Raw genomic sequence first — 57,671 nt, forward strand, 5'->3', positions numbered from 1 at the left:
AAAACATTCCGGCCGACCTCGCTTGCAGCTTGAAGCCGCCTTCAATGCTAAAGTCCATCCCTCGATTTTGCTTTTCCCAAGGAAGCCGTTATGCCGGATGCGACGTCCCTCAGTGCTGGATTCATGGTGGTTCACGGTAACCGCCTGGATGAGCTGCGCAGCCTGGTTGTCAGTTGGATGCGTCGTTACCCGCTGGCTCCCCTCGAAAACGAAATCGCCCTGGTACAAAGCAACGGCATTGCCCAATGGCTCAAACTGGCGCTGGCCGAAGACCCTGAAGCTGACGACATGGGCGGCTGCGGCATCGCTGCCGCAATCGACGTACAACTTCCCGGCAGCTTCATGTGGCAGCTCTATCGCATGGTCCTGGGCAAAGATGAAATCCCGGCCAAATCCCTGCTGGACAAAGCCCCACTGACCTGGCGTCTCATGCGCCTGCTCCCCGAACTGATCGACCAGCCCCACTTCGAGCCCCTGCAACGCTTCCTGACCCACGACACGGACCTACGCAAACGCTACCAACTGGCAGAACGCCTCGCCGACCTGTTCGACCAATACCAGGTCTACCGTGCCGACTGGCTGGAAGACTGGGCTGCCGGTCGCCATCAGTTACGCAACGGCCGTGGGGAATCCAAACCCCTGAGCCCAGCCAACTGCTGGCAAGCCGAACTATGGCGTGCCCTGCTGCTGGATGTCGGAGAGGAGGGCATGGCCCAGAGTCGTGCCGGTGTCCACCAGCGCTTTATCGAGCGCATCAACACCCTCGAAAAAGCCCCGGTTGGCCTGCCTTCCCGCGTGATCGTTTTCGGCATTTCTTCCCTGCCAGCCCAAGCCCTGGAAGCGCTCGCCGGCCTCGCCCGTTTCAGCCAAGTGCTGCTGTGCGTGCACAACCCATGTCGCCACCACTGGTCCGACATCGTCGCCGACAAAGACCTGCTCCGAAACGAATACAAACGCCAGGCCCGCAAAGCCGGAATGCCGGTCACCATCGATCCGCAGACCCTGCACCAGCACGCCCATCCGCTGCTCGCTGCCTGGGGCAAGCAAGGTCGCGACTACATCAACCTGTTGGACAGCTACGACGACCCCAACAGTTACCGCTCGGCATTCCGCGACGGCCGTATCGACCTGTTCAGCGAGAGCGAGCCCACCACCTTGCTCAACCAGCTCCAGGACGACATCCTCGAACTGCGCCCGCTCAACGAAACCCGCGAACTCTGGCCAAGCGTCGACCTGAAGCGCGACACTTCCATCCGCTTCCACATAGCCCACAGCGCCCAACGCGAAGTAGAAATTCTCCACGACCAGCTACTCCAGCGCTTCAGCGCCGACCCCACGCTACGTCCACGGGACGTCATCGTCATGGTCCCCGACGTCGACAGCTACGCGCCGCATATTCGTGCCGTATTCGGCCAACTTGATAGAAGCGACCTACGCTTCATTCCGTTCACACTGACAGACCAAGGCCAGCGCGGCCGCGACCCATTGCTGATCGCCGTCGAACACTTGCTCAAGCTCCCCGACAGCCGCTTCCCGGTCAGCGAAATCCTCGACCTGCTCGACGTCCCGGCCCTGCGCGAACGCTTCGGCATCAAGGAGCGCGACCTGCCGACCCTGCACCGCTGGATCGAGGGCGCAGGTATCCGCTGGGGCCTCAACGCCGAACAACGTGCGGGTCTCGGCTTGCCCCAGGAGCTGGAGCAAAACAGCTGGCGTTTCGGCCTGCGCCGCATGCTCCTGGGCTACGCCGTCGGTACGGGATCTGCCTGCGACGGCATCGAGCCTTACGATGAAATCGGCGGCCTCGACGCTGCCTTGATCGGCCCGCTGGTCGCGCTGCTCGACGCACTGCACGACGCCCACCAGGCACTGTCACAACCCGCCGTGCCAACAGAATGGGGCGAGCGCCTGCAAAACCTGATTCAGCTGTTTTTCCTCCCGAGCAACGAGCACGACGACTACCTCCTGGGCCAACTCGAGCAACTGAGAGAAACCTGGCTGGAGACCTGCGAGTCCGTTGGCTTGCACGACGAGCTACCCCTGACCGTAGTCCGTGAGGCCTGGCTGGCAGGGCTCGACCAGGGCCGACTGTCCCAGCGCTTCCTCGCAGGTGCTGTCAATTTTTGCACCCTGATGCCCATGCGTGCGATCCCGTTCAAGCTGGTGTGCCTGCTGGGCATGAATGACGGCGACTACCCGCGCGCGCAACCGCCGTTGGACTTCGACCTGATGGGCAGCGACTACCGCCCAGGTGATCGATCACGGCGCGAAGACGACCGCTACCTGCTGCTCGAAGCCCTGCTCTCGGCCCGCGACCAACTCTACATCAGTTGGGTCGGCCGCAGCATCCGCGACAACAGTGATCGTCCGGCATCCGTCCTGATCGGCCAGTTGCGCGACCACATCGCCAGTGGTTGGCACACCACCAGTGGCGACCCCCTCCTGGAAGCCACCACCCAGGAACACCCGCTCCAGCCCTTCAGCGCCCGCTATTTCCACGAAGGTGACGAGCTGTTCAGCTACGCCCGCGAATGGCAGTTGCTCCACGCAACCCCGGACAGCCTGCCCGATACCGGCAGCCTCGCACCCTACATCCAGGAAGAACCGCTGAGCCTCGGCCAACTACAGGACTTCTTGCGCAACCCGGTCAAACACTTCTTCAGCCAGCGCCTGAAAGTGTTTTTCGAAGCCGCCGAAGTTCCGCTGGAAGATGAAGAACCCTTCGTCCTCGACGCACTGCAGCGCTATAGCTTGAGCGACAGCTTGCTCACGGCCGCACTCACGCGCCCCGACAACCTCGACGAAGCCCTCAACGCCCAGGCCCTGCGCCTGCAAGGCAGTGGCTTGTTGCCGATGGTTGGTTTCGGCGAATGCCTGCGTAAAGAACTGATAGAACCTTTGCCTGATCTGCTGCAACGTTACCAGCAGCTCCTGGCCCTTTGGCCCACCCCGCACACCAGCGCCGAGCCGATCAGTTTTGAGCATCAGGGCATCCAGCTGGAAGGTTGGATCAGCGGCCTGCATCAACGCGGCGACGGCAGCTTTCTAAGCGTCACCGCCATCCCCAACAGCATCGGCTCGATCAAGACCCGCAAGTGGCATCGCCTGATTCGCCCGTGGGTGAACCACTTGGTGGCTTGCGCTTGCGGCCTCCCGCTAAGTACCGGCCTGGTCGCCAGCGATGACACGCTGCTATTGGCCCCGCTGGAGCAAGCCACCGCCCAGGAACTCCTCGTCAACCTGTTGCTCGCGTGGAAAACCGGCATGAGCGAACCACTGCCGATCGCCGTTAAAACAGCGTTCGCCTGGCTCGGCCAAACCGACCCGGCCAAAGCGCAAGCCGCCGCCAGCAAAGCCTACGAAGGCGACGGCCAAACCACTGACGGCGAGCGCCGTGAAAGTCCCGCGCTCACCCGCCAGTTCCCCGACTACGCTGCCTTGATGGCCAGCGAAGAGTTCGAAGGCTGGTGCGAAACCCTCTATCGACCGTTGATCAACGCCCCCTGGCGATCACTCACCAGCGCGGAGGCCAGCGCATGAGCGGCACAAAACCCCTGGCCTTGGCGTTCCCGCTTAAAGGCAGCCAACTGATCGAGGCCAGTGCCGGCACGGGCAAGACGTTCACCATCTCGGCGCTCTACCTGCGTCTGGTACTCGGCCACGGCGGTGACGAATCGGGCTTCGGCCGCGAGTTGCTGCCGCCGCAAATTCTCGTCGTGACCTTCACCGATGCCGCCACCAAAGAGCTACGCGAACGTATCCGTATCCGCCTGGCCGAAGCCGCGCGTTTTTTCCGCGAAGAAATCGAAGAGCCCGATGCACTGATCGCCGAACTGCGCGACCAATACAGCCCCGAACAATGGCCAGGCTGCGCCAATCGCCTGGATATCGCTGCCCAATGGATGGACGAAGCCGCCGTCTCGACCATCCACAGTTGGTGCCAGCGCATGCTGCGCGAACACGCTTTCGACAGCGGCAGCCTGTTCACACAGACCCTGGAAACCGACCACAGCGACCTGCTCGGCGAAGTGCTGCGCGACTACTGGCGCCTGTTCTGCTACCCGATGCATGACGATGCATTGAACTGGGTGCGCAACAACTGGGGCGGCCCGGCAGCGCTGATGCCACGGGTACGCGCGTTGTTCAACAGCGAGCGGCCCATGGATGAAACTCGCGACCCCGCCGAGCTGATCAACGAATGCCTACAAGAACGCCGCCAAGCCCTCGTCGCGCTCAAGGCGCCCTGGCAACAATGGGCAGAAGAGTTGCGCAACATTTGCCTCCAGGCCGTCGCTGCCAAAGCCGTCGATGGTCGCAAGATGCAAGCGCGTTACTTCGAGCCCTGGTTTGAAAAAATCACCGCCTGGGCGGCTGATGAATCCCTTGAGCAACTGGACATCGGCACTGGTTTCACCCGCCTGACGCCAGACGGCATGGCCGAAGCCTGGAAAGGCGAACTACCACGCCATCCGGGTATCGATGCCATGGCCAGCCTCAAGGCCAGCCTCGACGCCCTGCCAACGCCGGATGCCGCCGTGCTGCAACACGCCGCCGGCTGGGTAGGAAAACGCTTCGAAGAAGAAAAGCGCCGGCGCGCCGAAATGGGCTTCGACGACATGCTGATCCGCCTCAACGCCGCCCTGCAAGCCGACGGCGGCGAGCGCCTGGCCAGTGTAATCCGCGAGCAATTCCCGGTCGCCCTGATCGATGAATTCCAGGACACCGACCCGGTGCAATACAGCATCTTCGACAGCATCTACCGCATCGAAGAAAACCACCTCGACAGCGGCCTGTTCCTGATCGGCGACCCGAAGCAGGCGATCTACGCCTTCCGTGGTGCCGACATCTACACCTATCTGCGGGCGCGCCAATCCACCACCGGCCGCCATCACACCCTGGGCACCAACTTCCGTTCGAGCCACGCCATGGTCGAGGCGGTAAATCATGTGTTTCAGCGCGCAGAAAAAGGCCGTGGCGCGTTCCTGTTCCGCGAACCCGACGGTACGAATCCGGTGCCGTTCCAGTCGGTATTGTCTCAAGGCCGCAAGGAACAACTGCAGGTCAACGGTCAGACGTTGCCCGCGCTGAACCTCTGGCACCTGCCCACCGACCAGCCGATCTCCAACGTGCTCTACCGCCAACAGCTGGCCGCGACCTGCGCCAGCCAAATCGTTGCATTACTCAACGGCGGCCAGCAGGGAGCTGCGGGATTCCTGGGCAAAGACGGTAGCTTCAAAGGCGTTCTGCCGTCGGACATCGCCATCCTGGTGCGCGATGGCAAGGAAGCCCAAGCTGTGCGCAGTGAGTTGGCTGCCCGTGGCGTACGCAGCGTTTACTTGTCCGATAAAGACTCGGTGTTCGCCGCCCAGGAAGCCCACGACCTGCTGGCCTGGCTCAAAGCCTGCGCCGAGCCGGACGTCGAGCGCCCGCTGCGCGCCGCCTTGGCCTGCGTCACCTTGAACCTGTCACTACCCGAATTGGAGCGTCTGAACCAGGACGAACTGGCGTGGGAAAAACGCGTGATGCAGTTCCGCGACTACCGCACGATCTGGCGCACCCAAGGCGTGCTACCGATGCTGCGCCGCCTGCTGCACGACTTCAAATTGCCGCAAACCCTGATCACCCGCAGCGATGGCGAGCGGGTACTGACCAACCTGCTGCACCTCTCGGAATTGCTGCAACAGGCGGCCGCGGAGCTGGACGGCGAGCAGGCATTGATTCGCCATCTGGCCGAACATCTCGCGCTCTCCGGTCAGGCCGGTGAAGAGCAGATCCTGCGCCTGGAAAGCGATGAGCAACTGGTCAAAGTAGTGACGATCCACAAGTCCAAGGGACTGGAGTACGACCTGGTCTTCCTGCCGTTTATTTGCTCGGCAAAGCCGGTGGACGGCAGCCGCTTGCCATTGCATTACCACGACGCAAACGGCAAATCCCAAGTCAGCCTCAAGCCCACCGCCGAGCTGATCGCCCAAGCCGATGACGAGCGCCTGGCCGAAGACCTGCGACTGTTTTACGTGGCATTGACCCGCGCCAAACACGCTTGCTGGTTGGGGATCGCAGACCTGAAGCGCGGCAATAACAACAGCTCGGTGTTGCACCTGTCGGCCTTGGGCTACCTGCTCGGCGGCGGTGCTTCACTGGGCGAGTCCGCCGGCCTGACCCGCTGGCTGCTCGACCTGCAGGAAGGTTGCCCTGCGCTGCATTACTCAGAGATGCCCGAAGCCGATGCGGTCATCTTCCACCCGCCGCGCAACGAAGCCACTTTGCTTGCGCCGCTGCTACCCAAACGCAAGGCGGCAGAAAACTGGTGGATCGCTTCCTACAGTGCTCTGCGCATCGGCGAAAGCATGAGCGCCGCCAGCCTCGAAGCACCGGAAAGCCCACAAGCGCAGAAGCTGTTCGACGACGAACGCCTCGACCCGGACGCACCGCGAGAAGTGCCAGCTTCCGGCGGCGATATTCACCGTTTCCCACGCGGGCCAAACCCCGGCACCTTCCTCCATGGTCTGCTGGAATGGGCGGGCGGCGAAGGCTTCGACGTCACCCCCGAAGCCATCGAAGATGCGGTCGCTCGCCGCTGTAACCGGCGTGGATGGGAAGGCTGGATCGGCACCCTCGGCGGCTGGCTCGGGCACCTGTTGCAAGCCCGGCTGCCGCTGGGCAACGGGCAGATGGCCCTTAGCGAGTTGCAGCACTACCAGATCGAAATGGAATTCTGGTTCGCCAGTCACAAGGTCGACGTCCTGGCACTCGACAAACTGGTGTGCCAGCACACTCACAATGGCGTATCCCGCGTGTCGGCTGAACCTGTGCTGCTCAACGGCATGTTCAAGGGCTTTATCGACCTGACGTTCGAGCACGAAGGCCGTTACTACGTGGCTGACTACAAATCCAACTGGCTCGGTCCCGACGATTCGGCCTACACACAACAGGCCATGGAACTGTCGATCCTCGATCATCGTTACGACCTGCAATATGTCCTTTACCTGCTGGCCCTGCATCGCCAGCTTAAGGCTCGCCTGCCGGATTACGACTACGACCGCCACGTCGGTGGCGCGTTGTACCTGTTCTTGCGTGGCACCCATTCCGCGAGCCAGGGCGCGTATTTCACCCGTCCGCCCCGGGAATTGATCGAAGGCCTGGACCTGCTGTTCCAAGGCAAACCGCTACCACCCAAGGCCGAGCCCGCCTGGGAACAAGGAGAGCTGCTATGAGCCTGTCGCCGTTACCGCTTGAGGAGTTGACGCCCCTCAGTCGCGCCGCCGACCTGGTGCAATTGCTCGATCTCTGGGTGCAGCGCGGCTGGTTGCGTGCGTTGGATAAAGCCTTCGTCGGCTTCCTCCATGAGCTTGATCCCCAGGCTGATCCTTTGGTGTTGCTGGCCGCAGCCCTGACCAGTCACCAACTGGGCCATGGCCACGTGTGCCTGGACCTGTTCGAAACCCTCAAGGCGCCGGACTTTGCTCTGTCGCTGCCGCCCGAAGGCGATGCGCAAACCGGCGTCATGCTGTTGCCATCGCAATTACTCGACGGCCTGGATGGCGCTCACTGGTGCCACGCCCTGGCCGCCAGTCGTCTGGTGGCACTGTCCGTCGACGGCAGCGAGGACGCGCAAAGCCGGCCACTGGTGCTGTCGGGCAAACGCCTGTATTTGCGCCGCTACTGGACTTACGAGCGACGTATCGATAGCGCTTTGCGCCTGCGACTCGCCACCCGGGAAAGCGTTGCCGCCGATCTGCCTGAACGCCTGAATCGCCTGTTCGACCAAGCCCCGCCGGACGGCGTTGTCGACTGGCAAAAACTCGCCTGCGCCCTGGCCACCCGCGGTGCATTCAGCATCGTCACCGGCGGCCCGGGCACCGGCAAGACCACCACGGTGGTGCGCTTGCTCGCGCTGTTGCAGGCACCCGCGGTAGAGAACGGCAGCGCGTTGCGCATCCGCCTGGCGGCACCTACCGGCAAGGCGGCCGCGCGCTTGACCGAGTCCATCAGCCAGCAAGTGCTGTCGCTGAAAGTGCCGGATGCGGTGAAGGAAAAAATCCCGACCCAGGTAACCACCGTTCACCGGTTGCTGGGCAGCCGGCCCGGCACCCGACACTTCCGACATCACATCGGCAATCCGTTGCCCCTGGATGTGCTGGTGGTAGACGAAGCCTCGATGATCGACCTGGAAATGATGGCCAACCTGCTGGATGCCTTACCACCCCATGCCCGTCTCGTGCTGCTGGGCGACAAGGACCAGTTGGCCTCGGTTGAAGCCGGTGCGGTGCTGGGTGATTTGTGCCGCGATGCCGAAGCCGGTTTCTACAGCCCGCAAACCCGCCAGTGGCTGCAACAGGTCAGCGGCGAAGACCTCGGCGCCAGCGGCTTGCAGGAAGACCTCGACGGTAGCCACCCCTTGGCGCAACAAGTGGTGATGCTGCGTTACTCGCGGCGTTTCGGCGAAGGCAGCGGCATCGGCCAATTGGCCCGTTGGGTCAACCAGCAAAACCCTGAACAGGCCCGCAAATTGCTGGCCGCCCGCAGCCATGCCGATCTGTTTTGCGTCAGCCTCAAGGGCGAGCACGACCATGCCCTGGAGCGCCTGGTGCTGGACGGCCATGGTGAAGGTGCCCTCGGTTATCGCTATTACCTGAAGCTGCTGCAGACGGCGCGTCCGTCCCTCGACACTCCACGGGATGACGAAGCCTGGACGCTCTGGGCGCAAAAGCTGCTGAAAGCCTTCGATGCATTCCAGTTGCTCTGCGCCGTACGCAAGGGCCCGTGGGGTGTCGAGGGCTTGAACCTGCGCATCACCGCCGCGCTGCTAAGGGCCCGGCTGATCGACAACGACCAGCAATGGTACGAAGGGCGCCCGGTGTTGATGACCCGCAACGATTACGGCCTGGGCCTGATGAACGGCGACATCGGCATCGCCCTGAAACTGCCCGAGAGCGACGGTGGGCCGCAGGTGCTGCGCGTGGCGTTCCCGCGTAACGATGGGCAGGGCGGCGTGCGCTTTGTGCTGCCAAGCCGGCTTAACGATGTGGAAACCGTTTATGCGATGACGGTGCACAAATCTCAGGGCTCTGAGTTCACCCACACCGCACTGATTCTGCCGGATGCCCTGAACCCGGTGCTTACCAAAGAATTGATCTACACCGGTATCACCCGGGCCAAGGACTGGTTCAGCCTGATCGAACCCCGAGGGGGCGTATTTGAAGAGGCGGTGAGTCGCAAGGTGAAGCGCTTGAGTGGACTGATGCTGGAACTGGGCACTTGATCGATAAAGAAGCTGACCGATGGGTCATCTAAATTTTCTGATCCAAATGTGTGATTTTTCTTAATAAAATGTCGGAATCCTCCTGGGTGTCGCCTCGGGGGTTTTCCGCCGTTGTGCTATCGTTGCGGCATCATCCCGAGAAGATCAAAGAGAATCGCTGCATGAACGTGGCTGTCTCGCCCACAGAGCGAAGTTTGAGCTGGAGACGAATGCTGCTGTTGGCGCTTCTGTGGATCTTCACGCCTCTCGCTTTTGCCCAGCCCCTCGCCGGCATGGCTGATCAGCGAGCCAAGTCGGTCACGCAGGTGGTCCTCGGAATCCTCAGTTACGCCCGTTGGCCGGTAGAACCCGCCCAATTGCGCCTGTGCATCGTCGGGCCGACCCAATACACCGATGACCTGGTCAAAGGCACCACCCAGGCTACCGGCCGTCCGGTAGTGGTCCAGCGTTTGCTGGCTGACCATCCGGACATCGCCAATGCCTGCGATGCCGTTTACATCGGCCAATTGGCCAGCGATGAGCGCAGCCGCCTGTTCGCATCACTGATCGGCCATCCGGTGCTCAGCATCAGCGAAGGCGGCGATCAATGCACCGTGGGCAGCCTGTTCTGCCTACGGGTGGCCGACGAGCAGGTGTCGTTCGAGGTCAACCTTGACTCGGTTGCCCGCAGCGGTGTGCGCATTCATCCGAGCGTACTGCAACTTTCCCGACGTCGAGCGCCGGGGTCATGAGTATCAATAAAGGGCCAGTGCGGCCTACCTTGCGTTCGGTGATCGGGCGTGGGCACCTGAGCCTGGCGCTGCTGGCAGTCGGTATGGCGAGTATTTCCCTGACCCTGCTCGGCGTGCTCGCGCTACGGGTGTATGCCGACCACAACCTGCACCTGATCGCCCGCTCCATCAACTACACCGTGGAAGCGGCGGTGGTGTTCAACGACAGCGCGGCGGCCACTGAAGCATTGGCCGTGATTGCCTCAGAAGAAGAGGTGGCCGAGGCCGAAGTCTTCAACGTTGAAGGCAAGCAACTGGCACATTGGGAGCGCCCGGAAACCGGGATGCTGTCGATGATTGAGCTTCAGTTGGCGCATGCCTTGCTCGAGCAGCCCATCACCCAGCCGATCCTGCACCAGGGCCAGGTCATCGGCAGCGTGCACCTGACAGGCCACGGCGGCAGCCTATTGCGCTTCCTGCTCAGCGGCCTCGCCGGGATCCTGGTGTGCACCGCCCTCAGCGCCTGGGTTGCACTGTACCTGGCGCGGCGTCTGTTACGCGGCATCACGGGGCCGTTGCACAGCCTGGCCTCGGTGGCCCACGCCGCCCGCAGCGAGCGAGCGTTTGACCGGCGCGTACCGCCGGCGAAAATCGCCGAACTCGACAGCCTGGGCAACGACTTCAATGCCTTGCTCGACGAACTGGAGGCCTGGCAGACCCACCTGCAAAGCGAAAACGAAACCCTCGCCCACCAGGCCAGCCACGACAGCCTGACCGGTCTGCCCAACCGTGCGTTTTTCGAAGGCCGGCTGATCCGCGCCTTGCGCAGCGCCGCCAAGCTCAACGAGAAAGTGGCGGTATTGTTCCTGGACAGCGACCGCTTCAAAGACATCAACGACAACTTCGGCCATGCCGCTGGCGATGCGGTATTGGTGGCAGTGGCCACGCGCATTCGTGCGCAACTGCGCGAAGACGATCTGGTGGCACGCCTGGGCGGCGATGAGTTCGCCATCTTGCTGTCACCTCTGCACAGGCTCGAGGACGCCCAGCGCATTGCCGAAAAAATCATCGCCAGCATGGACGCGCCCATTGCGCTGCCCGGCGACGCCCACGTATTGACCTCACTCAGTATCGGCATCGCCGTCTACCCTGATCATGGCGCCACCCCCGGTAACCTGCTCAACGCCGCCGACGCGGCGATGTACCAGGCCAAACGGCTCTCCCAGGGTGGTCAGCAAACGGCGGAATCCGAGTCTCCCGCCGCCAACGTTCAACACAGGAGTTGATCCCTTGTTCTCGACCACACGCTTTTTATTCATCACCTTGCTCGTGGCCTTGCTCGCCCTGAGTGGCTGCCAGACACCGCCGCCCAAAGGCCTGACACCGGCGCAAATCGCCGTGCTCAAACAGCAAGGCTTCGAACTGACTGACGAGGGCTGGGCCTTCGGCCTGTCGGGCAAGGTACTGTTTGGCAGCGATGTCGAAAGCCTGAATGCCCCCAGCACCGAGATCGTCCAGCGCATCGGCAAGGCGCTGATGGGTGTGGGTATTGAACGCGTGCGGGTTGACGGTCACACCGACGCCTCGGGCAAGGAAACCTACAACCAGCAACTTTCCCTGCGCCGGGCCAAAAGCGTCGCGCACGTGTTGGCAGGCGTTGGCATGAAGGAGGAAAACGTACAACTGCGCGGGCTGGGCAGCAGCGAGCCGGTGGCGTCCAACGCGACAGCGGCGGGGCGCACCGAGAATCGCCGGGTGTCGATTGTGGTAATTGCGGACTAGTCTGGCTTTCGGGCAATTCGAGTTGGAATGCAATCAATGTGGGAGCCGGGCTTGTCCGCGATAGCGGTGTATCAGTTGATGTATTGGGTGACTGACACACTGCTATCGCGGGCAAGCCCGGCTCCCACAGTTTATTTAATCCGCAAACACCATCTCCCGCGTTTCCCCCATCAACAGCGGCTGATTCTGCTCCGTCACCTCACGGATGTAATCCCACAGCAGGGTGATCCGTTTCAACTTCCTCAAATCCTCGCGGCAGTACATCCAGAACTGCCGCGTAATGTTGATCTCCTTGCCCAGCACCGGCAGCAACCGCGGATCCTGCGCTGCCAAAAAGCACGGCAGGATCGCCAGCGAGCGCCCTTGCTGCGCCGCCACGTACTGCGCAATCACGCTGGTACTGCGTAAGCTCGCGCTGGCGCCGGGCACCACGTTGGCCAGGTACAGCAGCTCTGAACTGAACGCCAAATCATCCACGTAGCTGATAAACGGATGCTCGGCCAGGTCCGCTGCGCGCTGGATGGGCGGGTGCTGGTCCAGGTATTCCTGGGTCGCGTACAACTGCAGCTTGTAGTCGCACAGTTTGCAGCACACGTAGGGCCCATGCTCCGGCCGCTCAAGAGCAATGACGATATCCGCCTCGCGCTTGGACAGGCTGATGAAGTGGGGCAGGGGCAGGATGTCCACGGAGATCGCCGGGTAGGTGTCGACGAAGTGGCTCAGTTGCGGGGTGACGAAGAAGCTGCCGAAACCCTCGGTGCAGCCCATGCGCACGTGGCCTGACAACGCCACGCCGGAGCCGGAAACCTGTTCGCAGGCCATGTGCAAGGTGCTTTCGATGGACTCGGCGTAACCCAGCAGACGCTGGCCTTCGGTGGTCAATACGAAGCCGTTGGTCCGGGATTTTTCAAACAGCAGAGTGCCCAAGGATCCTTCAAGGGAGGTAATGCGCCGCGACACGGTGGTGTAGTCCACCGCCAGGCGCTTGGCGGCGACGCTGGCCTTGCGGGTGCGGGCGACTTCGAGGAAAAACTTCAGGTCATCCCAGTTCAGGGAGCCTAGTGACGTGATGTTTTTTTGCATATTGGACCGGCTTTTATGTGCGTTCTTATTAGAAGTTTGCACATCTATACTCCAAAAACAGTCCGAACGCCTCATCCTCAAGGCGATTCAACGCCTTGGTTCTCTGCATACCTACAAGAATTGGAGACCACATGAACGCATCTGCCGATATTTCCGTGCAACAGGCCAAGCTGCTGATCAACGGCGAGTGGGTCGAGTCCAAGACCACCGAATGGCAAGACATCGTCAACCCCGCTACCCAGCAAGTACTGGCCCGTGTGCCGTTTTCCACCCCCGCAGAAGTCAACGCTGCCATTGACGCCGCCCATCGCGCCTTCCAGACCTGGAAGCTGACGCCGATCGGTGCGCGCATGCGCATCATGCTCAAGTTGCAAGCCTTGATCCGCGAGCACTCCAAGCGCATCGCCGTGGTCCTTAGCGCCGAGCAGGGCAAGACCATTGCCGACGCGGAAGGCGATATTTTCCGTGGCCTGGAAGTGGTCGAGCATGCGTGCTCCATCGGCACCCTGCAGATGGGCGAATTCGCTGAAAACGTCGCGGGCGGTGTGGATACCTACACCCTGCGCCAGCCGATCGGCGTGTGCGCGGGCATCACCCCGTTCAACTTCCCGGCGATGATTCCGCTGTGGATGTTCCCGATGGCCATTGCCTGCGGTAACACCTTCGTACTGAAACCTTCTGAGCAGGATCCGCTGTCGACCCTGCTGCTGGTTGAGCTAGCGCTCGAAGCCGGCGTGCCAGCCGGTGTGCTGAACGTGGTTCACGGCGGCAAGGATGTGGTGGATGCGTTGTGCACCCACAAAGACATCAAGGCGGTATCCTTCGTCGGTTCGACCGCCGTGGGGACTCACGTCTACGACCTTGCCGGTAAACACGGCAAGCGCGTGCAATCGATGATGGGCGCCAAGAACCACGCCGTGGTGCTGCCGGACGCCAATCGCGAGCAAACCCTGAACGCCCTGGTCGGTGCCGGTTTCGGCGCGGCCGGCCAGCGTTGCATGGCGACTTCCGTGGTGGTGCTGGTGGGCGCGGCCAAGCAATGGCTGCCGGACCTCAAGGCCCTGGCGCAAAAACTCAAGGTGAATGCCGGCAGCGAAGCCGGTACCGATGTGGGCCCGGTGATCTCCAAGCGCGCCAAGGCACGTATTCTCGACCTGATCGAAAGCGGCGTGAAAGAAGGTGCCAAGTTGGAACTGGATGGCCGTGGCATCAAGGTTCCAGGTTTCGAGGACGGCAACTTCGTCGGCCCCACCCTGTTCTCCGGCGTGACCACCGACATGCAGATCTACACCCAGGAAATCTTCGGCCCGGTGCTGGTGGTGCTGGAGGTCGACACCCTCGACCAAGCCATCGCCCTGGTCAACGCCAACCCGTTCGGCAACGGCACCGGCCTGTTCACCCAGAGCGGCGCGGCGGCGCGTAAGTTCCAGAGCGAAATCGACGTCGGTCAGGTCGGCATCAACATCCCGATCCCCGTGCCAGTGCCGTTCTTCAGCTTTACCGGTTCCCGTGGTTCGAAACTCGGCGACCTGGGCCCGTACGGCAAGCAAGTGGTGCAGTTCTATACCCAGACCAAGACCGTCACCAGCCGCTGGTTCGACGACGACAGCGTCAACGATGGCGTCAACACCACCATCAACCTGCGCTGATCGAGGAGACGACCATGAAGATTGCATTTATCGGCCTGGGCAACATGGGCGCGCCGATGGCGCGCAACCTGATCAAGGCCGGCCATGCGCTGAACCTGTTTGACCTGAACCAGACCGTGCTCAAGGAACTGGCCGAACTGGGCGGCACCATCAGCGCCTCACCGCGCGCGGCAGCAGAAGGCGCCGAGCTGGTAGTGACCATGCTCCCGGCTGCGGCCCATGTGCGCAGCGTATGGCTCGGTGAAGATGGCGTGCTGGCCGGCATCGGCAAAGGCGTGCCAGCGGTGGATTGCAGCACCATCGACCCGCAGACCGCCCGCGATGTAGCCGCGGCGGCAGCAAAACAAGGCGTGGTGATGGCCGATGCCCCGGTGTCCGGCGGCACCGGCGGTGCCCAGGCCGGGACGCTGACCTTCATGGTCGGCGCCACGCCGGAACTGTTCGCCACTCTGCAACCGGTATTGGCGCAGATGGGCCGTAACATCGTCCATTGCGGCGAAGTCGGCACCGGGCAAATCGCCAAGATCTGCAACAACCTGCTGCTGGGTATCACCATGGTCGGCGTCAGCGAAGCCATGGCCCTGGGCGATGCGCTGGGTATCGACACCCAAGTGCTGGCGGGAATTATCAACAGTTCCACCGGACGCTGCTGGAGTTCGGACACCTATAACCCATGGCCCGGGATTATCGAAACGGCCCCGTCGTCCCGGGGTTATACCGGTGGGTTTGGTGCGGAACTGATGCTCAAGGACCTTGGGCTGGCCACTGAAGCCGCCCGCCAGGCGCACCAGCCGGTGATCCTCGGCGCAGTGGCGCAGCAGTTGTATCAATCGATGAGCCAGCGTGGGGAAGGGGGCAAGGACTTCTCGGCGATCATCAACAGCTATCGCAAGCCCCAATAGGGGATTTTCCGGGAACCCGCCTCAAGCGGGTTCCCGGGTTTTTGGCCGTCAGGCAAACACAAAATACTTACGCACCGTCTCGACCACTTCCCACGTCCCCTTCATCCCCGGCTCCACCACAAAGATATCCCCAGCTCGCAAATGGATCGGCTCCAGGCCGTCCGGGGTGATCACGCAGTAGCCTTCCTGAAAGTGGCAGTATTCCCACTTCACATACTCCACCCGCCATTTGCCGGGGGTGCAGATCCAGGTGCCCATGATCTTGCTGCCGTCCTCGCTGGTGTAGGCATTGAGGTTGACGGTGTGGGGGTCGCCTTCGAGTTTTTCCCATTTGCAGGCGTCCAGCACCGGCAGTGGGTGGGTGTCGCGCAGTACGGTGATCGGCTTGGACATGATGATTCCGAGGCAGTGGAAGGGAGTCCGAACCCTATCGCCTTGGGCGGCCCACCAGTGGTCTGAACTCGACATCGGGATGCCCAGAAGCGCAGGCGCGCGGATTGAAACATCCAATCACCAATCAGCCATTTCCTCGCAGTAAGTGCGAAAGATTTCCCGCTTTGCGCTGGAATTCGCAAGAATATTTACAGCTGGCCCTCGTATCATTCACCCCAGTAACGACCGAGAGCCTTGAAATGAATCCAATAAAAACGTGGTGGGACATCAGCCCGCCCTTGAGCACCGCGACCCCGACCTGGCCGGGTGATACGCCGTTTCAGGAAGAGCGGGTCTGGCAGTTCGGCCCCGAGTGCCCGGTGAATGTCGGACGCATCACCCTGTCGCCCCACACCGGCGCCCATGTGGACGCGCCGTTGCACTACAGCGCTGACGGTGCGCCCATCGGTGAAGTGTCCCTGGATGTGTACATGGGCCCGTGTCGGGTGCTGTATTGCCTGGACAGCGGCGCGCTGGTGCAGCCACATCAACTGGAAGGCCGCCTGGAGAACCTGCCGGAGCGTGTGCTGCTGCGCACTTATCAACAGGCGCCACTGGATACCTGGGATTCGAATTTCACCGCCGTCGCCCCGCAAACCGTCGAGCTGCTGGCCAACCTCGGTGTGCGCCTGATCGGCATCGACACGCCGTCCCTGGACCCGCAGCAGTCCAAGACCATGGATTCCCACAACGCCGTCGCCCGTCGTGGCATGGCGATTCTCGAAGGCATCGTCCTCGACGACGTACCGGAGGGCGATTACGAGTTGATCGCGCTGCCGCTGCGTTTCGCCAACCTCGATGCCAGTCCGGTACGAGCCATTCTCCGCCCGCTCAAGGAGCCCACGCGATGAGCCAGTGTCCTTTCTCCCCTGACTACCAGCCGCCGGAAGAATGGCATAACGCCGAGCTGAATTTTTCCGAGTCCATGAGCTATGGCGACTACCTGGACCTGGGCAAAGTGCTCAGCGCCCAGCACCCGCTGTCGCCGGACCACAACGAGATGCTGTTTATCATCCAGCACCAGACCTCCGAGCTGTGGATGAAACTGATGCTCCACGAACTCAAGGCCGCCCGCGAACACGTGCGCCTGGGTGAGTTGCCACCGGCGTTCAAAATGCTGGCGCGGGTGTCGCGGATCTTTGACCAACTGGTGCACGCCTGGGCAGTGCTGGCGACCATGACGCCGTCGGAGTACAAGTCGATTCGCCCGTACCTGGGCCAGTCGTCGGGCTTCCAGTCGTTCCAGTACCGGGAAATCGAATTCATCCTTGGCAATAAAAGCGCGGCGCTGTTGCGGCCCCACGCCCATCGTCCGGACCTGTTGAACGAGCTGAAAGTGGCGATTGCCACGCCGTCGCTGTATGACGAGGCGATCAACCTGATGGCCAAGGCCGGCCTGGCGATCGACCCCAAGCGCGCCGAACGCGACCCGACGGCGCCGACGGTTCACGATGAATCCGTGGAGGCAGCGTGGCGCGAGGTTTATCGCGACCCGAGCCGTTATTGGGACCTGTACCAACTGGCCGAAAAATTTATCGACCTGGAAGATTCCTTCCGTCAGTGGCGCTTCCGCCATGTCACCACGGTGGAGCGGATTATCGGTTTCCAGCCAGGTACGGGCGGCACCGAAGGCGTGGGCTACCTGCGCAAGATGCTCGACACCGTGCTGTTCCCCGAGCTGTGGCGAGTGCGTTCCACGCTGTAATCAAGGCCCAACAAAAAGCCCCGGTACTCATCAGTACCGGGGCTTTTCATTTGAAATACGATCCAAATGTGGGAGCGGGCTTGCTCGCGAAAGCGGTGTGTCAGTCGACCTACCCGCTGACTGACACTGCGCCTTCGCGAGCAAGCCCGCTCCCACATGGGTTATTGCGCTGTTACTGCCTTCGCGTTATTCAACCGCAACCGGTACGCCACATAGATAATCCCGACCCAAACCGGAATCGCATACACCGACGCTCGCACGCCCGGAATCGCCAGCATCACGCAGATGATCATCAGCATGAACGCCAGGCACAGGTAGTTGCTGAACGGGAACCAGAAGGTCTTGAACGACGGCACCACGCCTTGCTCGCCCATGGCCTTGCGGAACTTGATGTGGGTCAGGCTGATCAGCGCCCAGTTGATCATCAGCGAGGCAACCACCAGCGCAAACAACAGCTCCAGTGCGTCATGCGGGGCGACGTAGTTGATCACCACGCACAGCAGCGTCACCAGGGCCGAGATGCCCAAGGCACGCAGCGGCACGCCTTGCTTGTTCAGCTTCATCAACGCTTTCGGCGCATCGCCTTGCTCGGCCAGGCCGAACAGCATGCGGCTGTTGCAGTACACGCCGCTGTTGTACACCGACAGTGCCGCGGTCAGTACCACGAAGTTGAGGATGTGCGCGGCGGTGTCGTTACCGATCAGCGAGAAGATCTGCACGAACGGGCTGCCGCTGTAGGCATCGCCCGACGCGCCGAGGGTTTGCAGCAGTTGGTCCCATGGGTACAACGACAGCAGCACGGTGAGTGCGCCGACGTAGAAAATCAGGATCCGGTACACCACCTGGTTGATCGCCTTGGGGATCACCTTGCGTGGCTCGCTGGCTTCGGCGGCGGTAATACCCACCAGCTCCAGGCCGCCGAACGAGAACATGATGAATGCCATGGACATCAACAGCCCCATGCCGCCATTGGGGAAGAACCCGCCGTGGCTCCACAGGTTGCTCACCGAGGCCTGCGGGCCGCCGGTGCCGCTGAACAGCAGGTAGCAGCCGAGCACGATCATGCCGACAATCGCCACCACCTTGATGATCGCGAACCAGAACTCGGTCTCACCGAAGAACTTCACGTTGAGGGTGTTGATCAGGTTGACCAGCACAAAGAACACTACCGCACTGACCCAGGTCGGAATTTCCGGCCACCAGAACTGGATGTACTTGCCCACCGCTGTCAGCTCGGCCATGCCCACCAGCACGTAGAGTACCCAGTAGTTCCAGCCGGCGAGGAAGCCTGCGTAACCGCCCCAGTACTTGTGGGCAAAGTGGCTGAAGGAGCCGGCCACCGGTTCCTCGACGATCATCTCGCCCAGCTGGCGCATGATCAAGAACGCGATGAACCCGGCTACCGCGTAGCCCAGGATCATCGACGGCCCCGCCGACTTGAGCACGCCCGCCGAGCCGAGGAACAGCCCGGTCCCGATTGCCCCTCCCAAGGCAATCAGCTGAATATGCCGGTTCTTCAGGCCACGCTTGAGGCCCACCGGGTTAACCATGTCATCCGCCATTAACATTCCCTTCTACTTGTTTTTTTCAGGGTTGATCGCACACCGAACCAGCCCCTCATACCGCTGAGGGGTCAGATATTACTCTCGGTAAACTTTTCGTAATACAGCTGAACGCCATCAAGTGCCTGATCCAGCAGCCATTGTTTGATGGATTCGACCATCGGTGGCGGCCCGCACACGTACATATCCGCCGATTGATCCCGCAATTCGGCCAGGTCGAAATGCTCAGTGAGGTAGCCGCGTTTGCCGGGCCAATCCGAAGGTGGGTCGCTGAGTACTTCGGTGTAGCGAAAGTTTGGGATTTTTTCGGCATAAGCGGCGATGCGGGCGGCCTCGCACAAATCTGCCGCACCGCGCACGCCGTAATACAGATGCACCGGCTGTTGGCAGGCGCTGGCGGCCAGGTCATCGAGCATGCCCACCAGCGCCGATAAACCAGTGCCACCGGCCACCAACACCAGCGGTCGGGTGACATGCCGGAGATAGAAGGCACCCAATGGCGCCTCCAGCAGCACCTCATCGCCCACCTGGCAGCGCTCGCGGATGTAGTTGCTCATCACGCCATCGGGCAGCAGGCGGATCAGGAACTGCAACTGATTGCCCGGGCGGTTGGCGAAGGAGTAGGAGCGCCAACTGTCGGTGCCGGGAATCGACAGGCGGGCATATTGGCCCGGCAAAAAGTCCAATGAGTTCTCAAGCTGCAGGTGCAGGATCGCCGTGCTGGTCGAGATCTGCTGCACATTGCTCACCGTGCTGCGGATTTGTACTGGCTCCGGCGCGTTGCACAGGCTGGAATCAAAATCGAAATAAAACGCCGCGTCGGACTGGACCCGGGTCTGGCAACTGAGCATTTTGCGTTGTTGCAGATCGAGGTTGGAGAGGGCTTCCTCGTCCACGTAGTCCTGAGTGAAATCGCCTGATTCGCAACGGCCCTGGCAGGTGCCGCATACGCCTTCGCGGCAGTCGAGCGGGATCTTGATGCCGTTGCGCAAGGCTGCGTCCAGCAGGATCTCATTGGCGCCCACCGGGAAAAACAGGGTCTTGCCGTCGGCAAAACTGAAGGCCACTTTGTGATTCATATGATCGCTCTCTAAAACGCCCCGTAGCAGCTGCCGAGCCTTGGCGAGGCTGCGTCTGCGGAGTGTCAGGTGCGCCGCAGACGCAGCCTCGCCAAGGCTCGGCAGCTGCTACGGGGGGAGGTGTTCAAAGGTGATAGAAATCCAGCACCGAGTTGATGGTGTCGTTGAGCAGCAGCGCATGCTTGCGGGTGATCAACCAACTGTCGCCATCGGGCTTGAGGCTGTAAGTGGCGCTGCCGTAGAACTGCTCCGACATCGCCAGCCGATAGAACAGCGTGTGCCAGTTCAGCTTCACTTTCAGCAGCCCGTCCGGTTGCTCGGCAATCCGCACGTTGTTGATCAAATGCAGCGTCCTCGGCATCGGTGTGGCCGACGCGGCCTTGCCCGTGCGCAGGCGAAACACCCGATCCTCCAGCCCCGAGCGGTTGGCGTAGTAGATCAACGACATCTCGCGCTTCGGGTCGCGGGTGTAGACGTGTTCCGAGTCCCACTGGGGCAGGTGGAACTCACTCTGCGGGTCGAACAGCTGCACGTAGGCGTCCCAATCCTGGGCATCGCACAGCTCGGATTTACGGTAAAAAAACTGCTCGATCCGGTACTGCAATTGCGCATTCATCATTTCACCTCCCGCAGTTTCAGGGCTTGGGCATCGAGCCCGTCCAGCAGGAATTTCTGCCAGTTGTGGTGCTGGTTGACGTACAGCCCTTCGTGGGTGAATTCGGTGCCGGTCATCGCCGGCTGGATGCCGATGGCTTCGCTGTTGGGCGTCGGCCCGGTTTCCCAACGGTGGCTGCCGCGGGAGATATCGCTCCAGCGCTCCAGGCGGCCCTGGAAGCCGCGCTGGGCTTCGCGAAACTCCACCAGGTCATCCGGCGTGCCCATGCCTGAGACGTTGAAGAAATCCTCAAACTGGCGAATGCGGTTTTCACGGTCGGCGTCAGACTCGTTCTTTACCCCCAGGCACTGGCTGATGATCTCGGTCTTGTTCCAGGCGATGGGGCGGATGATCCGCAACTGCGAGCTGATCTGGTCGAGAAAGAACAGGCTCGGGTAGATGTTCAGGTTGCGCAGGCGGTGCATCATCCATTCGGCCTTTTGCTGGCCGTGTTCTTCGATCAGGCGCGGCATGATGGTGGCGTAGCCGGAGCGGACCGTCGGATTCGGCATGTCACTGAACAACAGGCTGTGGCCATTGTTGAACGCGAACCAGCCGTCATCGGTATTCGCGTCGCCGGCGCCGAGCTTGCTGTAGTCCAGCGTTGTGGCGGAGCCCGTGCCGTTTTCCGTGTTGACCTGCTGGCGATGCTGCACCGTGGCCACGTAGTTGTAGTGCACGGTGCTGACGTGATAACCGTCCAGGCCGTTTTCGTTTTGCAGTTTCCAGTTGCCGTCGTAGGTGTAGGCGGATTTGCCCGGCAGCACTTCCAGCTCACCGGTGGCCGACTGGGCGACCATCATGTCGAAGAACACTTTGGCGTCGCCGAGGAAGTCTTCCAGGCTGTCACTGCCGTTCACGTCGAGGCTGATGAACACGAAGCCCTTGTAGCTCTCGATCCGCGCCTTTTTCAGGCCGCGGGTGGCTTTGTCGAACCCCTCCGGGTATTCCCCCGGCGCCTTGACCTTCACCAGCCGGCCATCGCTCTTGTAGCACCAGGCGTGGAACGGGCAGGTGAAGGTGGACTGGTTGCCCTTGCCGACTCGGGTCAGGGTGGTGCCGCGATGCTGGCAAGCGTTGATCAGCGCGTTGAGCTGGCCTTCGCCGTCGCGGGTAATGATCATCGGCTGGCGCCCGGCGCGCATCGTCACGAAGTCATGTTTGTTGGCCAATTCGCTTTCGTGACAGGCGTAGATCCAGTTCTTTTCGAAGATCAGTTCCATCTCCAGGTCGAACAGCTCCGGCTCGGTGAACATGTCCCGGGCGATGCGGAACACTTCATCCACCGGACGAAAGTCCAGGCAGCCTTCGATAAAGCTTTTCCACTGCTCGACGCTTCTTGCACCACTCATGGGAGGCACCTTTTTTGATAATGGCTAAACGGGTAGGCCATTAAGAGGCTGCGGCGGGGTGGCGGGCTATCCGGTTAATGGGGGAAGGTGGGCCACTTAGTTGGGCACGAAATACCCACGGCGGTGCAGGGCAGTGGTGGAATGCGCTACTGTCTTGCAAGGCGATTGTCGGAAAAGTCGGTGCGTTATCCACTTAATCGACGGTTGCTATCCACCCAGTGGCAATGCCGCTGGCGTGGCGCAAAACTTGCTGTTGCTCTACCAGGACGCGCCGTCAGAGCGCGCCGGCCACAATTGCCGTGGGTGCCCCGTGATGAGTAGCAATACACGCGATATACGTATCGAGCGCTTCGACCTTGAAGGCGCCTGCAGCTGGATGTCCGGCATTTGCGGGCCGTACCGGCTGCAGACCGCGACGCCGGAACGCATCCGCTTTCACCACAGCGCCAATGTGTTCAAGTCCCGCGCCACCACGCTGGGGATTATCGAATACGGCACCGACGTCACCATCGACATCGAAGACGCCGAGCACTTCAGCAGCTACAGCCTGAGCCTGCCGTTGGTGGGCGAGCAGGAACTGAGCAAGAACGGCGAACGGCTCAGTTCCAACCGCGATCAGGGCGTGATCATCTCGCCCAATGAGCATCAAGTGCTGGCGATCTCCGGTGACTGCCGCAAGTTGCAGGTAGTGATCACCCGCGCGGCGATGAGCGAATCCCTGGAAGGCCTGCTGCAACGGCCGATTGAAGCGCCGCTGCGCTTTGAGTCGGTGATGGATGCGGTGGATGGCGCCCCGGCGTCGTGGTGGCGCATGGCGCGGTATTTCATCGCCGAACTGGAGCGCAGCAGCGAGCTGTATGACCAGGCGGCGTTTACCCGGGATCTGGAAAGCTCGCTGATCAAGGGCCTGATTCTCGCCCAGCCGAATAACTATTCCGAAGAACTGCGGGACGTGCTGGGGGTGAAGCTGCCGCACTATCTGATCCGTGCGCGGCAGTACATACACGACAACGCCCGGGAGGCGGTGCATCTGGAGGACCTTGAGGCGGCGGCGGGGGTTTCGCGCTTCAAGCTGTTCGATGCCTTTCGAAAATACTTCGCCCTGTCGCCCATGGCTTACCTGAAGAAATACCGCCTGGGTGCCGTGCGCCAGGAAATTCTCGAACACGGTTCGACCCGCACTATCTCCGAGATCGCCCTGGGTTGGGGCTTTACCCATTTGGGGCGATTCTCGGCCGAGTACCGCAAGCTGTTCGATGAATCTCCCAGCCAGACCCTGCAACGCAACGACGCCCGACGCATGCGTGGATGAACACTTTACTCAAAAACAACGGAGATCAACTGTGGGAGCTGGCTTGCCTGCGATAGCGGTGGCTCAGCTTGTATCTTCTTGGCTGACCCACCGCTATCGCAGGCAAGCCAGCTCCCACAGGGGATTTGTGCCGGTTGTGAAATCTCAGATCAACTCTTCCACCAGTTGCAGGCAATGACTGAGCCCCGGCGACTGGTCATTGATCCGCCGGCTGAGAATGATCGGCGAAGTGGCCGTGGCTTCCACCACCGGGGTATAGCCGATATCGGCACGATGCAGCACCTGCACCGAGGCCGGCACCAAGGTCACGCCCATGCCCGCGCCCACCAGGCCGATGGCGGTCTGCAATTCATTGGTCCACTGCGCCACCTTCAGGCTCAAGCCATGGGCATCGAACAGCGCGATCACATGGTCGGCGTAGCTGGGCCGCGGGTTACCGGGATACAGCACGAAGGGTTCAGCGGCCAATTGCGCCAGGGTGGCCGGGGCGCCCAGCAGGGGATGCCCGGCGGGCAACACGGCCACCAGCCGATCTTCCACCAACACCCGCTGCACAATCGCCGGATCGTCGATGCGAATCCGCCCGAAACCCACGTCTATGCGCCCGGCCTTGAGGGCTTCGACCTGTTGCAACGTGGTCATCTCGGAAAGGCCCAACTCCAGTTCCAGGCCATCATGGCTGCGCAGCCGTCGAATCAACTCCGGCAACACCCCATACAGCGTCGACGGCGCAAAACCGATGCCCAGCCAGGTCTTTTCGCCCAAGCCAATGCGCCGGGTGCTATCGCAAACCTTGCCCAGTTGCTCCAGCAGCACGTTGGCGTGCTCATAGAAAAACCGCCCGGCCTCGGTCAGCCGCAACGGCCGCCCGCGTTCCAACAGGACCACGCCCAGTTCGTCCTCCAGTTGCTGAATCTGCCGGCTCAACGGCGGCTGGGCAATGTGCAGGCGTTCGGCGGCGCGGGTGAAGTTGAGGGTTTCCCCCAGCACCTGGAAGTAACGCAGATGGCGCAGTTCCATAAGGACTCCATTCATACCTTGAGGGTATTGTTCGAGACTCATTCTATATTGGAAGCCAGCAGAGATCCGGAACAGAATCAGGCCAAATCTATAAAGAACCCAACGGGTATTGCCATGCCGATTTGCGCCATCGAGTCGATCGAGACCATCATCGTCGACCTTCCTACCATCCGCCCGCACAAGCTGGCGATGCACACGATGCAGAACCAGACCCTGGTGGTCATCCGTGTGCGCTGCGCCGACGGTATCGAAGGCATTGGTGAATCCACCACCATCGGCGGCCTGAGCTACGGCAATGAAAGCCCCGACAGCATCAAGGTCAACATCGACCGGCACTTCGCGCCGCTGCTGCTCGGTCAGGACGCGAGCAACATCAATGCCGCCATGTTGCGCCTGGAGCGCAGCATTCGGGGCAACACTTTTGCCAAGTCGGGCATCGAAAGCGCCTTGCTCGACGCCCTCGGCAAACGCCTGAATTTGCCGGTCAGCGAGCTGCTCGGCGGCCGCGTGCGGGACGCCTTGCCGGTGGCTTGGACCCTGGCCAGTGGCAACACCGAAAAAGACATCGCCGAGGCCGAGAAGATGCTCGACCTGCGCCGCCACCGCATCTTCAAATTGAAGATCGGTGCCGGTGAAGTCAGCCAGGATTTGGCCCACGTCATCGCGATCAAAAAAGCCCTGGGCGACCGCGCCAGTGTGCGGGTCGACGTTAACCAGGCCTGGGACGAAGCCGTGGCCCTGCGCGCCTGCAAGGTGCTGGGTGACAACGGTATCGACCTGATCGAACAGCCGATTTCGCGCAATAACCGTGGCGGCATGGCCCGGCTCAACCTGTCGAGCCCGGCGCCGATCATGGCCGACGAGTCCATCGAATGTGTGGAAGACGCCTTCAACCTGGCCCGAGAAGGCGCGGCCTCGGTGTTCGCCCTGAAGATCGCCAAAAACGGCGGCCCGCGCGCGGTATTGCGCACCGCGGCGATTGCCGAAGCGGCGGGCATCGGCTTGTACGGCGGCACCATGCTCGAAGGCGGTATCGGTACCCTGGCCTCGGCCCATGCCTTTCTCACCTTGAACAAACTGGCGTGGGACACCGAGCTGTTCGGCCCGCTGCTGCTCACCGAAGACATCCTCGCCGAGCCGCTGGTGTACCGCGATTTCCACCTGCATGTCTCCACCGCTCCGGGCCTGGGCCTGGCCATTGATGAAGAGCGCCTGGCGTTCTTCCGTCGCGATAAATAACCCGAGGACACCTGCGATGTTGTTCCACGTAAAAATGACCGTGAACCTGCCCGTCGACATGAACCCCGAGCGCGCTGCCGGCCTCAAGGCTGAAGAAAAAGCCTTCTCCCAGCGGCTGCAGGAGCAAGGCAAATGGCGCCACCTGTGGCGCATCGCCGGGCTTTACGCCAACTACAGCGTGTTCGATGTCGACAGCGTGCAGGAACTGCATGACCTGCTGATGCAACTGCCGCTTTATCCTTACATGGCCATCGAAGTGAATGCCCTGTGCCGGCATCCATCGTCGATCCGTGAGGATGATCGCTGAGTCTGTTTTTTCACCTAATAATTACAAGATGAGGATTGCACCATGACCATCCGACTTTCCCAGACTGCTCACGCCCAACAGTTTCTCGAAGAAGCCAGCGGCAACCTGAACGACGGCGGCAACCCACGGGCCAAGGCGCTGATCTACCGGATCCTGCGGGACACGGTGAACATCATCGAAGACCTGGAAGTGACCCCGGAAGAGTTCTGGAAGGCGGTCAACTACCTCAACGAACTGGGCAAGAACCAGGAAGCCGGGTTGCTCGCGGCAGGCCTCGGCCTGGAGCATTACCTGGACATGCTGATGGACGCGGCGGACGAGGAAGCCGGCAAATCCGGCGGCACTCCGCGCACCATCGAAGGCCCGCTGTATGTGGCCGGTGCGCCGCTGTCCAAATACGAGGCGCGGCTGGATGACGGGCAGGACCCGGGCGTGCCACTGTTCATGCAAGGCCAGGTGCGCGACACCAACGGCAAGCCGCTGGCGGGCGCGATTGTCGATGTGTGGCAGGCCAACACGGGCGGCACGTATTCGTGGTTTGACGGCACGCAGTCGGAGTTCAACCTGCGTCGGCGAATCGAGACCGATGCCCAGGGCAACTACAGTTTTCGCAGCATCGTACCGTCGGGGTATGGCTGCCCGCCGACCGGCCCGACCCAGCAGTTGCTGGACCAGTTGGGGCGCCATGGCCAGCGGCCGGCGCATATCCACTTCTTCATCTCGGCGCCGGGCCATCGGCACCTGACCACGCAGATCAACCTGTCGGATGACCCGTACCTGCATGATGATTTTGCCTATGCGACGCGGGATGAGTTGATCGCCGAAATTCGCTTCAGCGAGGACGCAAACCTGGCGAAGGAATTTGGTGTGGAAGGGCAGTTTGCGCAGATTGATTTTGACTTTGAGTTACAGCCGGCGGCGGCGCCGGTGGAGCAGAAGCGCATGCAGCGAGTGCGCGCCCTCGAAGACTGAACGCGGTAAAAAAATGTGGGAGCGGGCTTGCTCGCGAATGCGGTGGATCAGTCAATATTTCCGGTGACTGACACTCCGCCTTCGCGAGCAAGCCCGCTCCCACATTGGATCTGTATCGTTTGGCCTACTTGCGAACAACCAGATCGAGCAAATCATCCCGATCCTTGATCTTCTGCAACACGATCTCCGACCGAATATCCATCACCCCCGCCGTGCGGTTCAGGTGGTTCACGATAAAGTCCGAAAAGTGCTTCAAATTACGCGCCTGCACCCGCAGCACATAATTGCTCGCCCCCGTAATCACATACGCACTGGCCACCTCCGGCCATCCCTGCACCTTCTTGATAAACGTCTCGTGCCAATCCTCCACATCCTGGCGCAACGACAGGTGGACGATGGCCTCCAGCTCAATCCCCAGTTGCTCGGCGTTCAACACCGCCCGATAACCACTGATGATTCCCTCGCTTTCCAGCAGGCGCAAACGCCGAAGGCAGGCCGACGGCGACAGGGCGACTTTCTCCGCCAGTTCCTGGTTACTGATACGGCCATCCTGTTGCAGGAAATGCAGAAGGCGCAGGTCGGTGGCGTCGAGAATCATGGTTAGAATAAATCCGCGTGTTTGGGGGTTAAATTCGAATTTCCTACAGCTTAATTAGCCTGTTGCCCGCCACTTTGCACGAAAATTCTCTAAAGCTTCGTTCATTATTTGGCTCATTGTCACTACAAGAACAGGACTGACCATGACCACCCGCACCCATTGCCTGACCCTCGACGCCCAGGATCCGCTGGCGCCATTGCGCAACCAATTCGCCTTGCCGGCCGGGGTGATCTACCTCGACGGCAACTCCCTCGGTGCGCGCCCGGTAGCGGCACTGGAGCGGGCGCAAGCGGTGATCGCCGAGGAGTGGGGCAATGGCCTGATTCGCAGCTGGAACAGTGCCGGCTGGGCCGACCTGTCCCAGCGCCTGGGCAACCGCCTGGCCCCGCTGATCGGTGCTCGCGACGGTGAAGTGGTGATCACCGATACCACCTCCATCAACCTGTTCAAAGTGCTCAGCGCAGCGTTGACTGTGCAACGCGAGCGAGCGCCAAGCCGCAAGGTGATCGTCAGCGAAGCGAGCAATTTCCCCACCGACCTGTACATCGCCGAAGGCCTGACCGAACTGTTGCAACAGGGCTACTCCCTGCGCCTGGTCAATAGCCCGGACGAACTGCCCCAAGCCATCGACCAGGACACAGCCGTGGTGATGCTCACCCACGTCAACTACAAGACCGGCTACATGTACGAAATGCAGGCCCAGACTGCCTTGAGCCATGAATGTGGCGCACTGGCGATCTGGGACCTGGCGCATTCGGCGGGCGCGGTGCCGATCGACCTGCATCAGGCCGGTGCCGATTATGCGATTGGTTGCACCTACAAATACCTCAACGGCGGGCCCGGCTCCCAGGCGTTTGTGTGGGTCAACCCGGCGTTGGTGGATGTGGTCACGCAGCCGTTGTCGGGCTGGTTCGGGCATACCCGCCAGTTCGCCATGGAATCGCGTTATGCGCCGAGCCAGGGCATCGCCCGCTACCTGTGCGGCACCCAGCCGATTACCTCGCTGGCGATGGTGGAGTGTGGCCTGGATATTTTTGCCCAGACCGACATGGCCAGCCTGCGCGCTAAGTCCCTGGCGTTGACTGACCTGTTTATCGAGCGGGTGGAAAGTCGTTGCGCTGCCCACGACCTGACCCTGATCACCCCGCGTGAGCACGCCCGACGGGGTAGCCACGTCAGCTTCGAACACCCGGAAGGCTATGCGGTTATCCAGGCCTTGATCGCTCGCGGCGTGATTGGTGATTATCGGGAGCCGCGCATCATGCGTTTCGGCTTTACCCCGCTGTACACCAGCTTTGCTGAAGTGTGGGATGCGGTGGAAATCCTGGGTGAGATTCTCGATCAGAAAACCTGGGATCAACCGCAATTCAAAGTGCGCCACAGCGTCACCTGATACAACACAAAACCCCTGTGGGAGCTGGCTTGCCTGCGATGCAGGCACCGCGGTCTTTCAGTTAAACCGAGGTGATGCCATCGCAGGCAAGCCAGCTCCCACAAGGTTCAGGGCAAGCAACAAACAGTGCAATCACAATAATAAAGGGGCACGCCACGTGACCACGCCAGACCAAGGCTTTGCCGAAATAACCAATCGCGAACTGGGCCTCAGGCGCCAGCTCACTTCCGGCCAGATGAGCATGATCGCCATCGGTGGCGCCATCGGCACCGGGCTGTTCATGGGCAGCGCCTACGCCATCGGCTATGCCGGGCCCAGCGTGCTGGTCAGCTATGCCATCGGAGCGCTGATCACCTTGTTGCTGATGGGCTGCCTGGCAGAGATGACCGTGGCGCATTCCACCTCGGGCTCGTTCGGCGCGTATGCGGAGTTTTACGTCAGCCCGCTGGCGGGTTTCCTGGTGCGTTATGCGTACTGGGCGGCGATTGTGCTGGCGGTGGGCGCCGAGGTCACGGCGGTGGCGATGTACATGAAGTACTGGTTTGCCAACGTGCCGGAATGGGTGTGGATCGTCTCGTTCTCCAGCGTGTTGATCGTGCTCAACGCCATCAGCGTCAAGACCTTCGGCAACTTCGAGTACTGGTTCTCCACGATCAAGATCAGCGCCATCGTTGGCTTCATCATCCTCGCGGTGTATGTGGTGTTCGGCTCCGGCAATCCGGATTACGGCGTGCAGAACTACACCGCCCACGGCGGCTTTTTCCCGAACGGGTTGAGCGGCATGTGGATCGCGGTGATCGTCTCGATCTTCAGTTACCTGAGCGTGGAAATGATCGCGGTGGCCGCCGGTGAAGCGGCCGACCCGGAGCAGGCGGTGAAGAAAGCCTTCCGCGCGACCATCGTGCGGCTGGTGGTGTTCTACCTGCTGACCCTGGCGCTGATGCTCGCCATCGTGCCGTGGAACCAGGCCGGCCATGCCCAGAGCCCGTTCGTCACGGTGATGCAGACCATCGGCATTCCCGGCGCCACCGGGGTGATGAACTTTGTGATCCTGATCGCCGCCTTGTCGGCGATGAACAGCCAGCTCTACATCACCACCCGCATGATGTTCAGCCTGTCCCGCGCTGGCTTCGCGCCCAAGTCCATGGGTGCCTTGAGCAAGAGCGGGATCCCGTTGAACGCCTTGTTGCTGTCCAGCTCGGGCATTGCCCTGGCAACCCTGCTGAACGTGGTGTACCCGGAAAGCTCATTCACCTTGATGATGGCGATCTCGATGTTTGGCGCGATCTTCACCTGGTTCATGATCTTCCTTACGCACCTGTTTTTCCGCCGCTACCGCAAGCGTCACGGCGGGCCGAAGCTGTCGTTCCAACTGGCGCTGTTTCCCTACAGCACGTTGCTGGGCCTGGTGCTGATGGGCGCGGTGATGGTCACCACGTTCTTCACCGATGCGTTCAAGATGACGCTGGTGTTCGGGGTGCCATTCCTGCTGATTCTGTCGCTGGTGTACTACGTATTTTTCCGCAAGGGCGCGGCCAAGGCGTCGAACAAGGCTTTGGCATAACCCGGTAATTGCTCGAACTCGCGCGCGCATAACAGCAGTTTGCGACAGGCCCAATCCTCGGTCAGGGGTTGGGCCTTGAAGCGCCGTTCCAACGGCCAGCGCTCCAGCGCGGCCAGGGGCACTATGCCCAGCCCGGCGCCCCGGGCAACCATGCGAATCAGCCCGTCAAACCCATCTGCACGGATACGTGTCTGCAAGCGAAAGCCTGCGTGCAATGCCTGTTCTTCCAGGTACACCGCCAGCGCGCTGTCGGCGGCCAGGCCTACGTAGTCGTGCTGCAAGCTGTCGATAAAACTCACGGTGCGCCCGGCCAGCGGGTGATCCAGCGGCATGATCAGCACCAGCGGGTCGTCACGAAAGGGCAGGGTTTGCAGGCCGTGGGTGTCCACCGCATCGGAAATGATCCCCAGGTCTGCCGCGCCCTGGCGCAAGGCGTGGGTGATGCGCAGGCTCGGCAGTTCCTGCAGGTCGATGTCGAGGTTGGGGTGCTCGTGCAGAAAGTCCGCCAACAGTTCCGGCAGGTATTCGCTCAGGGCGGTGGTGTTGCACAGCAGGCGCACCTGGCCTTTGACGCCGTTGGCGTATTCCGCGAGGTCTTGTTGCAGGTGCTCGGCTTGCTGCAGCAGCAGGCGGGCGTGACGGGCCAGGGCTTTGCCCGCCGCTGTCGGGGTGACGCCACGGCGGCCACGCTCCAGGAACTCGATACCCAGCGAGGCCTCCATCGCTCGAATCCGCGCACTGGCCGCTGCCAGGGACAAGTGGCTGCGGCTGGCGCCGGCGGTGATGTTGCCGGTGTCGAGGATGTGCAGGTACAGGCGCAGGTCGATCAGGTCAAAGTGCATGGGCTGGGGATCTCAGTGTCTGTACGGGCCTCTTCGCGAGCAAGCCCGCTCCCACATTTAGATCTGTGAACCCTTTCAAAATGTGGGAGCGGGCTTGCTCGCGAAGAGGCCATCTGCCTCATGCAAAACAAGAGGCTGCCTCAGTATATGGCGAATTTTCAGACATCACCCAAACCTGCAAAATCGACCCATGAATACCTTACTCGCGTTCTACCAAAACCTCGGTCCAGCCCTGACATTGCTGGTGATCGGCACCTTCCTGCTGGCCGGTACGGTCAAGGGCGTCATCGGTCTGGGCTTGCCCACTGTCGCGATGGGCATGCTCGGCCTGGCTATGCTTCCGGCGCAGGCTGCGGCCTTGCTGATCATCCCGTCGACGGTTACCAACCTCTGGCAACTGGCGTTCGGCGGTCATTTGAGTGCCTTGATCAAACGCCTGTGGCCGATGCTCCTGCTGATTTTTCTCGGCACCGGGCTGGGCTCGTTGTGGCTGGGCATGGACGGCGGGCATTGGGTGGTGCGGGCGTTGGGCGGGGCATTGCTGATGTATGCCCTAAGCGGGTTGTTTCTGCCGACCTTCAAGGTGAGCCCGGCCACCGAGCGTTGGCTGGGACCGTTGTGCGGCGTGCTGACCGGGATTATCACCTCGGCCACCGGCGTGTTCGTGATTCCGGCGGTGCCGTATCTGCAAGCGTTGGGTTTGAATCGCGATCAACTGGTGCAGGCGTTGGGGCTGTCGTTCACCGTGTCGACCCTGGCGCTGGCGGCCGGCCTATTCTGGCGTGGCAGCCTGGGCGGCGGCGAATTGAACGCCTCGTTGCTGGCGCTGGCTCCCGCGCTGCTCGGGATGTGGCTGGGCCAGGCCCTGCGCCAGCGCATCAGTGCCGTGCTGTTCAAGCGGGTGTTCTTTGTCGGCATGGCCGCGCTGGGAGGTCATCTGCTGATTAGTGGTTAAGAATCAACTGTTGATTCGTGCTTTTTAATCAAATGTATTTTGCCTTTCCGACGCTTATTCCAAAGCATCGGCCCCGTTACCCTGCCTTCAGACATTTTTAATCTTTAGGCACACCCCATGAAGAAAGTTCTCTTGCTCAACGGCGGTAAAAAATTTGCCCACTCTGACGGCCGCTACAACAGCACCCTGCATGAAGCGGCGCTGGCGGTGCTCGACCGTGGTGGCATCGATGTCAAGGAAACCCACATCGACGCCGGCTACGACGTGGCCGAAGAAGTCGCCAAATTCCTCTGGGCCGACGTGATCATCTACCAGATGCCCGGCTGGTGGATGGGCGCCCCGTGGATCGTCAAGAAATACATCGATGAAGTCTTCACCGAAGGCCACGGCAGCCTCTACGCCAGCGACGGCCGCACCCGCTCCGATGCATCGCAGAAATACGGCAGCGGCGGCCTGATCCAGGGCAAGCAATACATGCTGTCCCTGACCTGGAACGCACCGCAACAAGCCTTTGACGACCCTACCGACTTCTTCGAAGCCAAGGGCGTGGACGCGGTGTATTTCCCGTTCCACAAAGCCAACGAATTCCTCGGCATGACCGGCCTGCCGACCTTCCTGTGCGTGGACGTGATGAAGCGCCCGGCCATCGAAGCCGACGTGGCGCGGTATGAGCAGCATCTGGCACAGGTGTTTAACCTGAGTCTGTAATGCAGCTAGTATCCGTGCAGCCGCTATAAAGAGGATTCACGTTGAAAGCCCGATCCGATGAGCTACAGATCTTTGTCTGCGTGATTGAATGCGGGTCGATTTCCGCCGCAGCCGAGCAGGTCGGGCAGACGCCGTCAGCGGTCAGCCGCACTTTGTCGCGCCTGGAAGCCAAGCTCGACACCACCCTGATCAACCGCACCACCCGGCGCATGGACCTGACCGAAGAGGGCAAGTATTTCTTCGAGCGGGCCAAGGTGATCCTCGAGCAAATGGACGACCTGGAAGAGCGCCTATCGTCGCGCCAGCAAACCCCCTCGGGGCGCCTGCGGATCAACGCGGCGTCGCCGTTCATGCTGCATGCGATTGTGCCGTACATCGCCGAGTTTCGTGGCCTGTACCCGGACATCCAGCTGGAGCTGAACAGCAACGACCTGATCATCGACCTGCTGGAGCAAAGCACCGACATCGCCATCCGCATCGGTGCCCTGGCCGACTCGACCCTTCACGCCCGCTCACTGGGTTGCAGCCCGCTGCATATCCTCGCCAGCCCGGCTTACCTGAAACAGCACGGTACGCCCGCCACCGTTGCCGAACTGGCCGAACACACTTTGCTCGGTTTCACCCAGACCGAAACCCTGAACCATTGGCCACTGCGCCATGTGCACGGGGATCGCTGGCAGATCCAGCCGGGCGTTGCCGCCTCCAGCGGCGAAACCTTGCGCCAGCTGGCACTGGAAGGGCAGGGCATCACATGTCTATCGGACTTCATGACCGCCCAGGACATCAAGACCGGACGCCTGATACCGGTGCTGGCCGAGTTCAACAGCGGCTATCGCCAGCCGATCAACGCCGTGTACTACCGCAACTCGCAATTGGCCTTGCGCATCCAGTGTTTCCTGGACTTTATCCAGGGCAAGCTGGCCAGTTACGCCAGCTGATTCGTGACCCCTGCGCAAGATTGAATTGGGCAATACGGACTTATTCCGCATGGATAGGTCCGCAATACTGACGCCATCAATTACTCACGCAGGGAGACACCTCCATGAACGTATTCATTACCGGCGCTGCCGGTTTTATCGGCGGCTCCATCGCCACTGGCCTGGTCAAGGCCGGCCATAACGTCACCGGCCTGGTGCGCAGCGCCGAACAAGCCGAAGAAATGACTGCACTGGGCATCACGCCGGTGATCGGCACGCTGGATGACAGTGCGCTGTTGACCGAGCAAGCGAAGAGAGCAGACGCCGTCATCAACGCCGCCAGCAGCGACCATCGCGGTGCCGTGGAAACGTTGCTGGCCGCACTGCGCGGCTCCAACAAAACCTTCCTGCACACCAGCGGTTCGAGCATCGTCGGCGATGCGTCGGGCGGTAAGTCCAGCGATGTCATCTACTACGAAGACAACTTGCCGGAGCCGACTGTCGACAAGGCCGCTCGCGTGGCCATCGACAACCTGATTCTCGCTGCCGCCCAAGACGGCGTGAACTCGGCGGTGATCTGCAACACCCTGATCTACGGTCACAGCCTGGGGGTTAAGCGCGACAGCGTTCAGTTGCCGCGCTTGCTCAAACAGGCGCGCAAAAGCGGTGTAGTGCGGCATGTGGGCACCGGGCAGAACATCTGGTCCAACGTGCACATTGAAGACGTGGTCGCGCTGTACCTGCTGGCGCTGGAGAAGAATGTGCCGGGCACCTTCTACTTTGTGGAGAGTGGTGAGGCGGCATTTGTCGACATGACCACCGCGATTGCTGAAGCGCTGAAGCTGGGTAAACCGCAGGATTGGCTATTGGCGGATGCCGAGGCCGAGTGGGGTTATGAAATGGCCAACTATGGCCTGGGCTCCAATAGCCGTGTGCGCGGCAAGCATGCGCGGGAATTGCTGGGGTGGGCGCCGAAGCGGACTTCTGTAGTCGAGTGGATTCGCAACGAGATGGTTTGATATTCGCTTGAAACCGAGTTGAGCCCTTCGCGAGCAAGCCCGCTCCCACATTCGACCGCATTCCAAAGTTGGAACTCGGTTAAGTGTGGGAGCGGGCTTGCTCGCGAAAGGGGCGACTCGGTCTAACTGTCTTACCCAACACTAGCCCCACCCCGCCCAATTCCGTACCATCCCCCGCCTTATCCCTCGCAACTCCCCGGTACTTCAATGAACCTCACCCGTCTGCGCGCCGATGCCCTGGCCGGACTCACCACGTCTTTCGCCTTGCTGCCCGAATGCATCGCCTTTGCCCTGGTGGCTCACCTCAACCCGCTGATGGGCCTCTATGGCGCGTTCATCATCTGCACCCTCACCGCGCTGTTCGGGGGCCGGCCCGGCATGGTCTCCGGTGCCGCCGGTTCGATGGCTGTGGTGATCGTTGCACTGGTGGTGCAGCACGGCGTGCAGTACCTGCTGGCCACGGTGTTGCTGGGCGGCTTGATCATGGTCGCTTTCGGCCTGTTGCGCCTGGGCAAGCTGGTGCGCATGGTGCCGCACCCGGTGATGCTCGGGTTCGTCAACGGACTGGCGATCATCATTGCCCTGGCGCAGTTGGAGCATTTCAAGAGCGGTGACACCTGGCTCAGCGGCACGCCGTTGTACGTGATGACCGGGCTGGTCGCTGCCACCATGGCTATCGTCTACCTGCTGCCGCGCCTGACCCGTGCGGTGCCACCGGCCCTGGTGGCGATCCTCGGTGTGGGCCTGGCGGTGTACCTGCTCGGCCTGCCGACCCGCACCCTGGGCGACATGGCCCACATTGCCGGTGGCCTGCCGACCTTCGCGTTGCCACAGATTCCCTGGACCCTTGAAACCCTGCACATCATCGCGCCCTACGCGATCCTGATGGCCATGGTCGGGCTGCTGGAAACCCTGCTGACCCTCAACCTCACCGACGAAATCACCGAAACCCGTGGTTACCCCGACCGCGAAAGCGTGGCCCTGGGCGCGGCCAATATGGTCTCTGGCCTGTTCGGCGGCATGGGCGGCTGTGCGATGATCGGGCAAACCGTGATCAACCTCAGTTCCGGCGGGCGTGGGCGCTTCTCCGGGGTGTTTGCCGGGGTGATGATCCTGTTGTTCATTCTGTTTCTGTCACCGCTGATCGAGCGCATTCCGCTGGCGGCGCTGGTAGGGGTGATGTTCGTGGTGTCCCAGCAGACGTTTGCCTGGGCGTCCCTGCGGGTGATCAACAAGGTGCCACTCAACGACGTGCTGGTGATCATGGCGGTGACGGTGATTACCGTGTTCACCGACCTGGCGACGGCGGTGCTGTGCGGGATTGTGATTGCGGCGCTGAACTTTGCCTGGCTGCAAGCGCGTGAGCTGTACGCGGATGAGCATATGGAAGCGGATGGCAGCAAGCTCTATCGGGTGCACGGCACGCTGTTTTTTGCCTCGACCACGCCGTTCCTGAACCGGTTCGATCCGGCCAACGACCCGGCCCAGGTAACGCTGGATTGCCGTCACTTGAGCTTCGTCGACTATTCAGCGATTGCCGCCTTGATGACCCTGCGCGAGCGCTACACCAAGGCCGGCAAGCATTTGCGAGTGCTGCACCTGTCCGAGCGCTGCCGCAAACTGCTCAAGCGTGCGCGGGTGCAGCACGACTGACCGTTGTTGAAGTGCGATGATCGTTCCCATGCTCTGCGTGGGAACGCCGCTTTGGACGCTCCGCGTCCGCTCTTAAAGTCGTGACGCGGAGCGTCACAGGATGCATTCCCACGCGGAGCGTGGGAATGATCATGGGCCGACCAGGTTTTCCAGTTCCTGGGCGCGGGTCTGGGTCATGTCCAGCACGCAGCCGGAGCCGTTGACCTGATCAATGGTGCCGCCGGTCGCCGAGCCGATGAAGCCGCAGTTGGCATCGCGAAACTTGAGCCACTGGCGCTGTACGTCTTGCAGCTGCTGCTTGCGGTTGCCTTCCATCGCCGTCATGGCGGCTTTGTAGGCGGTGTTCAGGCGTGCGTCCTGCACCTTGGTTTCCTTGGCGTTGCAATCGACCATGTCGGCGGTGGTGTTGGCGCCGTCCATGCATTTTTTCAGCGCCGCGTTCTCATCGGCCGAAGCCGTGCCGCCCAAGGCCAGCAGCAGCGCGCCGGCGGCGAAAGGAACAAGCAGGTGTTTACGATTCATTCTGGGTTTTCCTGGTCATGAGTCGGTGTGCAATCTAAGACTAGGCCTGCGCAGTTGAGTTTCCAGCCCCGCCAATCTTCATGTAAGAACGCCCCCCGAATTTTCATCCGCTGACCCAGGGCATATCCCTGTGCGACAGGGCTTGTCTGTGGGCGAAAATTACTTTCATAAAAATTGAAAATCTACCTTGGTAATGATTTATGACTTTCACAACCTATTCGACGTGACCCTTTCCGAGGAGTACCGCATGGCCGCATCACCGGGGTATTGGCTGTTGATCTACGCCGCCATCGCCATCATTGCATTGATCGTATTGATCGCGCGTTACCGGCTCAACCCGTTTATCGTCATCACCCTGGTGTCTATCGGCCTGGCGCTGTTGGCCGGGATGCCGGCGGATACGATCATGGGCTCCTACGAGGCGGGTGTCGGCAAGACGCTGGGGCATATTGCGCTGGTGGTCGCGCTGGGCACCATGCTCGGCAAGATGATGGCCGAGTCCGGCGGCGCCGAGCAGGTGGCGCGCACGCTGATCAACCGGTTTGGCGAGCGGAATGCGCACTGGGCAATGGTGTGCATTGCGTTCCTGGTGGGGCTTCCGCTGTTTTTCGAGGTCGGTTTTGTGTTGCTGGTGCCGATCGCGTTTACGGTGGCGCGGCGGGTAGGCGTATCGATCCTGATGGTCGGACTGCCGATGGTGGCCGGCTTGTCGGTGGTGCATGCGCTGGTGCCGCCGCATCCGGCAGCGATGATGGCGGTGTTGGCCTATAACGCGTCTGTCGGGCAAACGGTGTTGTACGCGATTTTGATCGGTATTCCGACCGCGATCATTGCCGGTCCGCTGTACGCCAAGTTCATCGTGCCGCACATTCACCTGCCAGCGGAAAACCCGCTGGAACGCCAGTTCATCGACCGCGAACCGCGTACCCGTTTGCCGAGTTTCGCCCTGACCATGGGCACCATCCTGTTGCCGGTGGTGCTGATGATGATCGGCGGTTGGGCTAACCTGATTTCCACACCGGGCACCGCGTTCAACCAGTTCCTGTTGTTTATCGGCAACTCGGTCATCGCGCTGCTGGTGGCGACCCTGGTGAGTTTCTGGACGCTGGGCCTGGCCCAGGGTTTCAACCGCGAATCGATCCTCAAGTTCACCAACGAATGCCTGGCACCGACCGCCAGTATCACGTTGCTGGTGGGGGCGGGCGGCGGTCTGAACCGGATTCTGGTAGACGCTGGCGTCACCAATGAAATCCTCGGCCTGGCCCATGCCTTCAACCTGTCGCCCTTGGTAATGGGTTGGCTGTTCGCCGCGTTGATGCGTATCGCCACGGGCTCGGCCACGGTAGCCATGACCACTGCCTCGGGCGTAGTAGCGCCGGTTGCCATGGGCCTGGGTTATCCCCACCCGGAATTGCTGGTGTTGGCCACCGGTGCGGGTTCGGTGATCTTTTCCCACGTGAACGACGGCGGCTTCTGGCTGATCAAGGAATACTTCAATATGACGGTGATCCAGACCTTCAAGACCTGGACCGTGCTGGAGACCCTGATTTCGGTGGTCGCCTTCGGTCTGACTTATGGTTTGTCCTGCATCTTGTAACCCGGAGCCCAACCGATGGACATCCTCTACCAGATCCGCGCCCGCCAGGATTCCTTCAGCGCCGGCGAAGGGCGTATCGCCAAGCTGATGCTCGATGATGTCGGCTTTGCAGCGTCCGCCAGCCTGGAAGCGTTGTCCCAACGGGCCGAGGTCAGCACCGCCACCTTGTCGCGTTTTGCCCGCAGCGTCGGCTGCCGCGACCTGCGTGACCTGCGCCTGCAACTGGCCCAGGCCAGCGGTGTCGGCAGCCGCTTTCTCGACCCGGCGGGCCTGCCTGAGCAGTCGGCCTTTCACCGGCAGATTCTCAGCGATATCGAATCGACGTTGCGCCGGCATTTGTCCGGTTTCAACCAGCGCAGTTTTGTCGACGCCGTGAGCCTGCTGGGCAAAGCGCGGATGATCCACGCGTTCGGCATGGGCGGGCCATCAAGCCTGTGCAGCGATGAGTTGCAAGTGCGCCTGGTGCGCCTGGGCTACTCGATTGCCGCCTGCCACGACCCGGTGATGATGCGCGTGACCGCCGCCACCTTGGGCCCGGAGCATGCGCTGATCGTCTGCTCGCTGACCGGTATCACCCCGGAAGTGTTGGGAGTGGTGGCGCTGGCGCGTAACTACGGCGCAAAAATCATCGCGATCACCTTGCCGGATTCTCCGCTGGCGCAGTTGGCCGATGTGCTGCTGCCGCTGCAACCGGCGGAAACCAGTTTTATCTACAAGCCAACGGCGGCGCGCTACGGAATGCTGTTGGCCATCGACGTGCTCGCTACCGAGCTGGCCTTGGCCATGCCCGACGACAATCAGGAACGCCTGCGACGGATCAAGCTGGCCCTGGACGATTATCGCGGCGGCCCCGACAGCCTGCCGCTTGGAGATTGAAATGAAGTACCACACGTTGATCCGCCAGGCGCTGATCATTGATGGCAGCAACACCCCCGGCTATGTGGCCGATGTGGCAGTGCACGAGGGGCGTATCGAGAAGATCGGCGACCTGTCCCGGGACAGCGCCGAGCATGAAATCGACGCTACCGGGCGCGTATTGGCGCCGGGGTTTATCGACGTGCACACCCACGATGACACGGTAGTGATCCGTCACCCGCAGATGCTGCCCAAGCTCAGCCAGGGCGTGACCACGGTGATCGTCGGCAACTGCGGCATCAGTGCTTCGCCGGTGAGCCTGCGGGCCGATCCGCCGGACCCGATGAACCTGTTGGGCAAGCGCGACGCCTTCGCCTATCCGCGTTTTGCCGATTACCGCGCGGCGGTGGAAAGTGCCCACCCGGCAGTCAACGTGGCGGCGCTGATCGGTCACACGGCACTGCGCAGCAACCATATGGACGATCTGCACCGTACTGCCACGCCCGGTGAAATTGCCGCCATGCGCGTGCAGTTGCAGGAGAGTCTGGCGCACGGTGCCCTTGGGTTATCCACCGGGCTTGCGTACGCCAGCGCCTTCAACGCCGAGACTGATGAAGTGCTGCAGTTGAGCGAAGAACTGACGGCTTATGGCGCGGTGTACACCACCCATTTGCGCAGCGAATTCGAACCGGTGCTGGAAGCCATGGACGAGGCGTTTATGATCGGCCGTCATGCCAAGGCGCCGGTGATCATTTCCCACCTCAAATGCGCGGGCGCTGGTAACTGGGGACGCAGCCCGCAGTTGTTGGCTTCTCTGGAACACGCGGCGAAGACTCACCCGGTGGGCTGCGATTGCTATCCCTATGCGGCCAGTTCCTCGACCCTGGATCTGAAGCAGGTTACCGATGCGTTTCGCATCACCATCACCTGGTCCACGCCGCACCCTGAAATGGGCGGGCGGGATTTGCAGGACATCGCCGCCGAGTGGGCGGTGCCGCTGATGGACGCCGCCCGTCGCCTGCAACCCGCCGGGGCGGTGTATTACGGGATGGATGAGACCGACGTGCAGCGCATCCTGGCGCATCCACTGTCGATGATTGGTTCGGATGGTTTGCCGGAAGATCCGTTTCCTCATCCGCGTTTGTGGGGCGCGTTTCCCCGGGTACTGGGGCACTTCAGCCGGGACCTTGGCTTGTTCCCGCTGCACACCGCCGTGCACAAGATGACTGGCTTGTCGGCAGCGCGCTTTGGCTTGGCTGAACGCGGTGAAATCCGTGAAGGGCATTGGGCCGACCTGGTCCTGTTCGATCCGTTGCGGGTGCGGGATGTGGCGGACTTCAAGGAGCCGCAGCGCGCGGCGGAAGGGATTGACGGTGTGTGGGTCAATGGCGTGCTGAGCTACAGCGACGGGCAGGCCAATGGGCAGCGGTCCGGACGATTCCTGGCGCGCAGCGGGGATTTGCGAAAGGGGTTTGCGGCCGTATAGTGGCCGCTCTCAAACACGGAGCAATCGCCATGCACTTAGGAAAAGTCACTCCCATTTTGCGCAGTTTTGACGAGGCCAAAACGTTGGAGTTCTACGTCGATTTCCTGGGGTTCAAGGTCGATTGGCAGCACCGGTTTGAAGACAACTTTCCGCTGTACTTGCAGGTGTCGCTTGGGGAATGTGTGCTGCACCTGTCCGAGCACCATGGCGATTGCACGCCGGGTGCAGCGGTGCGGATTCAGGCTCAAGGGCTGGAAGCGTACCAGCAACAGTTGCTGGCCAAGCATTACCGCAACGTCAAGCCGGGGATTGAAGACACGCCATGGGGCAGCCGCGAAATGAGCATCAGCGACCCGTCGGGAAACCGGTTGGTGTTTGTTGAAGAAGTCAGCGGCTGAGGCTGCGCGCATAAATCGCAGGCAATAAAAAACCGCCTTAGTAGGGCGGTTTTTTTGCAAACCCAGTTTAGTGGCTGGGGTTGCGCCTCACCGGAAGCATTGACCTGCTGACCGGATACTACTGTCGGTTCAGGCATCACGCAAGGCGAAGCATTGACCTGCGTCCGAAGGCTCACGTGTTCCGGTAAGTGCGCTGGAGGTAGGCCCAACTGATGGAGGGCCGAGTATGTCCAAGTTTGCACGACGTACGTGGGACCTCGTAGTGAACTCCCTGCGTGTTTATCACGTGTGGAAATTCCTGCGGGATAGCTTCGATGACCGTTAAGGTCTGAGAAGTGGGCCGCCCTGGTTTCGACCGGGGCGGCTTTTTTATGCCTGGGATTTACACCCGGAAATGGCTGACCATCTGCTGCAACTGCCCGCCCAAGCGCGCCAGTTCCACACTCGACTTGGCCGTCTCGTCACTGGCCGCTGCGGTCTGCTCCGACACGTCCCGCACATTCACGATGCTGCGGCTGATCTCTTCCGCCACGGCACTTTGCTGCTCGGCGGCTGCGGCGATCTGCTGGTTCATCGACTGGATATTCGACACCGTACGGGTGATGTTTTCCAGTGATACACCGGCCTTGCGCGTCAGTTCGACGCTGCTGTCGGTGAGGCTGCGGCTGTTGTTCATCACGGCAGCCACTTGCTGGGTGCCGTTCTGCAAACCGGCCACCAGGCCTTCGATTTCTTCGGTGGATTTCTGGGTACGCTGGGCCAGGCCGCGGACTTCGTCGGCGACCACCGCAAAACCCCGACCGGCTTCACCGGCACGGGCGGCTTCGATGGCGGCGTTGAGCGCCAGCAGGTTGGTCTGCTCGGCCACGGCCTTGATCACGTCCATCACGCTGCCGATCTTGTTGCTCTCTTGTTGCAGGTGCGTCATGGCGTCGGTGGAGCGCGCCACTTCGGCTGCCAAACGCTCGATCTGGGCGATGGCTTCGGCCACCACCTTGTCACCGGCACGGGCTTCACCGTCGGCGGCCGAGGCAGCCTGAGACGCTTGTTCGGCGTTGCGTGCGACTTCCTGCACTGTGGCGGTCATTTCGTGCATGGCGGTGGCCACTTGATCGGTCTCGATCTTCTGGCTGTTAACCCCGGCGCTGGTCTGTTCGGTCACGGCCGACAGCTCTTCGGCGGCAGCGGCGATCTGGGTCACGCCGTCGCGGATGCCGCTGATCAGTTCACGCAGGGTGGTGCCCATGCGCTGGATGCCTTGTTGCAATACGCCGAGTTCGTCGCGGCGCGTCACCTGGATGTTGTGGCTAAGGTCGCCGGAAGCGATGCGCTCTACCACGGCGAGGGTCTCGCGCAATGGGCGGGTGATCTGGCGAGTGATGATCACGGCTGCCACGATGCCCACCAGCAACGCCAGCAGCGTGCTGATCAGTTGCAGGCTGCGGGCCTGGGCGCTTTCCGCGTCACGACGTTGCAGCTGAATGTCGTACAGCTTGTCGCTGATGGTGACGATGTCGGTACCCTGGGTGGTCATTTCTGCCCGGGCCGAGACGATGTTGGCGTTGGCCGCCTTGTAGTTCTGCACCGCGCTGCGATAAGCACCGAGGGCGGTTTCCAGGGCAGTCAGTGCGGACTGTTGGTTGGCGCCAAACGCGACATGCAGGCCTTTCAAACCATCGATGGCTTTCTCGATCTGCGCGGCGGCACGGGCTTCAGTCTCGGCGTTGACGTTGCCGGTGTAGCCGCGCACTTCGTAGCGGGCCAACTGGAACTGTTCCTTGGCGGTGGTCACGGCCTCGAACTGGGCAAAGCGCTCGGCGCTATCGGGCATCTGGCGCACGCTGGAATCCAGGGCGTCGATCTGTGTGTTGGCGATGTCAGCCTTGTCGCCCATGACCTGGCGCGCGGCGTTACCGTTGCGGTAGGCCTCGCGCATTTTGTTCAAGGACTGCTGGTAAGCGGTGATGATCGCTTTTTGATCGTTGAGCAGCTTGAGGTTGTCCGGGCTCTTGAAGCTGTCCAGCAGCTTCTGTTGCTGGGCCACAAAACTGTCGAGGTTGGTCTGCACATTTTGCGCCACGGCTTCGTCGCCGTTGGCCAACATGTATTGCAGGCGCACGATTCGCAACTTGGTCAGCGAAGCGTTGAGCTGGGTGATGTCGCTCATCCAGTTGCTGCGGTCGATCAGGCCGCCCAGGCTGGTCCAGCCGGTGAGCGCGAGGATCGAGGTGAGGACCAGTACCAGGCCGAAGCCCAGGCCCAGTTTCATATTGACGCTGATGTTGCCGAACCAACTATTCATCGCATTCCTCCAGGAACAGATTTGCGGGTACATCCGGTTGCTGGAAGTAGCGACCAGCCGATGGGTAGTCAGGAGGTATCGGCAGCCCTGGCGAGAGCTGAAACGGTTTTTTCGTGAGGGGAAGATTTATGGACCGTGAGCGACGAGCGGTCGCACCGCCCTCATGCAGAGGGCGGTGCGAGGGTCAATGGACTTGGCGCATTCTTTTGCTGGTGGTGATGATGTCGATCAACGCTTCCCTGCTGCTGAAACGGCGGTCATCCAGGTTCCAGCGATTGACGAAGTGACCCCTGGCATCCTGCTGCAACGAGGTGTGGACCAGTACACCATCGCGGTTTTTATGGACCATCTCCAACCCGTCGTCCAAGGTGCGCTGAAGCAGGTAATCGCCTTTGCGCCTCAGGCGTTGTTCGAGGCTGAGGGATGGCGCGGGCACGACCGGTGGCGGCAATGGCGCACCGGCGACTTCGACGTTTTTCTTGAAGTCGTAGCGCACCAATGGCCATTGCTGCTCGCGCGGTAGCGCCTGGACGCTGGCGGGCTCACGCACAAAGCCGCTGGCCGAGCCGGGAGGCACATCGTCCAACAGCAAACTGATGCCGTTGTTGAGCTCGGCAATGCCCGGCACGCCGCGATGGGTATTGGCGTGCGTTTCGCCCACCAGCGCGACCCACTTGTGTGGCCCCTGTTGAAGCTGATCGGCGCGGATCACCTGGGTCGCAAAGTAGTTGAACATTGATGTCCTGGAGGCGGTCATGCCGTCCACCCGCAAGCTGGCGACACAATCGAGTGCGCGGATCCGCACGTTATGCTTCATCGCCACCTGCACCAGGCTGACAAAACTGTAGGGGCTGTCGGCCGGTACGCCGTGGCCTTTGTCCAATGCGTTGAGGTAACTCCACAGCTCATCGGGCATAAAGCCCAGGCTGTGGACGATATCCAGGTCGGCCTGATGCAGCTCGGTGGTGAGTTGCTCCATGTACAGGGTTTTTACTTCGCGCCGGCCCTTCAGGTATTCCATGTGCCGGCTGAGGAAGCCTTTGCTCGACGTACCGGCGTGGGATTCGCCGACTACCAGGCCATCGGCGGTGTCCAGCAGTTGATCGATAAACTTCACCTCATCCACGGCCGGGTCGACCGCAAGCAGTGCTCCCCGCGCAGGCGGCGTGTGTTCGGTAAAAAATGCCTGGGCCTGGGTCTGAAGTTTTTTGCGGGTCTGGTCGAACGTGGTTTGTGCCGCGCGACGGCTACTGGCGGTCTCCCTGTAGGCGGTGGCGAAGAGCGCTTCACGCGTGCCTATCGGCAGGGTGATTTCATCGCTGATCAGGTTCAGGTGTTCATGCGGCAGGTCAAAGGTGCTGAAGTGATGCGGCGCTTCCGCAGGCAGGGGGCGCGTTGGCCGTAGCGAGTGTGAGCGCTCCACCGAGGGGCCCGGACGCGGTGCCGGTTGGCTTGCCGTGTACAACGACAGCTTCAGGTCGCCCTTGGCCAGGGCATCGCCGGGAATGCCGCCGGCCACATCGGCGATGACTCGGGTGGGTTGGTCGAAGGCGTCGTCGACCCGCAGGGCAATGCTCTTTTGCAGGTCGGCCAGGCCCGGCGTGCCGCGATAGGTACTCATGCGTTTTTGATCAACCAACGCTATCCAGCGCTCGCCGGGTTTTTTCGCCTGGTCGTCATTGATGAGGGTGTGGGAGTAAAAGTTGGTCAGCCGGTTGGAGCGAATCGGTGCCGGGCGTGAATCAAGCAGGCACAGGGTGTTTTCCAGATCGTAGGAGCTTGAGGCGTTCAACGGCCGAACCTCTATCCCGTGCTGTTGTGCGGTTTTTACCAGCATCCAGTGGCCGTGCAACCCTTCGGGGTCGCGGTAATTTTCCTTGTCGAGGGATTTGAGCTGGCCCTCGGCCCGTTTGGAGAAACCACTGGAAAACCGTGAGTGGGTTTTCAGGTGATGAATGTCGCGCCACAGCGGCTCGATATAGAGAACCGTCACGTTCAGTTCGCGCAGGTACTGCATGTTTTCGATCAGCACCTGTTTAGCCACGGTGGAAAACGGAGCCTCGCCCACCACCAGGTTGTGCGCGTCATCGATCAGCAGCTTGAGCAAGTCACGCACGGCAATGTCTGGCGCTGGGTTCAGGGTTTCGGCCCGGGGAACCACGGCGGGCAACCGTGCAAAAAATGCGTCGGCGTCATCCGTCAGTGCCCTGACGTTGTCCAGGTGTTGCCTGAGTGCCGGGTCGAGTTGCCGGCGCGAGATCCAGATGGTGTGAGTATTGAGATCTCGATCCAGATAGGCGATCTGCTGGAAAAGCGCCGACCTGTCCTCGGGCGCGATGATGGCCGCTACGTCCCTGCGATATTTTTTCGACAACTCATAGGGCTGCCCGAGCCTTTCAGGGTCTGGCATGCCACCGATGACACCGGAGCGCTGCCACTGGCCGTCCACCGTCTGGTTCACCAGCTTGCCGGTGGAGCGCAATTGCCCGCTGGTGTTGTCGTAGCGAAACAGCAGGAATCGCCCCAGGCTGTCCGGGGTGTGGGAGGCCCACAGGCTGCCGCCGGCAAACAGCACGGGCTGCATGCCCTGAGGCAATGGGGGTTGCGGTTGCAGTTGTTTGATCAAGGTCATGGCCTGCTGATCCTTGGCCACCCGCGCAACATGGCGCAACGGCGGACGGGCGAGCTTGACGGGGGCGAACAGCAGGGGCCGCAGGTCGGTCAACAACGCCCCGCCGGCATTGAGCAGCGCGCCCAGATAGTGTCCCAGCGCGGCGGCGGTGTCGTTGCGGCTGTAGGCATGCAGGGCGAGCATCGAGTCCTTGAACACCAACAAGCCGCCCAAGGCCAGGCTCAGTGTCGGGAAGGGCGCGGTCAGCACGGCAATGGTGATTTCGCCGATCACGCTGACCAGCTCCATGATCATCTGCAAGCGCCCGGTGGTGGTGCTTTTGACTTCGTCGATACGGTGACGCAGCTTTTTGTCGTAGGTGTGGTAATGCAGGTTCTTGAGCGGCAGTGCGGTGCGAGGCACTTCGTCGAACACCGGCTTGGAATACACCCCCTTGAGCTGTGCCGGCAGGCCGGCCACCAATGCATGCAACCTCGGCTCGAACGCCGCACGCTCAACGCTGGCGACCCGGCTGATGTAGTAGGTGTCCATGCCTTCAAGGTTTTTCAGGCGTTCGTTGAATTCCCGTTGCGGCCTGAAGGCGATGCCATCCGGTGCGTGCGGGGTGTAGAGCAGGGGCAGGTCGTCGGCGTGGTGGAACAGGTAGCAGCCATCGATCACTTGCCCGCTGATTTGCAGGGGATAGAGCCGATACCGATTGCGCACGGCATCGCTGTTATCGGCCAGGCTGTCGATGTTTTTTTCCAGCCAGGCCAGGTCGCTGGTTGCCAGGCAGCCTTGCAGGCAGCACTCAAGCGCGGCGACGTGCATGTGCAGTTGGGTAACCTCCAGGGCCATGTTGCGGCGCCATGGATAGTGGGGGGCTTGCGGGTCCAGCAGGGTTTTCTCGACCTCGGCGACATAGCGATCACCGATCCAGGTGCCTCTGACCGAATCGCTCACCGTTTGCGCGGTGAGTCGATTCAGGTCGACGCCGGGCGGTCCCTTGAACTGCGCGGTGGTGCTGGCGTCGGGGTTGATAAAGCCCAGGCTGGCGTCGTAGCCGTTGCGGTACAGCGTGGTGTAGCTGACGCGTTCGCGCGGGGTGATCACGCCCACGAGGTTTGGGTCTACCGCCAGGATCGGGTTGCCGAGCAGTTGGTTAAGGGCGGTTTTTGCCGCCTTGTGCAAGTAACTGTCGAAGTCGGGAAACTGTTGCGGGCTTCCCGGGCTTGCGGCGTAGGCCTGTGCAGCGCCCTGTGCCTGTTCCTTGAGGTCGGCGAGTTTCTGTCGGTCGGCTGCCGATGCCTGGCTCAGCCACTTGGGCATCTGATGCAGGTATTCATCGGCCTGCATGGCCAGCGTCGTGGTGCTCATTTCCACCAGGCAGGCTTCATAGGTGGACGGCGCGCCGAAACTGATCATCAAATACTCAAGGCTGGCCGGGGCAAAACCCAAGGCGGAAAGCATCGCGCTGTATTTGGGCCGGATCCGGCTGACCAGTTGTTCAAGCAGGTAGTCTTTCATGCTGCGCGAACCGGGGACGGACGCTACCTCCTGGCTCCAGCCGAGGATGTGCGCCTGCAATTCCCGCTCGCTGCCAAAGGCCTGGAACTGTTCGGCGCGCGGCGCGTGAGGCGTGCACAGCAGCAAGCGTTTGACCGCACCCATTGCATCGGTCTGGCGCAGCACCCACAGGTCTTTGAGCGGAGCCTTGTGCAGGAACAGGCAGCAGGCGGTGAGTGTGGGCGATGGCCCTTCACTCAGGGTCTGGATCAGTGCGTAGTCATCTGCACTGATATGGTTTTGCAACGACGCACTGTAGGCCAGCGCGTGCAGGCGGCTGTCGAGCATCTGCTGCATGGCTTCCTGTACGGCGGGCAAACTGTGGGCACGTTTTTGTTCTTCGGCGAAGGTCAGGCTTGGTTGAACCTTGGCCAGCAGCTCGGCGAGGTAGGCCGGGGTGACGTCCTGGAACTCGGGCGGCAATGGCTGCTGGGCGTAGGTCAGTTGGGTGTGCTCGAGAAACTCGGAACCGGCTTGTTCATCGCCACGGTGCAAGCCACGTACCGCCAGTTGCACCAGGTTGTTGTGCTGGTTGTACGAGTTGCCTGACTTAAGGGTGCGCTCGGTGCCGATCTGCAGTTGCTCGGGGATCAGGCCCTGGATATCCAGGTCGTCATCCAGGTGCTCAAGCAATTGCAGGCGTGCCATGGCCTCGGGCGAGGCCGCCGGGCCGAGCAGCGCCAGCACTTGCAGGCTGAGATGTTCGTAAGTGCGCAGGTGTTCGGCGAGGGTTTTGCGCTGAGCTTCATTGGCGCTGCGGTACCAGTCGGGGGCTGATTCGTGGAGCAGTTTTTCCAGTAATTGTTGCGCGCGCAGTTCCAGGCGCGAGGCCAGGTCCCAAGGCGAGCAGCGCAGCGCCTGGTCCAGTTCGAGGGTCATTCTGGCGACGTCTGCCGGCGCTGGGTGGCCGTCCAGGCCAAGGGCAAACGCGATGTCCTGATGTTGTTTGTCCTGCAGGGCGTTGTAGGTGTGTTCGTTCAGCGGGAGGCTGTCGATAGGCTCTGGCACCAGCGGCCAGATACTCGCCGCGCGCAAGTGCTGGTAACGGCGCGGCAAGTGTTGCAGCAGTTCCTGGCGCCAGGCCGCCTGCTTCATACGCTCTTGCAGCGTGCGATCCAGGTGTTTGAGCGAGGTGAAAGCCTCCAGTCCTCTGGACGGGGTGAACAGCAATACATCGCCGTCCTCGATCTCCAGGTGGGTGGCCGGTGTTTGGCTGCGCGTGAGGACGAACACCCCGGCGAACTCGATGGTCTGCTGACGGTAGCGAAACGTCAGGCGATGGATGCCCGGGCGCAGCTCGGGGCCGCTGACGATATTCGTCACCAGCAACTGGTCGGCAGGGCTGAGCAGGCGATCCTTGACCTTCAGCCTGGCCTCGGCCTCCAGCATCGGCTGATGGCTGTCGAGTATCCAGTTCTTGCGTAAATGGCCGTTGGGCCGCCGTTCGATTTCCAGGGCGGCCAACTTCTTGTGCAATGCCTGGCTGATGCGCGTGCGGTTCAATCGGCCGGGTTCGCCCTGGATCACCCAATTGCCGGGGACGGTGTAATGCACTTGTACGTTCTGCAGGCTCCAGCGGCTCTCTTCTGCCAGGGCTGCGTGCAGCGCCTGCATCTCCAGCAACTCGGCAGAGGACTGCGCAGCGGGCGCCTGGCCATTGGGGAAAACCTGCAAGCGATGACCGATTTGCAGCAGGTAGTTGTTCAGTTGTTCGGGGGTGAGTGGTGATGTGTTCGGGGGCAGGGCGGGCATGGCCGGTCCTCAGGGTGGATTGATCCCTGAGGGTGCGCAGTCTTGCAGTGTCGATGGCGGTAGTTAGTTACTCGTGGCAGGCGCCTCTTTCATCACTGCTCGATGAAATAGTACGGCTGACGGTTAATCGCCATCTCCTTGACCACTGTCACCGGTACGTTCAGCCGGTCAGTATTGTCCACCAATGCCACGTTGCCGGGCTTGGCCGCGAGGTAGCTCTTGAGTTCTTCCGGCGTTTGCAGAATCGTCAAATAACCCTGCATGTAAAACACCCCGGCCCCGGCGATTCGCTCGTTGGCCTGATACAACACCACCTCTTTGCCCTGCGCCTGCATCGCCTGGATCTGGCTGATCACCGGCACAAACGACTGACGCACATCGGCCTTGGGTGCGAACCAGAAGGCGGCAATCAGGTAGCAGGCCACCACCACGGTGAAGAAGCCACCCACCAGGCCGCGGCGGTGGCCATAAACGTGCTCGGCAACGTTGGAAACCTGCCCGCGGCTTTTCAGCCAGCCCAGCAAGACGCCACCATACTCGGCGGCCAGCACTGCGGCGGCGGGCGTCAATGCCATCAGGTAAACCGTGCGCTTGCTGGAGGCGAGCGTCAGCAGGGTGAACTGCGCCACCAGCCACACGCTGAAAAACAGCCGGTAGCGGTTGCGCACCAGGCTTTTACGGAAGTGCCACAGCCCCAGGTACACCAGGATATTCCAGGGCAAAAAGGCTTCGGGCAGTTTGACGATGTAGTAATAGAACGGCTCGTAGTGACCGGCTTCGACAAACGAACCGCTGAAGCGCCCGACACTGTTGGTCAGCAGCACTTCACGTACTGCTTGCAGCCCGTCGCGTTGGTACAGGAAACCCAGCCAGATCATCAGCGGCACCAGCGCCAGCAGCGTGAACAGCCCGGGTTTGATCCAATCGCCGAGCTTGAACCGTTTATCCATCAGGCTGGTGCTGGCCAGATAGACGAAGATCACCACACCCGGCATGGCCAGGCCCAGTACACCTTTGCTCAAGGTGGCGATGACCATCCCCAAGGTGAACAGCAACCAGGTGCCCAGGTTGGAACGGTCGCGCTCCGACTCGGGGCGGTTGGCCTGATAGAACGCCAGCAGGGCCATGGTGACCCCGAGGGTGAGCAGCGAATCTTCACCCACACCGCGCACGTTGCTCCAGTAACTGGCCATGGTCGCCAGCATCAGCCCCGCGACAAACGCCAGGGTCTTGGGCCGACCAAACTTGCGCAGCATCCCGTACAGCAGCATCACACTGAACAAGCCGGCAAAGGCCGACGCCAGGCGCACTGCCCAAGTGGTACCGCCAAACAGCCGGATCGCCCCGGCATCGAGCCACAGGCTCAGTGGCGGTTTTTCCAGGAAGGGTTCACGGAACAGTCGCGGCACCACCCAGTCGTTATCCAGATGCATGGCCATGGCGATCCCGGCCACACGGGCCTCGGTCGAGCCTTGCAACTCGTGATTGCCAAGGGCGAAGAAGAACAACAGCGCAGTAAGCAGGAGCAGCAGAGGGGCGGAACGCGTCATGGATTCTGGCTACCGGGGCAGGGGACCGTTCGGGGGAACAGTCCGGGCAATCGGTGAGTATACGAGGGGGATTCTTAATAATTCGTGAATGAGTGTGAGGTTTTTGTGGGGTCAGGGTTGTTTCAGCAGTGGCCAATGGGTTAGCCAGCGTTTGGAGGTGATGCGTTGTTGGTAGATGGCGTGTTTTTCTTGGGTGAAGCGAGGCGTGGGTTTGAGTTGGAGATTGAACAGGTCCTCCAGGCCGAGAGGGGCTGAAACTTCGCATACGTCCGCTGCGGTTCTTCTGACGGCGACTGCGGTGGCGGTCTCCGGCCAGAAGCGCATGGCATCGCTGGCGTCGCGATAGGGCGCATCGCCGTTTCGCAGGTGCATGCGGGCCTGGTTCTTTACCGACCAGTCGATGGAGGGTTCTGCTGCGCGTAACAGGGCTTCGAGGCGGCGGTCTTCGCTGGGGTTGGTGCAGGTGGCGTCGAACCACAGTACGTCGACGTCACCCGTCAGTGGTGATAGGGGGCGACTGTGGAGGTGATCCCATACCGTGTTACGTACGAAGCCGGCGCCGATCCAGCAGTCGGGGAGGGCCAGGGAGCGGACGACGTCCAGTAGGTGCCAGCGTTGGACATCGCTGCTGATCAGTGTCTGGACCATCGTGTGCTGGTCATGCATTCAAGGCATCTTCAAGCTGGAAAGTGCGGCTTTACCCTTGGGCGACAAAACAGGTTCCAACTGCTCCCAGGTGAAACTCAGGTCATTGTCGCAACCGTCGCCATTGGCGGGCGTGGATAGCTTCATGCCTTGGGTGTCGAAGCTCAGGTCGAACGTCGAGTAACTGGTGACCGCCGGGCAGCCTTCATCTGTGGTGGTTTGCTTCGCCAGCCAGGCACTGAATTTGGCGGGCAGTTTCAGATGGCCGGAGTAGGCGTCATACCATTCCTGGTGCCCACCGAGCCAAGTCCATGGATCAACGCTTTCGCCGGTTTGCAGGTTCCAGGAATGCTGCCCCCAACTGATACCCCTGGCGCCCGTGCCGGCGGCCCATCGGTAAAACCTGACGGTGATCCACTGGGATGACCAGTACGTGGGTTCGACGCTGATTTCGCTGGTATAGGCTGCGCCGTTGCGCCCCAGGTATTCACGTCGTTCGCTGAAGTAGTCGGCTTGACCATCGGCGCTGATCGCCAGGCTCGCCAACTGCCGGTTGATCTTCTGAATTGCCGGGCTGTCGCCCTCAAGCTTGAGCGTCACCTGGGCGCCTTGGGTCTTTAGCTGGTAGCTGTGCCCGGCGAAGGATTGCTTCTGCGTCTTGACCGGTAGGGGCGCAGCTTCCATGGGGGCGTTATACGCATCGCTGGCACAACCTTCGGGCGGAGTTGCCACGCGCTGCAATGCCAGGGGCAGTGGATTACCGCCCTTGGTTTTGCTCCAGACGCCCTTGAGCGAGTCGCCCTGTGGCGTCTCCAATTGCCAGACACCGCTGTTGCCTTCTTCCGCCCAGGGAGCCTCGGGTGTTTCCTGGGTGAGCTGGATCGGTGTCAGGAATCGCTGGTAATAGTAACTGCCGCCGGTATTGGGCGCGGCGTTGAAACAAGCGGTGATCGGCGTCTTGCCGAGCGTGCCTTGCCAGACCCCTGCGAGGTCGGCGTTGGCGAGTGTGGAGAGCGTGGCGAGGGCCAGGAATAAACAGGGCTTGAGCATGAGGTATCGGACTTCCGGTTGTCTGATCGAGGTGGTTCAGGAAAAAGGTGAAGGATTTATTTTCGAAGAATAGCGCCGTCACTCGTGTTCATTTTTTATGCGTCCCAGCAGATTCATTTTTTAGTGTTCGGATGATGTCCTGCGCGTCACTTCTGAATCTGCCGTCGGCGCAAGAATGTCCAGTGCGCGCGCCACCAGCAACTCAGCCAAGACACTCAATTGCCGGGTCGCCGCTAGCCTATAACGAAAGACGCGATCAAGCTCGAAAGCCAGGACGATTGTGCGCGGACCGGGCCCTGGAGGTGTCTGCAAAACCAGGAAGCATCCAGTGAGTCCCCACAGTGTTCATTCTGCTGGGGGATCTCCGAGAATTGACGGGCTGACTTGGACATCTTTTTTTGACCCTATGGTCGAGTGAGGTTCAGCAGGGCTATTGCTGAAGCAGGGTCGGCGCCAACTGAACTCTAATATGTGAACAACATCGCTATCTTACGGTTATTTATATACTTATTAATAAGTAAGGTGATTATCAATTTGTTCCTTAAAAAACTACATAAATTACTTAAAAATACCTAAATATTTAATGTTCTGGTGGGTATTCAGCATCTAATCTATAAACTCAAATGCGGAGGGGGATTTATGTTGATATTTATGAAATCGATGATTATTGGACTGTGCATTGCAGCCCCTGTTGGCCCAATAGGCCTTTTGTGTATACAGCGGAGCCTTATGCGAGGCTGGAGGTCAGGTTTTGCAACGGGATTAGGGGCCGCAACCGCCGACGCAATGTACGGCTTTATAGGCGCGTTGGGGATTACCGCAATTATCACAACACTGATTGCGTTCAAACCCTGGTTGTGCATTTTCGGCGGGCTTTTTCTGGCATATATCGGTTACCAGACGATAAAGTCGAAGGAGCCTGCAACCGCCTTGTCAGGCGAAAGGGCCGGAATGATGAAAGCCTATTCGACGACATTGCTTTTGACCTTATCGAACCCGATGACCATTTTGTCGTTCATCGCCATATTCGCGTCAATGAGCGATGGCATGGTCGGCGAGCAAGGCCAGCATTCAGTGTGGCCAATGGTGACCGGTATATTTCTAGGCTCTGCGGTTTGGTGGCTTGGATTAAGCGGTTTTTCCTCCGCATTCAAAACCAGAATATCCAAGTCAAAACTCAAATTGATCAACTACTTTTCCGGTTCGACCATCACCGTTCTTGGCGCGTATCAAGTGGTTACCGGTGTGATGCTTGCCACTGCCACATAAGGACCACATGGGGCTTGCAACGGCCCCTATGGAAGAGCAGGGGGCTGCATTTTTAGCTCGATATAGGCTTTCAAACGTCCTATCGCAAGAGGGATATCTGACGCGGTTGCACTGCTAAAAGATAATCGGACCTGATCAATGCCCGTCCCCATCAATGAAAAAAAGAGGTGGGAAAAACAATAACCTTGAATTGAGCCGCGCACTCCTGCATCTCAGAATAACCAAACCTTATCGGCAACTGTACATTGATAAAAAAACCGCCCTCGGGGGCATTCCAGATAATGACCCGCTGGCCGTTGGCATTCAGCGGAAAGTGCTCCTCAAGACACCTGATCATCCAGTTTCTTTTATTCAAATAGGACAGTGTCTTTGGCTCATTCAAGGCTTTCAAGGAATAATCATTTTCTATCAGGAGCCCACCGACAACGGCTTGGCAAAGCGCTGAGGTATTGACCGTTATCAAGCTTTTGGCTTTGCATATTTTAGTGCTTAGGGAAGTTGCCTCAATGTCCTCCGGACCCATCAGGTAACCCATACGCAAGCCCGGGAAGATTGATTTTGCAAAAGACCCCATCAGGACAACTCGACTACTCTCTATCGATTTCATCAAGGGAATCCGAGCCCCCTCGTAGCGAAAGTATCGGTAGGCATTGTCCTCCAAGATCAAGAAGTTCCTTGCCCTCGCCAGTGCAACCAGAGCCTTTCTACCTTCAAACGAGAGGCTGTCCGCTGTTGGGTTACTGAAATCTGAAATAGCATATAACGCCTTGACCTTCTCTCCGGAAGACTCAATGGCATCAACGACATCAGACAAGGTCTCGGAATCCAGAAAATCCGCCATGGGAACAGGCACGGTCTTTACTCGCAAAAGTTTCGCAATGCCGGTTATCCCTGAGAAAACGGGGTCAGGCACCAGCAGCACACCACCGTTATCAAAAATTGATAACAAGGCCAGCGTCGCGGCTTCCTGAAAGCCCATACAGACCACGATATTTTCAACGTTGGAGACGACTATCTCCTCATCGATACGCAAATGCTCAGCCAGTATTTCATTAATAATTCCACTGGTTTTTCCGTACTGGCAAAGTCGTATAGAGAGCGACTGCTCTGCGTTGGTGACATACCGCTCGTAACTGGCCAACCCCTTGTAGATAAGAGCAGGATCACACAGCTCATCATCCGGTCGACCAGAGGCCAGGGAAATAGCCTCTGGATGCGCACTGGAGAGAGAGTTCAGAAGATTGATGACATTTAGAACGGGGTCATCGAAGGCGGAGGGTTCGAGCGCAATGGTCATGTTCGTTTCCCATAAAAAAGCGGCGAGCCAACGAAGGCCCGCCGCGAGTGATTGATATCACTTACGCCGGATCAAGCACGCTTTCAACGCCAACCCTACTTTCCATTGTTTGAAAGGCTTGAAGTAAATCCTCTTTAAGGTCCTCAAGATCCTCCAGCCCAAAACACAACCGAACCAGGCCCTTACCGATTCCCATCTCAGCTTTTTCCTGGTCAGACATAGAGGCATGGCTTCCACTAAACGGTTGGGCCACCATAGAGGTGACACACGCCATTCCCGTTCCTGTGCCAAACCATCTTAGCGCGCTGGTAAACACTTTGTAATGCTCAACCAGATCCGCTCGAATATCGACAAATACAATGCCGCCATAACCGAGCAGTTGTTTGCCATCGATATTCGGAAAGTAAACGTGTTCAATAAATGGAAGTGATTGTAGATAGCTCAGCATGAGAGCAGTGGTTGAACTGTGCTTTTCCATGCGCAAGCTAAATGTCTGCATACTTCTGCGAAGTAACCATGCGCTATGAGGTGTCAGTATCGAGCCTGAATAGAAACGACCTTCAAGCAGTCGATTGTAAAGCTCATGATCATTGACAAGCACCAGGCCACCCATGACATCACTGTGACCGGAGAAGTACTTTGTGGCGCTGTACAACGAAATGTCAGCGCCAAACATTAACGGCTTTTGAAACAGTGGGGTTGCCCAGGTGTTATCAACCACCACCAACGCTTGGGGGTTGACCTTCTTTACGGCTTCGCTGACGTCATGGATGTCGATGTCTTTAAGAAAGGGATTGGTCGGGGTTTCGAAAATGACCATATCCACCGCCGGGGGCAGTTTTCTCAACCCGTCTTTGGTCGTCAGGTCCAAAATGGTCAGTTGTGCACCGATACGTTTGGCGTATCTCTGAAACAACTTATACGAGCAGCCGTAGATGTATTTGTTTATGACCAGCGATCCTCCCGGCTTGAGTAGTTCGAGCACCATATAAATAGCACTCATCCCCGTGGCATACGCTAGCGCATACTCACTGTTCTCGAGCGCTGCAACCACCTGTTCCAACTCAGTCACATTGGGGTTGGCCTTCCTGGAGTAGAAGAATGCCGAGTCAGCACTGAAAGCACTGCATTGATAGATCGGCGTTACCGAAGGATGAGCCTCTCGATCATCGACTCTGATATGTAGCATCTCAGTAGAAATATTCATGATTTGCTTACCAGTTTGATAACTTGCTCGTACATGTTCTGTTTGCCCAAATAACCGATAGTCGGAGTTATGTCATTTTGGGAAATGCCAATCTCCTCAATTGACTCAGTGGGAAAGTGGGCCCGGTCAAAGACTTCGTGCAGGTTTGAGTTAACTCCTTCAGGAAGCCATACCTCCGGACCTGTCTCATCAATTCTTGCCTTTGCGATAATGAACCGATAACTTTCGTGTGGCCGCAGGGTCAGCGCTTTCCATTCGCTATTGAGACCAGCGAGATAATTGCGTCGCAAATAAACGGTCTGCTCGAAATTTTCGGTATTTAGTACTTGGGCGTGCAGAGAAACAATATCACCATGCCATTCGAATTTTCTTTTCTCGTAAGCAGTCAGTGCTTGCTCGCGCAATTCAACAGTACGGTTGTGTGCAGTTGTACCCAAGAGCCTGAAATGCGCGTCTTTCCCGCACTGAGTACAGCAGCCTTTGCTGTCCAATCCAATGATGTCGGCATTCAAACCGTAGCGCGTAACAAGTAGCGCATTGCATTGGTTGCAGCGAGTATCCGTACCATCGACGTCATTCACGTTCCCAAGATAAACATGCTCAACCCCCATGCCGCGAGCAACGTCCCGTGCCTTAAGGAGTCGGTCTACGGGGGTTCTGATGCTATTGCTCATTTTGTAATCTGGATGAAACCTGACAAAGTGTAATGGCACCTCTGGCCCCAGCTCATCCAGCACCCACTGGCTGATTTTTCGTGCCGTATCCTCATCGTCACTGATATCGGTCACCATCAAGGTGCTGACCTCGACATACTTACCCGCATCGTAGACTTTTTTGATCCCAGCCAGTACCGGCTCTACCCACCCGGTGGTTACTTTTCGATAGTATTCGG

The 57,671-nt window shown here is 60.4% G+C and carries 44 protein-coding genes and 1 pseudogene (1 of these 45 running past the window's edge); 26 read left to right on the forward strand and 19 right to left on the reverse strand.

What is annotated here, in order from left to right:
• Window positions 1-90: 90 nt before the first annotated feature.
• The 6 genes from recC to JFU58_RS13455 all read left to right on the forward strand — a co-directional run bounded on the left by recC (window position 91) and on the right by JFU58_RS13455 (window position 11,754).
• Window positions 91-3,540 carry an exodeoxyribonuclease V subunit gamma gene (recC, locus tag JFU58_RS13430; RefSeq protein ID WP_201140890.1) on the forward strand — a complete coding sequence of 1,150 codons (3,450 nt, stop codon included), beginning with the start codon at window positions 91-93 and terminating at the stop codon, window positions 3,538-3,540.
• A complete protein-coding gene (gene recB / locus JFU58_RS13435) occupies window positions 3,537-7,214 on the forward strand; it encodes an exodeoxyribonuclease V subunit beta (protein ID WP_201140891.1) in 3,678 nt (1,225 codons plus the stop codon). The genes recC and recB overlap by 4 nt, the downstream gene beginning before the upstream one ends.
• Window positions 7,211-9,262: an exodeoxyribonuclease V subunit alpha gene (gene recD / locus JFU58_RS13440; RefSeq protein WP_201140892.1), complete on the forward strand. Its 2,052-nt coding sequence runs from the start codon at window positions 7,211-7,213 to the stop codon at window positions 9,260-9,262. The genes recB and recD overlap by 4 nt, the downstream gene beginning before the upstream one ends.
• A 161-nt stretch (window positions 9,263-9,423) precedes the next feature.
• A complete protein-coding gene (locus JFU58_RS13445; RefSeq protein ID WP_177071956.1) occupies window positions 9,424-9,993 on the forward strand; it encodes a YfiR family protein in 570 nt (189 codons plus the stop codon).
• Window positions 9,990-11,258 carry a diguanylate cyclase domain-containing protein gene (locus tag JFU58_RS13450; protein ID WP_201140896.1) on the forward strand — a complete coding sequence of 423 codons (1,269 nt, stop codon included), beginning with the start codon at window positions 9,990-9,992 and terminating at the stop codon, window positions 11,256-11,258. Before JFU58_RS13445 ends, JFU58_RS13450 begins: the two co-directional genes overlap by 4 nt.
• Window positions 11,259-11,262: 4 nt before the next feature.
• Window positions 11,263-11,754: an OmpA family protein gene (locus tag JFU58_RS13455; protein ID WP_177071955.1), complete on the forward strand. Its 492-nt coding sequence runs from the start codon at window positions 11,263-11,265 to the stop codon at window positions 11,752-11,754.
• A gap of 135 nt (window positions 11,755-11,889) precedes the next feature.
• Here JFU58_RS13455 and JFU58_RS13460 read toward each other — a convergent pair whose 3' ends face one another.
• Window positions 11,890-12,837 carry a LysR family transcriptional regulator gene (locus JFU58_RS13460; protein ID WP_093202147.1) on the reverse strand — a complete coding sequence of 316 codons (948 nt, stop codon included), beginning with the start codon at window positions 12,835-12,837 and terminating at the stop codon, window positions 11,890-11,892.
• Between the two features lie 131 nt (window positions 12,838-12,968).
• Between JFU58_RS13460 and JFU58_RS13465 the strand changes: the two genes are divergently transcribed.
• Window positions 12,969-14,486, forward strand: a complete 1,518-nt coding sequence (locus JFU58_RS13465; protein WP_201140897.1) for a CoA-acylating methylmalonate-semialdehyde dehydrogenase — start codon at window positions 12,969-12,971, stop codon at window positions 14,484-14,486.
• Between the two features lie 14 nt (window positions 14,487-14,500).
• Entirely contained in the window at window positions 14,501-15,388 is an 888-nt protein-coding gene (gene mmsB, locus JFU58_RS13470) for a 3-hydroxyisobutyrate dehydrogenase (RefSeq protein WP_076013823.1), read from the forward strand.
• A gap of 48 nt (window positions 15,389-15,436) precedes the next feature.
• On the opposite strand, the gene JFU58_RS13475 is transcribed toward mmsB, so the two are convergent.
• Window positions 15,437-15,781, reverse strand: coding sequence for a cupin domain-containing protein (locus JFU58_RS13475; RefSeq protein ID WP_003212331.1), 345 nt, complete (start codon window positions 15,779-15,781; stop codon window positions 15,437-15,439).
• 239 nt (window positions 15,782-16,020) lie between these two features.
• On the opposite strand from JFU58_RS13475, the gene kynB reads away from it, so the two are divergent.
• Together kynB and kynA are read left to right on the forward strand one after the other, a co-directional pair.
• Complete coding sequence (gene kynB / locus JFU58_RS13480; protein ID WP_063033267.1) at window positions 16,021-16,671, forward strand: arylformamidase; 651 nt, start codon at window positions 16,021-16,023, stop codon at window positions 16,669-16,671.
• Window positions 16,668-17,525: a tryptophan 2,3-dioxygenase gene (gene kynA / locus JFU58_RS13485; protein WP_063033266.1), complete on the forward strand. Its 858-nt coding sequence runs from the start codon at window positions 16,668-16,670 to the stop codon at window positions 17,523-17,525. The genes kynB and kynA overlap by 4 nt, the downstream gene beginning before the upstream one ends.
• A 161-nt stretch (window positions 17,526-17,686) precedes the next feature.
• Here kynA and JFU58_RS13490 read toward each other — a convergent pair whose 3' ends face one another.
• The 4 genes from JFU58_RS13490 to antA form a co-directional block, all read right to left on the reverse strand.
• Window positions 17,687-19,087: an amino acid permease gene (locus JFU58_RS13490; protein WP_003212324.1), complete on the reverse strand. Its 1,401-nt coding sequence runs from the start codon at window positions 19,085-19,087 to the stop codon at window positions 17,687-17,689.
• A 71-nt stretch (window positions 19,088-19,158) separates the two neighbouring features.
• Window positions 19,159-20,166 (reverse strand): anthranilate 1,2-dioxygenase electron transfer component AntC, encoded by a 1,008-nt coding sequence (gene antC, locus JFU58_RS13495; RefSeq protein WP_201140899.1) that lies wholly within the window; start codon window positions 20,164-20,166, stop codon window positions 19,159-19,161.
• A gap of 124 nt (window positions 20,167-20,290) precedes the next feature.
• On the reverse strand, window positions 20,291-20,782 hold the full coding sequence (gene antB / locus JFU58_RS13500; protein WP_201141238.1) for an anthranilate 1,2-dioxygenase small subunit: 492 nt from the start codon (window positions 20,780-20,782) through the stop codon (window positions 20,291-20,293).
• Window positions 20,782-22,173, reverse strand: a complete 1,392-nt coding sequence (gene antA, locus JFU58_RS13505) for an anthranilate 1,2-dioxygenase large subunit (protein WP_201140900.1) — start codon at window positions 22,171-22,173, stop codon at window positions 20,782-20,784. The genes antB and antA overlap by 1 nt, the downstream gene beginning before the upstream one ends.
• Before the next feature lie 313 nt (window positions 22,174-22,486).
• Between antA and JFU58_RS13510 the strand changes: the two genes are divergently transcribed.
• Window positions 22,487-23,485 (forward strand): AraC family transcriptional regulator, encoded by a 999-nt coding sequence (locus tag JFU58_RS13510; protein ID WP_201140902.1) that lies wholly within the window; start codon window positions 22,487-22,489, stop codon window positions 23,483-23,485.
• A 144-nt stretch (window positions 23,486-23,629) separates the two neighbouring features.
• Here JFU58_RS13510 and JFU58_RS13515 read toward each other — a convergent pair whose 3' ends face one another.
• Window positions 23,630-24,505: a LysR family transcriptional regulator gene (locus tag JFU58_RS13515; protein WP_167665285.1), complete on the reverse strand. Its 876-nt coding sequence runs from the start codon at window positions 24,503-24,505 to the stop codon at window positions 23,630-23,632.
• Window positions 24,506-24,619: 114 nt separating this feature from the next.
• On the opposite strand from JFU58_RS13515, the gene JFU58_RS13520 reads away from it, so the two are divergent.
• The 3 genes from JFU58_RS13520 to catA are packed head-to-tail and all read left to right on the forward strand — an operon-like array spanning window position 24,620 to window position 27,023.
• The gene (locus JFU58_RS13520) at window positions 24,620-25,744 is read left to right on the forward strand and encodes a muconate cycloisomerase family protein (RefSeq protein ID WP_201140904.1); all 1,125 of its coding nucleotides are present in this window, start codon (window positions 24,620-24,622) and stop codon (window positions 25,742-25,744) included.
• A gap of 16 nt (window positions 25,745-25,760) precedes the next feature.
• Window positions 25,761-26,051, forward strand: coding sequence for a muconolactone Delta-isomerase (catC, locus tag JFU58_RS13525; protein WP_003212310.1), 291 nt, complete (start codon window positions 25,761-25,763; stop codon window positions 26,049-26,051).
• Window positions 26,052-26,093: 42 nt separating this feature from the next.
• Entirely contained in the window at window positions 26,094-27,023 is a 930-nt protein-coding gene (catA, locus tag JFU58_RS13530; RefSeq protein ID WP_201140906.1) for a catechol 1,2-dioxygenase, read from the forward strand.
• Window positions 27,024-27,147: 124 nt separating this feature from the next.
• Here the strand turns inward: catA and JFU58_RS13535 are convergent, their stop codons facing one another.
• Window positions 27,148-27,621, reverse strand: coding sequence for an Lrp/AsnC family transcriptional regulator (locus JFU58_RS13535; RefSeq protein ID WP_003212305.1), 474 nt, complete (start codon window positions 27,619-27,621; stop codon window positions 27,148-27,150).
• A 142-nt stretch (window positions 27,622-27,763) separates the two neighbouring features.
• Here JFU58_RS13535 and kynU point away from each other — a divergent pair, with 142 nt between their 5' ends.
• Both kynU and JFU58_RS13545 read left to right on the forward strand, forming a co-directional pair.
• Complete coding sequence (gene kynU / locus JFU58_RS13540) at window positions 27,764-29,014, forward strand: kynureninase (protein ID WP_201140908.1); 1,251 nt, start codon at window positions 27,764-27,766, stop codon at window positions 29,012-29,014.
• A 157-nt stretch (window positions 29,015-29,171) separates the two neighbouring features.
• Window positions 29,172-30,578 (forward strand): amino acid permease, encoded by a 1,407-nt coding sequence (locus JFU58_RS13545; RefSeq protein WP_093202099.1) that lies wholly within the window; start codon window positions 29,172-29,174, stop codon window positions 30,576-30,578.
• Here the strand turns inward: JFU58_RS13545 and JFU58_RS13550 are convergent.
• Entirely contained in the window at window positions 30,524-31,420 is an 897-nt protein-coding gene (locus JFU58_RS13550) for a LysR substrate-binding domain-containing protein (protein WP_093202094.1), read from the reverse strand. The two genes, JFU58_RS13545 and JFU58_RS13550, sit on opposite strands and share 55 nt — an antisense overlap.
• 190 nt (window positions 31,421-31,610) lie before the next feature.
• Here JFU58_RS13550 and JFU58_RS13555 point away from each other — a divergent pair, with 190 nt between their 5' ends.
• From JFU58_RS13555 to JFU58_RS13575, 5 genes are all read left to right on the forward strand, one after another.
• A complete protein-coding gene (locus tag JFU58_RS13555) occupies window positions 31,611-32,375 on the forward strand; it encodes a sulfite exporter TauE/SafE family protein (protein ID WP_201140910.1) in 765 nt (254 codons plus the stop codon).
• Between the two features lie 117 nt (window positions 32,376-32,492).
• A complete protein-coding gene (locus JFU58_RS13560) occupies window positions 32,493-33,083 on the forward strand; it encodes an NAD(P)H-dependent oxidoreductase (RefSeq protein WP_063033256.1) in 591 nt (196 codons plus the stop codon).
• Window positions 33,084-33,124: 41 nt separating this feature from the next.
• Window positions 33,125-34,021 carry a LysR family transcriptional regulator gene (locus JFU58_RS13565; protein ID WP_177071946.1) on the forward strand — a complete coding sequence of 299 codons (897 nt, stop codon included), beginning with the start codon at window positions 33,125-33,127 and terminating at the stop codon, window positions 34,019-34,021.
• A gap of 104 nt (window positions 34,022-34,125) precedes the next feature.
• Complete coding sequence (locus tag JFU58_RS13570) at window positions 34,126-35,019, forward strand: NAD-dependent epimerase/dehydratase family protein (protein WP_201140912.1); 894 nt, start codon at window positions 34,126-34,128, stop codon at window positions 35,017-35,019.
• Between the two features lie 207 nt (window positions 35,020-35,226).
• The gene (locus tag JFU58_RS13575) at window positions 35,227-36,672 is read left to right on the forward strand and encodes a SulP family inorganic anion transporter (RefSeq protein ID WP_063033253.1); all 1,446 of its coding nucleotides are present in this window, start codon (window positions 35,227-35,229) and stop codon (window positions 36,670-36,672) included.
• A gap of 129 nt (window positions 36,673-36,801) precedes the next feature.
• Here JFU58_RS13575 and JFU58_RS13580 read toward each other — a convergent pair whose 3' ends face one another.
• Window positions 36,802-37,194 (reverse strand): lysozyme inhibitor LprI family protein, encoded by a 393-nt coding sequence (locus JFU58_RS13580; protein ID WP_093202081.1) that lies wholly within the window; start codon window positions 37,192-37,194, stop codon window positions 36,802-36,804.
• Window positions 37,195-37,387: 193 nt separating this feature from the next.
• On the opposite strand from JFU58_RS13580, the gene JFU58_RS13585 reads away from it, so the two are divergent.
• The 4 genes from JFU58_RS13585 to JFU58_RS13600 are packed head-to-tail and all read left to right on the forward strand — an operon-like array spanning window position 37,388 to window position 41,530.
• Complete coding sequence (locus tag JFU58_RS13585; RefSeq protein ID WP_017478510.1) at window positions 37,388-38,791, forward strand: GntT/GntP/DsdX family permease; 1,404 nt, start codon at window positions 37,388-37,390, stop codon at window positions 38,789-38,791.
• A gap of 15 nt (window positions 38,792-38,806) precedes the next feature.
• Complete coding sequence (locus tag JFU58_RS13590) at window positions 38,807-39,667, forward strand: MurR/RpiR family transcriptional regulator (RefSeq protein WP_167665292.1); 861 nt, start codon at window positions 38,807-38,809, stop codon at window positions 39,665-39,667.
• Between the two features lies 1 nt (window position 39,668).
• A complete protein-coding gene (locus JFU58_RS13595) occupies window positions 39,669-41,132 on the forward strand; it encodes an N-acyl-D-amino-acid deacylase family protein (RefSeq protein WP_201140914.1) in 1,464 nt (487 codons plus the stop codon).
• A 29-nt stretch (window positions 41,133-41,161) separates the two neighbouring features.
• Window positions 41,162-41,530, forward strand: coding sequence for a glyoxalase superfamily protein (locus JFU58_RS13600; RefSeq protein WP_201140916.1), 369 nt, complete (start codon window positions 41,162-41,164; stop codon window positions 41,528-41,530).
• A 382-nt stretch (window positions 41,531-41,912) separates the two neighbouring features.
• On the opposite strand, the gene JFU58_RS32605 is transcribed toward JFU58_RS13600, so the two are convergent.
• The 6 genes and pseudogenes from JFU58_RS32605 to JFU58_RS13625 form a co-directional block, all read right to left on the reverse strand.
• Entirely contained in the window at window positions 41,913-42,776 is an 864-nt protein-coding gene (locus tag JFU58_RS32605) for a methyl-accepting chemotaxis protein (protein ID WP_371857023.1), read from the reverse strand.
• A pseudogene (locus JFU58_RS32610) lies at window positions 42,768-43,865 on the reverse strand (methyl-accepting chemotaxis protein); the annotation flags it as partial. The pseudogene JFU58_RS32610 and the gene JFU58_RS32605, both read right to left, overlap by 9 nt.
• A gap of 151 nt (window positions 43,866-44,016) precedes the next feature.
• Entirely contained in the window at window positions 44,017-49,761 is a 5,745-nt protein-coding gene (locus JFU58_RS13610) for a membrane-targeted effector domain-containing toxin (RefSeq protein ID WP_201140920.1), read from the reverse strand.
• Between the two features lie 92 nt (window positions 49,762-49,853).
• Complete coding sequence (locus JFU58_RS13615) at window positions 49,854-51,311, reverse strand: ArnT family glycosyltransferase (protein ID WP_201140921.1); 1,458 nt, start codon at window positions 51,309-51,311, stop codon at window positions 49,854-49,856.
• 111 nt (window positions 51,312-51,422) lie between these two features.
• Entirely contained in the window at window positions 51,423-51,959 is a 537-nt protein-coding gene (locus JFU58_RS13620) for a nucleotidyltransferase family protein (RefSeq protein ID WP_201140923.1), read from the reverse strand.
• Between the two features lie 18 nt (window positions 51,960-51,977).
• Entirely contained in the window at window positions 51,978-53,006 is a 1,029-nt protein-coding gene (locus JFU58_RS13625) for a hypothetical protein (protein WP_201140925.1), read from the reverse strand.
• Between the two features lie 639 nt (window positions 53,007-53,645).
• Here JFU58_RS13625 and JFU58_RS13630 point away from each other — a divergent pair.
• A complete protein-coding gene (locus tag JFU58_RS13630) occupies window positions 53,646-54,275 on the forward strand; it encodes a LysE/ArgO family amino acid transporter (protein ID WP_201140927.1) in 630 nt (209 codons plus the stop codon).
• Between the two features lie 151 nt (window positions 54,276-54,426).
• On the opposite strand, the gene JFU58_RS13635 is transcribed toward JFU58_RS13630, so the two are convergent.
• The 3 genes from JFU58_RS13635 to amrS form a co-directional block, all read right to left on the reverse strand.
• A complete protein-coding gene (locus JFU58_RS13635; RefSeq protein WP_242488267.1) occupies window positions 54,427-55,572 on the reverse strand; it encodes an aminotransferase class I/II-fold pyridoxal phosphate-dependent enzyme in 1,146 nt (381 codons plus the stop codon).
• A gap of 61 nt (window positions 55,573-55,633) precedes the next feature.
• Window positions 55,634-56,779 carry a PLP-dependent transferase gene (locus JFU58_RS13640; RefSeq protein WP_063033243.1) on the reverse strand — a complete coding sequence of 382 codons (1,146 nt, stop codon included), beginning with the start codon at window positions 56,777-56,779 and terminating at the stop codon, window positions 55,634-55,636.
• Window positions 56,776-57,671, reverse strand: partial view of an AmmeMemoRadiSam system radical SAM enzyme gene (amrS, locus tag JFU58_RS13645; protein ID WP_063033242.1) — the 3' portion only. It continues 589 nt past the right edge of the window; only the last 896 of its 1,485 coding nucleotides appear in the window; the start codon falls outside the window, past its right edge; the stop codon is at window positions 56,776-56,778. Before amrS ends, JFU58_RS13640 begins: the two co-directional genes overlap by 4 nt.

It is taken from the genome of Pseudomonas sp. TH34, assembly GCF_016650865.1.
Lineage (GTDB): Bacteria > Pseudomonadota > Gammaproteobacteria > Pseudomonadales > Pseudomonadaceae > Aquipseudomonas > Aquipseudomonas yamanorum.

Coding starts and splice junctions, on each gene's coding strand:
- JFU58_RS13620 (WP_201140923.1), bottom strand. CDS start 51,959: ATGGTCCAGACACTGATCAGCAGCGATGTCCAACGCTGGCACCTACTG.
- JFU58_RS13570 (WP_201140912.1), top strand. CDS start 34,126: ATGAACGTATTCATTACCGGCGCTGCCGGTTTTATCGGCGGCTCCATC.
- JFU58_RS13625 (WP_201140925.1), bottom strand. CDS start 53,006: ATGCTCAAGCCCTGTTTATTCCTGGCCCTCGCCACGCTCTCCACACTC.
- kynU (WP_201140908.1), top strand. CDS start 27,764: ATGACCACCCGCACCCATTGCCTGACCCTCGACGCCCAGGATCCGCTG.
- kynA (WP_063033266.1), top strand. CDS start 16,668: ATGAGCCAGTGTCCTTTCTCCCCTGACTACCAGCCGCCGGAAGAATGG.
- JFU58_RS13580 (WP_093202081.1), bottom strand. CDS start 37,194: ATGAATCGTAAACACCTGCTTGTTCCTTTCGCCGCCGGCGCGCTGCTG.
- JFU58_RS13555 (WP_201140910.1), top strand. CDS start 31,611: ATGAATACCTTACTCGCGTTCTACCAAAACCTCGGTCCAGCCCTGACA.
- JFU58_RS13595 (WP_201140914.1), top strand. CDS start 39,669: ATGAAGTACCACACGTTGATCCGCCAGGCGCTGATCATTGATGGCAGC.
- kynB (WP_063033267.1), top strand. CDS start 16,021: ATGAATCCAATAAAAACGTGGTGGGACATCAGCCCGCCCTTGAGCACC.
- JFU58_RS13450 (WP_201140896.1), top strand. CDS start 9,990: ATGAGTATCAATAAAGGGCCAGTGCGGCCTACCTTGCGTTCGGTGATC.
- JFU58_RS13520 (WP_201140904.1), top strand. CDS start 24,620: ATGCCGATTTGCGCCATCGAGTCGATCGAGACCATCATCGTCGACCTT.
- JFU58_RS13640 (WP_063033243.1), bottom strand. CDS start 56,779: ATGAATATTTCTACTGAGATGCTACATATCAGAGTCGATGATCGAGAG.
- JFU58_RS13475 (WP_003212331.1), bottom strand. CDS start 15,781: ATGTCCAAGCCGATCACCGTACTGCGCGACACCCACCCACTGCCGGTG.
- JFU58_RS13550 (WP_093202094.1), bottom strand. CDS start 31,420: ATGCACTTTGACCTGATCGACCTGCGCCTGTACCTGCACATCCTCGAC.
- antA (WP_201140900.1), bottom strand. CDS start 22,173: ATGAGTGGTGCAAGAAGCGTCGAGCAGTGGAAAAGCTTTATCGAAGGC.
- recB (WP_201140891.1), top strand. CDS start 3,537: ATGAGCGGCACAAAACCCCTGGCCTTGGCGTTCCCGCTTAAAGGCAGC.
- JFU58_RS13490 (WP_003212324.1), bottom strand. CDS start 19,087: ATGGCGGATGACATGGTTAACCCGGTGGGCCTCAAGCGTGGCCTGAAG.
- catA (WP_201140906.1), top strand. CDS start 26,094: ATGACCATCCGACTTTCCCAGACTGCTCACGCCCAACAGTTTCTCGAA.
- JFU58_RS13630 (WP_201140927.1), top strand. CDS start 53,646: ATGTTGATATTTATGAAATCGATGATTATTGGACTGTGCATTGCAGCC.
- JFU58_RS13445 (WP_177071956.1), top strand. CDS start 9,424: ATGAACGTGGCTGTCTCGCCCACAGAGCGAAGTTTGAGCTGGAGACGA.
- JFU58_RS13460 (WP_093202147.1), bottom strand. CDS start 12,837: ATGCAAAAAAACATCACGTCACTAGGCTCCCTGAACTGGGATGACCTG.
- JFU58_RS13535 (WP_003212305.1), bottom strand. CDS start 27,621: ATGATTCTCGACGCCACCGACCTGCGCCTTCTGCATTTCCTGCAACAG.
- JFU58_RS13600 (WP_201140916.1), top strand. CDS start 41,162: ATGCACTTAGGAAAAGTCACTCCCATTTTGCGCAGTTTTGACGAGGCC.
- JFU58_RS13515 (WP_167665285.1), bottom strand. CDS start 24,505: ATGGAACTGCGCCATCTGCGTTACTTCCAGGTGCTGGGGGAAACCCTC.
- JFU58_RS13635 (WP_242488267.1), bottom strand. CDS start 55,572: ATGACCATTGCGCTCGAACCCTCCGCCTTCGATGACCCCGTTCTAAAT.
- JFU58_RS13590 (WP_167665292.1), top strand. CDS start 38,807: ATGGACATCCTCTACCAGATCCGCGCCCGCCAGGATTCCTTCAGCGCC.
- JFU58_RS13560 (WP_063033256.1), top strand. CDS start 32,493: ATGAAGAAAGTTCTCTTGCTCAACGGCGGTAAAAAATTTGCCCACTCT.
- recD (WP_201140892.1), top strand. CDS start 7,211: ATGAGCCTGTCGCCGTTACCGCTTGAGGAGTTGACGCCCCTCAGTCGC.
- recC (WP_201140890.1), top strand. CDS start 91: ATGCCGGATGCGACGTCCCTCAGTGCTGGATTCATGGTGGTTCACGGT.
- JFU58_RS13585 (WP_017478510.1), top strand. CDS start 37,388: ATGATTTATGACTTTCACAACCTATTCGACGTGACCCTTTCCGAGGAG.
- JFU58_RS13610 (WP_201140920.1), bottom strand. CDS start 49,761: ATGCCCGCCCTGCCCCCGAACACATCACCACTCACCCCCGAACAACTG.
- JFU58_RS13510 (WP_201140902.1), top strand. CDS start 22,487: ATGAGTAGCAATACACGCGATATACGTATCGAGCGCTTCGACCTTGAA.
- JFU58_RS13465 (WP_201140897.1), top strand. CDS start 12,969: ATGAACGCATCTGCCGATATTTCCGTGCAACAGGCCAAGCTGCTGATC.
- JFU58_RS13615 (WP_201140921.1), bottom strand. CDS start 51,311: ATGACGCGTTCCGCCCCTCTGCTGCTCCTGCTTACTGCGCTGTTGTTC.
- JFU58_RS13575 (WP_063033253.1), top strand. CDS start 35,227: ATGAACCTCACCCGTCTGCGCGCCGATGCCCTGGCCGGACTCACCACG.
- catC (WP_003212310.1), top strand. CDS start 25,761: ATGTTGTTCCACGTAAAAATGACCGTGAACCTGCCCGTCGACATGAAC.
- antB (WP_201141238.1), bottom strand. CDS start 20,782: ATGAATGCGCAATTGCAGTACCGGATCGAGCAGTTTTTTTACCGTAAA.
- antC (WP_201140899.1), bottom strand. CDS start 20,166: ATGAATCACAAAGTGGCCTTCAGTTTTGCCGACGGCAAGACCCTGTTT.
- mmsB (WP_076013823.1), top strand. CDS start 14,501: ATGAAGATTGCATTTATCGGCCTGGGCAACATGGGCGCGCCGATGGCG.
- JFU58_RS32605 (WP_371857023.1), bottom strand. CDS start 42,776: ATGGGCACCACCCTGCGTGAACTGATCAGCGGCATCCGCGACGGCGTG.